At 70.6% G+C, this 55203-nt stretch carries 44 protein-coding genes and 3 pseudogenes (1 of these 47 running past the window's edge); 29 read left to right on the forward strand and 18 right to left on the reverse strand.

What is annotated here, in order from left to right:
* The 7 genes from ABZ896_RS10535 to ABZ896_RS10565 all read left to right on the forward strand — a co-directional run.
* On the forward strand, positions 1-1564 hold the 3' portion of the coding sequence (locus tag ABZ896_RS10535; RefSeq protein WP_360925235.1) for a hypothetical protein. Its footprint begins 47 nt before the window's first position; 1564 of the gene's 1611 nt are visible here — the last part of the coding sequence; its start codon lies off the left edge, out of view; it ends in the stop codon at positions 1562-1564.
* 34 nt (positions 1565-1598) lie between these two features.
* A complete protein-coding gene (locus ABZ896_RS10540) occupies positions 1599-2294 on the forward strand; it encodes a hypothetical protein (RefSeq protein ID WP_360925110.1) in 696 nt (231 codons plus the stop codon).
* Positions 2295-2370: 76 nt separating this feature from the next.
* A complete protein-coding gene (locus tag ABZ896_RS10545; protein WP_360925113.1) occupies positions 2371-3339 on the forward strand; it encodes an NADPH:quinone oxidoreductase family protein in 969 nt (322 codons plus the stop codon).
* Positions 3336-4520 carry an acyl-CoA dehydrogenase family protein gene (locus ABZ896_RS10550; RefSeq protein WP_360925116.1) on the forward strand — a complete coding sequence of 395 codons (1185 nt, stop codon included), beginning with the start codon at positions 3336-3338 and terminating at the stop codon, positions 4518-4520. Before ABZ896_RS10545 ends, ABZ896_RS10550 begins: the two co-directional genes overlap by 4 nt.
* Complete coding sequence (locus ABZ896_RS10555) at positions 4517-5593, forward strand: acyl-CoA dehydrogenase family protein (RefSeq protein WP_360925119.1); 1077 nt, start codon at positions 4517-4519, stop codon at positions 5591-5593. Before ABZ896_RS10550 ends, ABZ896_RS10555 begins: the two co-directional genes overlap by 4 nt.
* A gap of 181 nt (positions 5594-5774) precedes the next feature.
* The gene (locus ABZ896_RS10560) at positions 5775-6638 is read left to right on the forward strand and encodes a phosphatidylinositol-specific phospholipase C/glycerophosphodiester phosphodiesterase family protein (RefSeq protein ID WP_360925122.1); all 864 of its coding nucleotides are present in this window, start codon (positions 5775-5777) and stop codon (positions 6636-6638) included.
* A gap of 112 nt (positions 6639-6750) precedes the next feature.
* A complete protein-coding gene (locus tag ABZ896_RS10565) occupies positions 6751-6945 on the forward strand; it encodes a hypothetical protein (RefSeq protein ID WP_360925125.1) in 195 nt (64 codons plus the stop codon).
* A 2-nt stretch (positions 6946-6947) separates the two neighbouring features.
* On the opposite strand, the gene ABZ896_RS10570 is transcribed toward ABZ896_RS10565, so the two are convergent.
* From ABZ896_RS10570 to ABZ896_RS10585, 4 genes are all read right to left on the reverse strand, one after another.
* A complete protein-coding gene (locus ABZ896_RS10570) occupies positions 6948-8186 on the reverse strand; it encodes a phosphodiester glycosidase family protein (RefSeq protein ID WP_360925128.1) in 1239 nt (412 codons plus the stop codon).
* 75 nt (positions 8187-8261) lie between these two features.
* Complete coding sequence (locus ABZ896_RS10575) at positions 8262-8645, reverse strand: DUF779 domain-containing protein (protein ID WP_360925238.1); 384 nt, start codon at positions 8643-8645, stop codon at positions 8262-8264.
* A 61-nt stretch (positions 8646-8706) separates the two neighbouring features.
* On the reverse strand, positions 8707-9189 hold the full coding sequence (locus tag ABZ896_RS10580; protein WP_360925131.1) for an NUDIX domain-containing protein: 483 nt from the start codon (positions 9187-9189) through the stop codon (positions 8707-8709).
* Between the two features lie 73 nt (positions 9190-9262).
* Positions 9263-10222, reverse strand: coding sequence for an NUDIX hydrolase (locus ABZ896_RS10585; RefSeq protein WP_360925134.1), 960 nt, complete (start codon positions 10220-10222; stop codon positions 9263-9265).
* A 232-nt stretch (positions 10223-10454) separates the two neighbouring features.
* Between ABZ896_RS10585 and ABZ896_RS10590 the strand changes: the two genes are divergently transcribed.
* The 4 genes from ABZ896_RS10590 (at position 10455) to ABZ896_RS10605 (ending at position 17369) form a co-directional block, all read left to right on the forward strand.
* Positions 10455-12071: a cellulase family glycosylhydrolase gene (locus tag ABZ896_RS10590; protein WP_360925140.1), complete on the forward strand. Its 1617-nt coding sequence runs from the start codon at positions 10455-10457 to the stop codon at positions 12069-12071.
* 213 nt (positions 12072-12284) lie between these two features.
* The gene (locus tag ABZ896_RS10595) at positions 12285-14336 is read left to right on the forward strand and encodes a discoidin domain-containing protein (RefSeq protein ID WP_360925143.1); all 2052 of its coding nucleotides are present in this window, start codon (positions 12285-12287) and stop codon (positions 14334-14336) included.
* A gap of 15 nt (positions 14337-14351) precedes the next feature.
* A complete protein-coding gene (locus tag ABZ896_RS10600) occupies positions 14352-14948 on the forward strand; it encodes a TetR/AcrR family transcriptional regulator (RefSeq protein WP_360925146.1) in 597 nt (198 codons plus the stop codon).
* Positions 14949-14996: 48 nt separating this feature from the next.
* Positions 14997-17369 carry an excinuclease ABC subunit UvrA gene (locus ABZ896_RS10605; RefSeq protein ID WP_360925149.1) on the forward strand — a complete coding sequence of 791 codons (2373 nt, stop codon included), beginning with the start codon at positions 14997-14999 and terminating at the stop codon, positions 17367-17369.
* Between the two features lie 345 nt (positions 17370-17714).
* Here ABZ896_RS10605 and ABZ896_RS10610 read toward each other — a convergent pair.
* Positions 17715-18151: pseudogene (locus ABZ896_RS10610) on the reverse strand (regulator).
* Positions 18152-18448: 297 nt separating this feature from the next.
* On the opposite strand from ABZ896_RS10610, the gene ABZ896_RS10615 reads away from it, so the two are divergent.
* Positions 18449-20833: a phosphoketolase family protein gene (locus tag ABZ896_RS10615; RefSeq protein WP_360925151.1), complete on the forward strand. Its 2385-nt coding sequence runs from the start codon at positions 18449-18451 to the stop codon at positions 20831-20833.
* 109 nt (positions 20834-20942) lie between these two features.
* Here the strand turns inward: ABZ896_RS10615 and ABZ896_RS10620 are convergent.
* Together ABZ896_RS10620 and ABZ896_RS10625 are read right to left on the reverse strand one after the other, a co-directional pair.
* Positions 20943-21005, reverse strand: a pseudogene (locus tag ABZ896_RS10620) (hypothetical protein); the annotation flags it as partial.
* Between the two features lie 4 nt (positions 21006-21009).
* A complete protein-coding gene (locus tag ABZ896_RS10625) occupies positions 21010-21405 on the reverse strand; it encodes a PAS domain S-box protein (protein WP_360925154.1) in 396 nt (131 codons plus the stop codon).
* A 345-nt stretch (positions 21406-21750) separates the two neighbouring features.
* Here ABZ896_RS10625 and ABZ896_RS10630 point away from each other — a divergent pair, with 345 nt between their 5' ends.
* The 4 genes from ABZ896_RS10630 (at position 21751) to ABZ896_RS10645 (ending at position 26439) form a co-directional block, all read left to right on the forward strand.
* Positions 21751-22809 carry an NAD(+)/NADH kinase gene (locus tag ABZ896_RS10630; protein ID WP_360925157.1) on the forward strand — a complete coding sequence of 353 codons (1059 nt, stop codon included), beginning with the start codon at positions 21751-21753 and terminating at the stop codon, positions 22807-22809.
* Between the two features lie 109 nt (positions 22810-22918).
* Positions 22919-23767: an oxidoreductase gene (locus tag ABZ896_RS10635; RefSeq protein ID WP_360925160.1), complete on the forward strand. Its 849-nt coding sequence runs from the start codon at positions 22919-22921 to the stop codon at positions 23765-23767.
* A gap of 212 nt (positions 23768-23979) precedes the next feature.
* Entirely contained in the window at positions 23980-24807 is an 828-nt protein-coding gene (locus tag ABZ896_RS10640; RefSeq protein WP_360925163.1) for a helix-turn-helix transcriptional regulator, read from the forward strand.
* 132 nt (positions 24808-24939) lie between these two features.
* Positions 24940-26439 (forward strand): FG-GAP-like repeat-containing protein, encoded by a 1500-nt coding sequence (locus ABZ896_RS10645; RefSeq protein WP_360925165.1) that lies wholly within the window; start codon positions 24940-24942, stop codon positions 26437-26439.
* A 4-nt stretch (positions 26440-26443) separates the two neighbouring features.
* Here ABZ896_RS10645 and ABZ896_RS10650 read toward each other — a convergent pair whose 3' ends face one another.
* Positions 26444-27379, reverse strand: coding sequence for a LysR family transcriptional regulator (locus ABZ896_RS10650; RefSeq protein ID WP_360925168.1), 936 nt, complete (start codon positions 27377-27379; stop codon positions 26444-26446).
* 276 nt (positions 27380-27655) lie between these two features.
* On the opposite strand from ABZ896_RS10650, the gene ABZ896_RS10655 reads away from it, so the two are divergent.
* A complete protein-coding gene (locus ABZ896_RS10655; protein WP_360925171.1) occupies positions 27656-28648 on the forward strand; it encodes a winged helix-turn-helix domain-containing protein in 993 nt (330 codons plus the stop codon).
* 515 nt (positions 28649-29163) lie between these two features.
* On the opposite strand, the gene ABZ896_RS10660 is transcribed toward ABZ896_RS10655, so the two are convergent.
* On the reverse strand, positions 29164-30222 hold the full coding sequence (locus tag ABZ896_RS10660) for a hypothetical protein (protein WP_360925174.1): 1059 nt from the start codon (positions 30220-30222) through the stop codon (positions 29164-29166).
* A 706-nt stretch (positions 30223-30928) separates the two neighbouring features.
* On the opposite strand from ABZ896_RS10660, the gene ABZ896_RS10665 reads away from it, so the two are divergent.
* Both ABZ896_RS10665 and ABZ896_RS10670 read left to right on the forward strand, forming a co-directional pair.
* The gene (locus ABZ896_RS10665) at positions 30929-31519 is read left to right on the forward strand and encodes a TetR/AcrR family transcriptional regulator (RefSeq protein ID WP_360925177.1); all 591 of its coding nucleotides are present in this window, start codon (positions 30929-30931) and stop codon (positions 31517-31519) included.
* An 80-nt stretch (positions 31520-31599) separates the two neighbouring features.
* The gene (locus ABZ896_RS10670) at positions 31600-32664 is read left to right on the forward strand and encodes an aldehyde reductase (protein ID WP_360925180.1); all 1065 of its coding nucleotides are present in this window, start codon (positions 31600-31602) and stop codon (positions 32662-32664) included.
* 107 nt (positions 32665-32771) lie between these two features.
* Here the strand turns inward: ABZ896_RS10670 and ABZ896_RS10675 are convergent, their stop codons facing one another.
* Together ABZ896_RS10675 and ABZ896_RS10680 are read right to left on the reverse strand one after the other, a co-directional pair.
* Entirely contained in the window at positions 32772-33674 is a 903-nt protein-coding gene (locus tag ABZ896_RS10675; protein ID WP_360925183.1) for an alcohol dehydrogenase catalytic domain-containing protein, read from the reverse strand.
* A 587-nt stretch (positions 33675-34261) separates the two neighbouring features.
* On the reverse strand, positions 34262-35590 hold the full coding sequence (locus tag ABZ896_RS10680; RefSeq protein ID WP_360925186.1) for an epoxide hydrolase: 1329 nt from the start codon (positions 35588-35590) through the stop codon (positions 34262-34264).
* A gap of 308 nt (positions 35591-35898) precedes the next feature.
* Here ABZ896_RS10680 and ABZ896_RS10685 point away from each other — a divergent pair.
* The 4 genes and pseudogenes from ABZ896_RS10685 to ABZ896_RS10700 all read left to right on the forward strand — a co-directional run.
* Positions 35899-36053: pseudogene (locus tag ABZ896_RS10685) on the forward strand (SDR family oxidoreductase); the annotation flags it as partial.
* A gap of 385 nt (positions 36054-36438) precedes the next feature.
* Positions 36439-36618 carry a hypothetical protein gene (locus ABZ896_RS10690; RefSeq protein WP_360925189.1) on the forward strand — a complete coding sequence of 60 codons (180 nt, stop codon included), beginning with the start codon at positions 36439-36441 and terminating at the stop codon, positions 36616-36618.
* Positions 36619-36643: 25 nt separating this feature from the next.
* Positions 36644-36805, forward strand: a complete 162-nt coding sequence (locus ABZ896_RS10695; protein WP_360925192.1) for a hypothetical protein — start codon at positions 36644-36646, stop codon at positions 36803-36805.
* 126 nt (positions 36806-36931) lie between these two features.
* Positions 36932-38341, forward strand: a complete 1410-nt coding sequence (locus ABZ896_RS10700) for an FAD-binding oxidoreductase (RefSeq protein ID WP_360925195.1) — start codon at positions 36932-36934, stop codon at positions 38339-38341.
* On the opposite strand, the gene ABZ896_RS10705 is transcribed toward ABZ896_RS10700, so the two are convergent.
* Positions 38314-38565 (reverse strand): hypothetical protein, encoded by a 252-nt coding sequence (locus ABZ896_RS10705; RefSeq protein WP_360925198.1) that lies wholly within the window; start codon positions 38563-38565, stop codon positions 38314-38316. The two genes, ABZ896_RS10700 and ABZ896_RS10705, sit on opposite strands and share 28 nt — an antisense overlap.
* A 494-nt stretch (positions 38566-39059) precedes the next feature.
* On the opposite strand from ABZ896_RS10705, the gene ABZ896_RS10710 reads away from it, so the two are divergent.
* Positions 39060-39224, forward strand: a complete 165-nt coding sequence (locus ABZ896_RS10710) for a hypothetical protein (protein WP_360925201.1) — start codon at positions 39060-39062, stop codon at positions 39222-39224.
* Between the two features lie 70 nt (positions 39225-39294).
* Positions 39295-40242, forward strand: coding sequence for an NmrA/HSCARG family protein (locus tag ABZ896_RS10715; RefSeq protein ID WP_360925204.1), 948 nt, complete (start codon positions 39295-39297; stop codon positions 40240-40242).
* A gap of 601 nt (positions 40243-40843) precedes the next feature.
* On the opposite strand, the gene ABZ896_RS10720 is transcribed toward ABZ896_RS10715, so the two are convergent.
* The 4 genes from ABZ896_RS10720 to ABZ896_RS10735 all read right to left on the reverse strand — a co-directional run bounded on the left by ABZ896_RS10720 (position 40844) and on the right by ABZ896_RS10735 (position 45914).
* Positions 40844-41266 carry a hypothetical protein gene (locus ABZ896_RS10720; protein ID WP_360925207.1) on the reverse strand — a complete coding sequence of 141 codons (423 nt, stop codon included), beginning with the start codon at positions 41264-41266 and terminating at the stop codon, positions 40844-40846.
* A 285-nt stretch (positions 41267-41551) separates the two neighbouring features.
* Complete coding sequence (locus ABZ896_RS10725) at positions 41552-42988, reverse strand: amidase (protein ID WP_360925210.1); 1437 nt, start codon at positions 42986-42988, stop codon at positions 41552-41554.
* 393 nt (positions 42989-43381) lie between these two features.
* The gene (locus tag ABZ896_RS10730) at positions 43382-45178 is read right to left on the reverse strand and encodes a putative T7SS-secreted protein (protein WP_360925212.1); all 1797 of its coding nucleotides are present in this window, start codon (positions 45176-45178) and stop codon (positions 43382-43384) included.
* A gap of 52 nt (positions 45179-45230) precedes the next feature.
* On the reverse strand, positions 45231-45914 hold the full coding sequence (locus tag ABZ896_RS10735) for a hypothetical protein (protein ID WP_360925215.1): 684 nt from the start codon (positions 45912-45914) through the stop codon (positions 45231-45233).
* Between the two features lie 156 nt (positions 45915-46070).
* On the opposite strand from ABZ896_RS10735, the gene ABZ896_RS10740 reads away from it, so the two are divergent.
* Positions 46071-46364 (forward strand): hypothetical protein, encoded by a 294-nt coding sequence (locus ABZ896_RS10740; RefSeq protein ID WP_360925218.1) that lies wholly within the window; start codon positions 46071-46073, stop codon positions 46362-46364.
* Positions 46361-46987 (forward strand): hypothetical protein, encoded by a 627-nt coding sequence (locus tag ABZ896_RS10745; protein WP_360925220.1) that lies wholly within the window; start codon positions 46361-46363, stop codon positions 46985-46987. Before ABZ896_RS10740 ends, ABZ896_RS10745 begins: the two co-directional genes overlap by 4 nt.
* A 71-nt stretch (positions 46988-47058) precedes the next feature.
* On the opposite strand, the gene ABZ896_RS10750 is transcribed toward ABZ896_RS10745, so the two are convergent.
* Together ABZ896_RS10750 and ABZ896_RS10755 are read right to left on the reverse strand one after the other, a co-directional pair.
* The gene (locus ABZ896_RS10750; RefSeq protein WP_360925223.1) at positions 47059-51423 is read right to left on the reverse strand and encodes an FtsK/SpoIIIE domain-containing protein; all 4365 of its coding nucleotides are present in this window, start codon (positions 51421-51423) and stop codon (positions 47059-47061) included.
* A gap of 105 nt (positions 51424-51528) precedes the next feature.
* The gene (locus ABZ896_RS10755; RefSeq protein WP_360925226.1) at positions 51529-51822 is read right to left on the reverse strand and encodes a WXG100 family type VII secretion target; all 294 of its coding nucleotides are present in this window, start codon (positions 51820-51822) and stop codon (positions 51529-51531) included.
* Between the two features lie 202 nt (positions 51823-52024).
* Here ABZ896_RS10755 and ABZ896_RS10760 point away from each other — a divergent pair, with 202 nt between their 5' ends.
* Both ABZ896_RS10760 and ABZ896_RS10765 read left to right on the forward strand, forming a co-directional pair.
* Positions 52025-53452: a hypothetical protein gene (locus ABZ896_RS10760; protein WP_360925229.1), complete on the forward strand. Its 1428-nt coding sequence runs from the start codon at positions 52025-52027 to the stop codon at positions 53450-53452.
* A 53-nt stretch (positions 53453-53505) separates the two neighbouring features.
* A complete protein-coding gene (locus tag ABZ896_RS10765; RefSeq protein WP_360925232.1) occupies positions 53506-55161 on the forward strand; it encodes a long-chain fatty acid--CoA ligase in 1656 nt (551 codons plus the stop codon).
* Positions 55162-55203: the final 42 nt, after the last annotated feature.

Genomic DNA, 55203 nt, shown 5'->3' on the forward strand with positions numbered 1-55203 from the left:
CAATCCCGGATCGGTCTTCGCCGCCGGTCTGCACGAGTACCTGGTCCGCGTGGTGGGGGCACAGCACCTGCTGACCTGGGAGGAGGCCACCCGGCGCCCCTTCCAGCTGGCCGTCGCCTGCGCCGTGCACCCGTCGATGGGCCGTCTGGACGCGCCCTTGATGGTGATGCCGCACGGCGCGGGGTACAACCGCCTGGTCAGCCAGTCGACCGGGGACGCCGTGTCGCCGGCGGGCCTCTCCCGAAGGGAGCTGGTGCACCGGGGCAAGGTGATCCCCGCGGTCATCGGTCTGTCCCACCCCGACCAGCTGCCCAGGCTGGGCAGATCCTGCCCCGAGGCCGTCCCTCGGGCGCAGACCATCGGCGACTGGTGTTACCAGCGGCTCCGGGACAGCGAGTGCCGGCGGGACCAGTACCGCGCCGTGCTCGGAGTCGCCGACGGACGGCGTCTCGTCGTGATCCACTCCACCTGGAGCGAGCACTCGCTGCTCGGTCGCCATCCCCGGCTGCCGCTGGACCTCATGACCGCGCTGCCGGCCGACGAGTTCGCTGTGGCCGCGGTGTTCCACCCCAATGTGTGGGCCAGGCACTCCTGGGCCGCCGTACTGGAGCGGCTGCGGGAGCCCATGGACGCGGGACTGATGGTGATCCCTCCGCAGGAGGGGTGGCGGGCGGCCGTCGTGGCCAGCGACTGGGTCATCGGCGACCACGGGAGCACGACCTTCTACTCCGCGGCCGCCGACCGTCTCACGCTGCTCGCCACGACCGGTATCGAGGAACTCGACCCCGACTCGCCCGCCGCCGCGTTCGGACGGACCGCGCCCGGACTCGACCCCGAGGGCGATCTGTACGAGCAGCTGCTCCGGGCCGAAAGGGACCACGCCCCGCACGCGCTGCGGCCCGTCGTCGACAGCCAGCTGGCGGACGTGGAGAAGTCCGGGGAACTCACCCAGCAGCGTATGTACGAGTTCCTGGAGCACCACGGGGTCACTCCGCCCCGCCGGCCGCCCCCGCCGATGCCGGTTCCGGACCCGGAGCCGGAGCGCACCCGGCCACCGACGGCGTACGAGGTGACCGGAACCGTCGCGGACGACGGAGCCGTCGAGGTGCGCCGTTGGCCGATGGTGGCGGGTCACCATGAGGAGGACCGTGGGTTCTACGCGGTCGCCGCCGAGTCACCGCACGCGCTGTGGTACCACGCCGCTGACGTCGTTGCGCGGACCGTCCCCGTGGCGGTACCGAGCCCGTCCGAGTGGTGCCTGCGCGAGGTACCTAAACGGCCCGGCGCCGCCGTACTGGTCGCGCGCATCGACGCGGCGTCCGCTGTCGTATGGCTGCGGGGCGCCCTGTTCGAGGCCCGTACCGTCCGCCCCTGGGGAGAGCGGCAGCCGGAACTCGACCCCCTGCTGCTGGGAGCGGCCGTCAACCTGTGGCTGACGCACGGCAGGAGTGGCGCGGAACTCGCGCGCGGCTTGGTGGTACGCACAGGGCGGCGCAGTATCCGGATCGAGTTCACGAGACCCGCCGACGACCGGCACGGCGCGGAGGCCCACACCCAAGTCTGAGCCGGGTGTCGGCGGGTCGGCGTAGCGTCGCGGCATGCGAGAAGGCACACATGTGGGCAACCGGCTGGGCGGAACCGTCGACGGGCCCGCGGTCCAGGCGGGAATCGTGCACGGCGACGTGTCGATTACCGCTCCGGCCCGGATGGCGCAGGTGGTCCGTGAGTTTCGGTCGTTGCGTCTCACGGCGTACGTGTACCGCTTCCTGGTCTCGGTGATCGGCTGTGCGGCTGTCGCCGGGGTGTCGAACGGCGCCACCCCGCTGACGGCTCTGGCCGGGTGGTGCGACGCCCTCTCCCTCCCCGCGGGCTGGACGGGTGCGGCCGCGGCTTGGACGGCGGGACGGGGCGAAGGCCTGGGGGTGGCCGCGACCGCGATGGTCACTGTCGGGCTGTTCACCATGCCCGCACCGCGGCGTCCGGGAGGGGATCTCGGAGAGATCCTGCACTGGCGCGGACCGTCGACGACGGTACTGGGACTGGCCCTGGCCGCGCAGTGCGGCTTCCTGACGCAGCTCGCGGTCCAGACTCTCCTGTGGGCCGCGGTCGTCCTGTGGTTCTTCGGCCGGTACGGGGCTCCGGGGTTCAGCCGGACGGACCAGGTCAAGGTCGCCGCTATGGGGATTCTGCTGGCGACGGCGTTCGCGCCGATCGCCCTGCTCGTATGGGGCTACGGGAGGGATACGGCGGAAGGCGTGACGCGGGCGACTGTTCCACGGCGGACTGTTCCCTGATGGCAAGCGACCGCTTAGTATGCGAGAGACCCCGGTCGGACTCCGACCCGACAAAGCAGTCCGTGGAGGCCCCCTTATGCAGGCATGGCAAGTGCACGAGAACGGTGAGCCGGGCGAGGTGATGCGTCTGGCGGAGGTGGCGCGGCCCGTGCCCGGCGACGGCCAGATCCTGCTGAAGGTGCGTGCCGCCAACATCAACTTCCCGGACGTGCTGATGTGCCGGGGCCACTACCAGGTGCGCCCGCCGCTGCCGTTCACACCGGGCGTGGAGGTGTGCGGCGAGACCGAGGACGGACGGCGCGTGATCGCCAACCCCGCGCTGCCGCACGGCGGTTTCGCGGAGTACGCCGTCGCGGACGCCGCCGCCCTGCTGTCCGCGCCGGACTCGCTGGACGACGCCGAGGCCGCCGCCCTGCACATCGGCTACCAGACGGGCTGGTTCGGACTGCACCGCCGGGCCCGACTGGAGGCCGGGGAGACCCTGCTCGTCCACGCTGCCGCGGGAGGGGTCGGCAGCGCGGCCGTGCAGCTCGGCAAGGCCGCCGGCGCCACCGTCATCGGTGTCGTCGGCGGCGCCGAAAAAGCCGCCGTGGCCCGCGAGTTGGGCTGTGACGTGGTGGTCGACCGGCGGAGCGAGGACGTCGTCGCCGCCGTGAAGGAGGCCACCGGAGGCCGGGGCGCGGACGTGGTCTACGACCCCGTGGGCGGCGAGGCCTACACGCAGTCGACCAAGGTCGTCGCCTTCGAGGGGCGGATCGTGGTCGTCGGCTTCGCCAGCGGAACCATTCCGAGCCCCGGCCTCAACCACGCGTTGGTGAAGAACTACGCGATCCTCGGCCTGCACTGGGGCCTCTACAACACCAAGAACCCGAAGCTGGTCCAGCACTGCCACGAGCAGCTCACCGACCTGGCCGCCCGGGGCGCCATCAAGCCGCTGGTGAGCGAGCGGGTGCCGCTGGCCGGTGCCGCGGACGCGGTGCAGCGCCTTGGCGACGGGGTCACCACCGGCCGGATCGCCGTCGTACCCATGGGGGCTCAGGCATGACCGACGCAGTCGAACTCAAGCGCCGCACAGCCGAGTTGCTGGCCGCCCACCCGCTGGCCACCACCGACCGGCTCGACTTCCTCAAGGCCCGCTTCGACGCGGGGCTCGCCTGGGTGCACTACCCGGAGGGCCTCGGCGGACTGAACGCGCCCCGCTCCCTCCAGGCCGTCGTGGACGCCGAGTTGGAGGCGGCGGGCGCCCCCGACAACGACGCCAAGCGCAACGGCATCGGGCTCGGCATGGCCGCCCCGACGATCCTCAAGTACGGCACCGATGAGCAGAAGCAGCGCTATCTGCGGCCGCTCTGGATCGGCGAGGAGGTGTGGTGCCAGCTCTTCAGCGAGCCCGGCGCCGGATCCGACCTCGCCGCGCTCGGCACCCGCGCCGTCCGGCAGGACGACGGGGACTGGGTGGTCAACGGGCAGAAGGTGTGGACGTCCGGCGCCCACAACTCCCGCTGGGCCATCCTCATCGCCCGCACCGACCCGGACGTGCCCAAGCACGCGGGCATCACCTACTTCCTGTGCGACATGACCGACCCCGGCGTCGACGTCCGCCCGCTGCGGCAGATCACCGGCGAGGCCGAGTTCAACGAGGTCTTCCTCACCGACGTCCGCATCCCCGACTCCCGCCGCCTCGGCGAGATCGGCGACGGCTGGCGGGTCGCCCAGACCACGCTCAACAACGAGCGCGTCGCCATCGGCGGCATGCGGCTGCCCCGCGAGGGCGGCATGATCGGCCCGGTCGCGAAGACCTGGCGCGAGCGCCCCGAACTGCGCGACCACGACCTGCACCAGCGGCTGCTGAAGCTGTGGGTCGAGTCCGAGGTCGCCCGCCTCACCGCCGAACGCCTGCGCCAGCAGCTCGTCGCGGGCCAGCCCGGCCCCGAGGGCGCCGGCATGAAGCTCGCCTTCGCCCGCCTCAACCAGGAGATCAGCGGCCTGGAGGTCGAACTCCGGGGCGAGGAGGGCCTGTTGTACGACGACTGGACCATGCGCCGCCCGGAGCTGGTGGACTTCGTCGGCCGCGACGCCGGCTACCGCTATCTGCGCGCCAAGGGCAACAGCATCGAGGGCGGGACCAGCGAGGTCCTGCTGAACATCGTCGCCGAGCGAGTCCTGGGCCTGCCCTCGGAACCGCGCACCGACAAGGACGTCGCCTGGAAGGACCTCGCTCGATGACCGACCTGCTGTACTCCGAGGAGGAAGAGGCCCTCCGGTCCGCCGTACGGGACCTGCTCGCCGACCACTGCGACGCACCGGGTGTCATCGCCCGCACCGAGTCGGACGCCCCGCACGACCTCGCGGCCTGGAAGGCGCTCGCCGACGGCATGGGCCTCGCCGGACTCCTGGTCCCGGAGGACAAGGGCGGCCAGGGCGCCACGCACCGCGAAGTCGCCGTGGTTCTCGAGGAGTTGGGCCGCGCGGTCGCCCCGGTGCCCTACCTCACCAGTGCGGTCGTCGCCACCGAGGCGCTGCTCGCCTGCGAGACCGACGGCGGGCTGCTCGCCGAGCTGGCGTCCGGCCGGCGCATCGGCGCCCTCGCCGTCGCCCTCAACGTCGCTTCCGGCGCCGCCTACAAGGTCGTACGCCATGAAGACGGGGCGCTGCACGGTGAGTTGACCGGCATCGCGGACGCGGGCGCCGCCGACGTGCTGCTCGTGCCCGCCGACGACGGCGGGCTGTACGCGGTGGACGCCTCAGCCGTGACCGTCGCCCCGCAGCCGTCCCTCGACCTGACCCGGCCGCTCGCGACCGTCACGCTCGACGGAGCCCCGGGACGTCTGCTGGGCGACGCCGAGCCCGCCGTACGCCGGGCCCTGCGGGCCGGGGCCGGACTGCTGGTCTCCGAGCAACTCGGGGTCGCCGACTGGACGTTGACCGAGACCGTGCGCTACCTCAAGGAGCGCAAGCAGTTCAACCGGCCCGTCGGCGGGTTCCAGGCGCTCAAGCACCGGCTCGCCCAGCTGTGGCTGGAGGTCGTCAACCTCCGGGCCGCCGCGCGCAACGCCGCCGACGCGCTCGCCCACGACGCCGATGCCGACATCGCGGTCGCCGTCGCCCAGGCCTACGCGGGGCCCGTCGCCGTCCACGCGGCCGAGGAGGCCCTCCAGTTGCACGCCGGTATCGGCATGACGTGGGAGCACCCGATCCACCTCTACCTCAAGCGCGCCAAGGCCGACTCGATCGCCTACGGCACGGCGGGCACCCACCGCGCCCGACTGGCCGAACTGGTCGACCTCCAGGCGCCCTGAGCGCCACCGTCTGAAGTCCGGTGAAGCCCGCCCCACCAGGGGCGGGCTTTTCCGTGCGCCCGCGCCGACGGAGTGAACAAGCGACGGCAGTCCGGCCAACTCCTGGCATGTACAGGTTCATCCAGGGCCAACTCGCCCCATACTCCCTGTGGTTCCGACCCGCCCCACAGGGAGGCAGCACATGGCCCACATCACCCGTCGCAGAGCCCTCACCACCGCCGGTGCCGCGCTCGCCGCGGTGCTCGCCCCGCCCGCCGGCAGCGCGTGGGCCGACAGCGGCAAGCACCGGCCCAAGCCGCTCTGGCGCGCCCACGCCCACAACGACTACGAGCATCCGCGCCCCCTCTTCGACGCCCTCGACCACCGCTTCGGCAGCGTCGAGGCCGACATCTTCCTCGTCGGCGACCAGCTCCTCATCGGGCACACCGTGGACGACCTCGACCCGACCCGCACCCTGGAGTCCCTCTACCTCGACCCGCTGTCGAGGATCGTCAAGGCCAACCACGGTTCGGTGTACCGGGGTTGGCGGCAGCCGCTCCAGCTGCTCATCGACATCAAGACCGAGGGATCCTCGACCTATCTGGAGCTCGACCGTCATCTCCGGCGCTACAAGCACCTGTTCACGACCTACGCCCACGGCCGGGTCTTCCCCGGTGCCGTCACCAACGTGATCTCCGGCGACCGCGCTGCCCGTGTCCCCATGGAAGCCCAGACGGTCCGACGGGCCTTCTACGACGGCCGGTTGACCGACCTCGGCACCTCCGCGCCCGCCTCCTTCGTCCCGCTGATCAGCGACAACTGGACGCTCAACTTCACCTGGCTCGGCGAGGGCGCCTTCCCCGACGCCGAGCGGCAGAAGCTGCGGGGCATCATCCAGCAGGCCCACGCGCGCGGCCAGAAGGTGCGCTTCTGGGCCACTCCGGACCTCGCCGGTCCCGCCCGGGACGCGCTGTGGACCGAGCTGCTCGCCGCCGACGTCGACTACTTCAACACCGACGACCTGGCGGGCCTGGAGGCCTTCCTGGACGCCCACAAGGCCGGTTAGGACACCACTCGTTCGGAGTACGGGTCAGCCGCACGGACGAACCCTCCGCTACGCCACACTTGCGGCCGAACGCCGTGAATCGGGCGTGCTGGTGTGGCGGAGGAGGCCGACCTTGGCGATTTCCATCTCTGTGGTGATGTTGCTGCTGATCCTGGCGGTGATCTTCCTGCGCAGCGGCGGCCTCAAGGCCTCCCACGCGCTGGTGTGCGCGCTGCTCGGCTTCTTCCTCGCCGGCACGAGCATCGCGCCCACCATCCACAGCGGCATCACGGCGACGGCGGACATCGTCAGCAGCCTGCGCCCCTGAGGTCATCCGGTGGAGAAGACCCCGATGCCGTTCGGCACCGGGCGTTCGGCGCCCCCGCTCGGGTGGTTGAGGACCGAGACGGCGGCCGTCCCCGGCTCCCGGGCGACCATCGTCGTGGACCCGCCGCCGTCCAGACTGAAGGCGTCGACCGAGCCCAACGACCGCATGGCGCTCGCCACTTCGGCGATCGTGAGCCCACTCCGGTAGTCGGGAGCGCCGTCCAGCGCCAGCAGATACAACCGCCGTCCGCCGTTCGCGATGCCCACGGCCGTGCGCACGGCGGAGGTGGTGTCGTCGAGGCCGGGCAGCGGCTGCCGGCGTTCCAGGACCGGGTAGCCGCCCAGCGCGAAGCGGTACGGGACCCAGGAGGACGCGGAGACCAGCCGGTGCCGTACCGACACCGCCGCGCCCACGTACAGCTTGCGCAACTGCTGGGCACCGGCCTCCCGGCCAACCAGCACAGTGGTCCCGGGCGTGATGGCCCCGCCGCCCGGGGCGTCCGCCGTGGCGACCACCCGTCCCGCCCGGACGGTCACCTCGTAGGTGTCGGTGCTGCACGGCGCGCCCCGATCGGTGTCCGTCCCGCAGGTCGCCCGCACCCGGGACACGCTGCCCCAGGCCGGGGTGAACGCCCCGATGGAACCGACCGGCAGCGCGTACTGGTTGAGCCCGCCGAGCGCGGTCCGGCCGTCGGGCGTGTTCACCCAGCCGTCGAGCGCCAGCTCGCCCAGCCGGGCCCGCCGGTCGCTGCCCACGCCGAAGACGTCCTCGGTGCTCGTGCCGGGCGGCAGCGCGGGCCCGAACCGCTGGCCGTCCGGAACCGCCGCCTTGAGCACCCGGCCCTGTGCGATCGCGGGGCCCACGGTTGAGCCGGTCGCCTCGACGCCGGGGTGCTGGGTCTCGGAGATGTTGAAGAAGTCGCCGTTGACGCCCGCGAGGGCACCCTGCGCGGTGGCCAGCTGCGACACCGCGGCCCGCGAGGCCACCGCCCCCGGATACAGCAGGCCCACTCGGACCCGCGGGTTCCTCAGGTCCACGCCGATCACATGGGCGTGGGCGGTGCCCTTGGCGGCCTGGATGTCGAACTGCCGGTACTGCACCCCGGCCGCGAGCCGGGTCCACTCCGACGCGGCGCCGGCCGGGGCCGCCCCCACCAGGGCGCCACCGGCCAGCGTGCCGAGCGCGGCGAGCAGTGTCAGTACCGATCTGCCCGCACGGAAACGTCTTTGACGGTGCGTCACATCGCCCCCTGATGTCTCGTCAACTGTCCCAGGACTCGGGGGAAGTGCACCAGACGGCGATGGCCGGCGCGGTATCTAGGCGCCGATCACACGCGAACGGATGAGGAAACGCACCCCCTCGGGTGCCTCCAGGGAGAAGCCGCTGCCCCGGCCCTCGACGACGTCCACGATCAGCCGGGTGTGGCTCCACACGTCGAACTGGCTGCGGGACATCCAGAACGCGACGCGCTCCGGCACCCCCGGCACGTCCAGTTCGGCGAGCAGCACGTCCGAGCCGCCGGTGCGGAACTCGCCGTCCGGGTAGCACATGGGCGCGCTGCCGTCGCAGCAGCCGCCGGACTGGTGGAACATCAACGGCCCGTGCGCCGCCCGCAGCCGCCCCAGCAACTCCGCCGCCGCAGCCGTGACCTCGACACGCGGCACCTCTTCGTACACCGCACGTACGGATTCCTCGTCCATGGTCGTCGAGTGCAGCACGGCGGAGGTTGCGAGCACGTTGCACCGACCTGGGCCGGTCGACCTAAGGCAGCCGGTCAGGCACATCACACCACGGACCGTCCGGCACCAGGGCGCTGAGCAGGGCCGGCGACTGCGGCGGCTCGACCGGGTCCGACAGCGAGCCCAGCTCCGACCACGCCACCCACGCGTGCGTGTCCAGACTGACCTGTTCGTCGGGGAGCAGGCCGGTCCGTTCGAGCGGGGGCTGTTCGTCGGCGAACCGCGCGACGAAGAAATGCTCCGTCCCGACGTACCGCCTGCCGCTCCACCGGACCTCCCGCTCGACCGGCACGGACCGATCGAGCACCGCAGCCGGGTCGAGTCCGGTCTCCTCGGCCAGCTCGCGTCGCGCTGCCATCAGAGGCGTCTCGCCCGGCTCGATGCCGCCGCCGGGTGGCTCCCAGAGACATGTCCCGTCGAACGGGTCACGCCGGCGCAGAAGAAGCACGCGATGGGCGGCGTCCAGACAGATGACCCGGGCTGCGAGCCGGTGCGTTGTCTCCACCACCGTGACGCTATGCGGCCATCGAAAGGCCGATCAAGACCTGCGCCGCATGGAGCGACACCTCGGACACGACCTAGCCGGCGTACGGCGTGAAGTGGGCCGGTGTGTGGTCGATCGGCAGGTCCGGGCGCCAGGCCGTGAGCCCCTGGGCGCTGCACACGAACAGGCCCTCGGGGAGTCGGTCCAGGGCGAACCAGCGCCAGTCGCCGACGCGTTCGCCCGGCTGGTCGCCGGGCTCGCCCCGCCAGGCCGTGACCTGCGTGGCGACGGTCATCCGGACCACGCCGTCGACGTCGTCGAGGAGCGTCCCCAGCAGCCGGACGTCCTCCGGGCGCGCCTCGATCCCGGTCTCCTCGCGCAGCTCCCGCACGACCGTCCCCTCCAGAGACTCCCCGGGCTCGACCGTGCCGCCGGGCAGCTCCCAGGTGCCACGCCGGTGGCGGCCCAGGAGCAGTCCGCGCGGCCCGTGGAGGATCGCGCCGACGCCGAGCGCCGCGTGCGGCTCGGGGCCGCGGTTCGTGCGCGGGCGCGAGGAGACGCGGACCGGGCGGGTCACCAGGAAGGCGCGGTGGGAGGTCTGACCGCCCTCCTCGGGCGCGTCGAGGACGTCGATCCGCTCGACCCGCAGGCCCTGTTCTGCGAGCAGGGCTGTCCAGAGTTCCGGGGCGAGCACCCACATCGCCGCACCCCGGGGTTCGACGACCGAAGAGGGGCCGTTCCCGAGGGCGTCGGTGTGCGGCACGGTGAAGTGCAGCCTGCCGCCGGGGCGCAGGGCCTCGGCCAGGGCGGGCAGCAGGAGGCGCGGGTCGAGGCGGGACACCACGTCGACGGAGTGGACGAGGTCGTACGGCTCCGCCGTGCGCAGATGCTCGACGGCGTCGGCCGTGTCGACCGCGTCCACCCGGGTGTCGTACACCCGCGCAAGGTGTTCCGCGTGCCGGGCCGAGCCGTGCCCGAGGGCGAGCACCCGGCGCCCCCGCAGGTCGCCGAGCGGCTCGGGTTCCCGGTCCGGATCGAGGGGTCGCGCGGTCAACGGGCCTCCCAGGTGCGGTGATCGACGGTCTCGCACCTTACGCGAGAGCGCTCGCGCCGCTCGGGCCCGGCGCTCGGCACCGAGGCCCGCCCCTTCTTTTGCGCTCACCCTTCTTGACGTGTGCTTGACATCGTCGGTTCTATGGGAGCGCTCCCATAAACCCCGTCCGGTCGCCCGGATTCCCGGGCGCACACCCCCTGGAGCCGCAGTGAGAAGCAGTCCCTTAGGCACCATGGTCGCCAGGCTGGCGGCCCTTCTGACCCTGCTGGTCGTCGGCGTCCTCGCCCCGGCCACCGCCCACGCCGCCGAGGAACCCGGCGCCCAGGCCGTCGGCCTGCACATCAGCAACGGCCGCTTGCTGGAAGGCAACGGCAACGATTTCGTGATGCGCGGCGTCAACCACGCCCACACCTGGTACCCGAACGAACTGGGGTCCCTGGCCGACATCAAGGCCCAGGGCGCCAACACCGTCCGGGTGGTCCTCGCCGACGGCCACCGCTGGACCGCCAACAGCGCCTCGGACGTGGCCAACGTCATCGCCCAGTGCAAGGCCAACAAGCTGATCTGCGTCCTGGAGGTGCACGACACCACCGGCTACGGCGAGGACACCGCCGCCGGCACCCTCGACCAGGCCGCCGACTACTGGATCGGCCTCAAGGACGTGCTGGCCGGCCAGGAGAACTACATCGTCATCAACATCGGCAACGAGCCCTGGGGCAACACCAGTCCGGAGGGCTGGACCGCCCCCACCATCGCCGCGATCCAGAAGCTGCGGGCCGCCGGTTTCCAGCACACCATCATGGTGGACGCGCCCAACTGGGGCCAGGACTGGCAGCAAGTCATGCGCACCAACGCCCAGTCCGTCTACAACGCCGACACCACCGGCAACCTCATCTTCTCGATCCACATGTACAGCGTCTTCGACACCGCGGCCGAGATCACCGACTACCTCAACGCCTTCGTCAGCGCCAAACTCCCCATTCTCATCGGTGAGTTCGGCGGCCCCGCCGACCAGTGGGGCGACCCCGACGAGGACACCATGATGGCCACCGCCCAGCAGCTCAACCTGGGCTATCTGGCCTGGTCCTGGAGCGGCAACACCGACCCGATCCTCGACCTGGTGCTCAACTTCGACCCGGCACAGATGACTTCATGGGGCCAGCGCGTCTTCCACGGCGCCAACGGCATCGCGCAGACGGCGAAGGAGGCCACGGTCTTCGGCGGGGCCACCCCCGACAGCCAGGCCCCGACCGCCCCGGGCACCCCGACCGCCTCCGCGGTGACGGCCACTTCGGCGAACCTGTCGTGGACCGCCTCCACTGACAACGTTGGCGTGGCCGGATACGACGTCGTCCGCGTCAGTGGCGGCACCGAGACCACGGTCGCGGCCTCGACGACGAACTCGGTGACCGTCTCGGGGCTGACGGCCAACACCGCCTACTCCTTTGCCGTTTACGCGCGTGACGCCGCCGGGAACCGGTCGACCCGGTCCGCGGCGGTGAGCGTCACCACCCCCGCCGCGCCCGCCGGAAGCTGCTCCGTCGGCTACAAGGTGGTCGGCGAGTGGCCGGGCGGCTTCCAGGGCGAGATCGCCCTCCGTAACACCGGGACGGCGGCCGTCAGCGGTTGGAAACTCGGCTTCACCTTCGCCGACGGGCAGACCGTCACCAACATGTGGGGCGGCACCGCCACCCAGAGCGGGGGAGCGGTGAGCGTCACCCCGGCCTCGTACACCAACACCATCCCCGCGGGCGGTTCGGTCACCGTCGGCTTCATCGGCAGCAAGGGCACGACGAACACCGCGCCCACCGCCTTCACCCTCAACGGAGGTGCCTGCGCCACCGGTTGAGCCATCAAGGCACTTGCCCCTGGCCATCGGGACACCTGCCCCCGTTCATCGGGACACCTGCCCCCGGTCATCAGGTCAACTGTCCCGGACTCTTGACTCGGATCGCGTCGACTCGCATTCTCGACGCAGATATTGCGCCGGTCATGACAATCCCAAGGGCAGCCCAAGAGCCCTCGGTCGACGGCGCACCCCCGCCGACCGAGGGACGTGGCCATGACCGGACGCACCGGCCGCAGACGCAAGAACCTGACCGTGGTCTCCCTGCTCTTCCTGGTGCTGGCCACCATCCTCGGCCCGACCCCGAGTTCGGCGGCCACCGACTGGTGGACGCCCACCGCCCGGCCCACCCCCGACTCCCAGGTCAACGTCACCGGAGAGCCGTTCACCGGCACCAACTCGGCAGGCGAGGTACGGGGGTTCGTCGACGCCCACAACCACCTCTTCTCCAACGAGGCCTTCGGCGGCCGGCTGATCTGCGGCAAGGTCTTCTCCGAGGCCGGGGTCGCCGACGCCCTCAAGGACTGTCCCGAGCACTACCCGGACGGCACCCTCGCGCTCTTCGACTACATCACCCACGGCGGCGACGGCAAGCACGACCCGGTCGGCTGGCCCACCTTCGCCGACTGGCCGGCGTACGACTCGATGACCCATCAGGCCAACTACTACGCCTGGGTGGAGCGTGCCTGGCGCGGCGGGCAGCGGGTGCTCGTCAACGACCTGGTCACCAACGGGATGATCTGCTCGATCTACCCGTTCAAGGACCGCAGTTGTGACGAGATGACCTCCATCCGCCTGCAGGCCAAGCTCACTTACGACCTCCAGGCCTTCATCGACAAGATGTACGGCGGCACCGGAAAGGGCTGGTTCCGTATCGTCACCGACAGCGCGCAGGCCCGACAGGTCGTCCAGCAGGGCAAGTTGGCGGTGATCCTGGGCGTCGAGACCTCCGAGCCCTTCGGCTGCAAGCAGATCCTGGACATCGCGCAGTGCAGCAGGTCGGACATCGACAAGGGGCTGGACGAGCTGTACGCGCTGGGCGTGCGCTCGATGTTCCTGTGCCACAAGTTCGACAACGCCCTGTGCGGGGTCCGCTTCGACGAGGGCGGCCTCGGAACCGCCATCAACGTCGGGCAGTTCCTGTCCACCGGCACCTTCTGGCAGACCGAGAAGTGCAGGACCGCCATGCACGACAACCCCATCGGGACGGCGTCCACGGAAGCCGAGGACGACCTGCCCGCGGGCACCGAGGTGCCGGACTACGACGCGGACGCGCAGTGCAACGTGCGCGGGCTCACCGACCTGGGGGAGTACGCCGTCAAGGGCATGATGCAGCGCAAGATGATGCTGGAGATCGACCACATGAGCGTCAAGGCCACCGGCCAGGCCCTGGACATCTTCGAGGCCGCGAACTACCCGGGCGTGCTGTCCTCGCACAGCTGGATGGACCTCAACTGGACCGAGCGCGTCTACTCGCTCGGCGGTTTCGTCGCCCAGTACATGCACGGCTCGCAGGACTTCGCCACCGAGGCCAAGCGCACCGACGCCCTGCGCGACAAGTACGGCGTCGGTTACGGCTACGGCACCGACTTCAACGGCATCGGCGACCACCCCGCCCCGCGCGGAGCGGACGCCGCGAACAAGGTGACGTACCCCTTCAAGAGCGTCGACGGCGGTTCCGTCATCGACAAGCAGACCGTGGGGCAGCGCACCTTCGACTTCAACACCGACGGCGCCTCCAACGTCGGCCAGATCCCCGACTGGATCGAGGACATCCGGCTGGTCGGCGGGCAGGACGTGGTCAACGACCTCTTCCGCGGCGCCGAGTCCTACCTCGACACCTGGGGCGCCTCCGAGCAGCACCAGGCCTCGGTGAACCTCGCCAACGGGCGTACGGCTACGGCGAGTTCGTCGGAGTCCAACCCCGTCACCAGCTACCAGCCCGGGCGGGCGGTCGACGGCGACGACTCCAGCCGCTGGGCCAGTGACTGGAGCGACGACCAGTGGTGGCAGGTCGACCTCGGCTCCACCCACCTGGTCTCGCGGGTGACGCTCGACTGGGAGCGGGCGTACGGGAAGTCGTACCGCATCGAACTCTCCACGGACGGCACGAACTGGGCGACGGCCTGGTCCACCACCTCCGGCGACGGCGGCCTGGACACGGCCAAGTTCACGGGCACACCGGCCCGTTACGTCCGGGTCCACGGGCTCGACCGCGGCACCGACTGGGGATACTCGCTCTACGAAGTGGGCGTCCACAGCGGCTGATCGAGGGGTCCTTCCATGGCACGCATGCCCTCGGCCGAGCGGCGCAGACAGCTGACCGAGGCGGCGATCAGGGCGATGGCCCGGGACGGCGTCGCGAAGACGACGACCCGGTCCATCGCCGCCGAGGCCGGCGTCTCCCTGAGCGTCTTCCACTACTGCTTCGACTCCAAGCAGGCCCTCGTCGAGGCCGTCATCACGACTCTCACGGATCACTCCGTGACGGTCGTGCAGGAAGCCCTGCGGCCCCGGGCCACCCTGGAGGAGACCGTCGCCGCCGGGTTCCGGGCCTACTGGGACCACGTCCGCGCCAACCCGGACGCGCACATGCTCACCTACGAGCTCACCCAGTACGCCCTGCGCGAGCCCGGCTTCGAACACCTGGCCAGACGGCAGTACGAGCTGTACGGCGAGGCGTACGCCGAGCTGATCGAGCAGCTGCGCAAGGACAGGGACCTGCGGCTCGCGGTGCCCGTCCCCGTCCTGGCCCGCTATCTCGCCGCCATGACCGACGGCCTCACCCTGAACTACCTCGTCCTCGGCGACGCGACCGCCTGGACCGACATCCTCGACACGGTCACCGGGCACATCGCGGGGCTGGTCCGGGAGGTTTGAGCAGTATTCGAGAAGCGCACGCGGGGTGCCGTGGCTAGCGTGGCAGCCATGGACCTCACGAGCCCCGCCCCGCATGCCGCCGACAGCCATGACCTGATCCGCGTGCACGGCGCGCGCGAGAACAACCTCAAGGACGTCAGCATCGAGATCCCCAAGCGCCGGCTGACGGTGTTCACCGGGGTCTCCGGATCGGGCAAGAGCTCGCTGGTCTTCGACACCATCGCCGCCGAGTCGCAGCGGCTGATCAACGAGACCTACAGCGCCTTCCTCCAGGGCTTCATGCCGACCCTGGCCCGGCCGGAGGTCGACGTCCTGGACGGTCTGACCACCGCGATCATCGTCGACCAGCAGCGCATGGGTACCGACCCGCGCTCCACCGTCGGCACCGCGACCGACGCCAACGCCATGCTGCGCATCCTCTTCAGCAGACTCGGCACCCCGCACATCGGCTCGCCCAAGGCGTTCTCCTTCAACGTCGCCTCCATCAGCGGGGCGGGCGCGGTCACCATGGAGCGCGGCGGGCAGACGGTGAAGGAGCGGCGCAGCTTCAGCATCACCGGCGGGATGTGCCCGCGCTGCGAGGGCCGGGGCTCGGTCACCGACATCGACCTGACCCAGCTCTACGACGACACCAAGTCGCTCGGCGAGGGCGCGATCACGGTCCCCGGCTACAGCATGGACGGCTGGTACGGCCGTATCTTCAAGGGCTCCGGCTTCTTCGACCCGGACAAGCCGATCAAGAAGTACACCAAGCGGGAGCTGCACGACCTGCTCCACAAGGAGCCGACGAAGATCAAGGTCGAGGGCATCAACCTCACCTACGAGGGCCTCATCCCGAAGATCCAGAAGTCGATGCTCTCCAAGGACGTCGACGCGCTCCAGCCGCACATCCGGGCCTTCGTCGAGCGGGCCATGACCTTCTCCGTCTGCCCCGAGTGCGACGGCACCCGGCTCAACGAGGGCGCCCGCTCCTCGAAGATCAAGGGCGTCAGCATCGCCGACGCCTGCGCGATGCAGATCAGCGACCTGGCCGCCTGGGTGGGCGGATTGAAGGAGCCGTCGGTGGCGCCGCTGCTCGCCGCGCTCCAGCACACCCTGGAGTCGTTCGTGGAGATCGGCCTCGGCTATCTCTCCCTGGACCGCCCCGCGGGCACGCTCTCCGGCGGCGAGGCGCAGCGCACCAAGATGATCCGCCACCTCGGCTCCTCGCTCACCGACGTGACGTACGTCTTCGACGAGCCGACCATCGGGCTGCACCCGCACGACATCCAGCGGATGAACGGCCTCCTGCTGCGGCTGCGGGACAAGGGCAACACCGTGCTCGTCGTCGAGCACAAGCCGGAGACGATCGTGATCGCCGACCATGTCGTCGACCTCGGGCCCGGCGCGGGCACGGGCGGCGGCACGGTCTGCTTCGAGGGGAGTGTCGAGGGGCTGCGGGCCGCCGACACCATCACCGGGCGCCATCTCGGGTACCGGGCCACGGTCAAGGACGCGGTGCGCAGGCCGACCGGGGCGCTGGAGATCCGGGGCGCGGACACCCACAACCTCCAGGACGTCGACGTCGACATCCCGCTCGGGGTGCTGGCCGTCGTCACCGGAGTCGCGGGCTCTGGAAAGAGCTCCCTCGTGCACGGGTCGATCCCGGCCGGCGAGAACGTCGTCTCGGTCGACCAGGGTGCCATCCGCGGCTCCCGGCGGAGCAATCCGGCCACCTACACCGGCCTGCTCGACCCGATCCGCAAGGCCTTCGCCAAGGCCAACGGCGTCAAGCCCGCGCTCTTCAGCGCGAACTCCGAGGGCGCGTGTCCCACCTGCAACGGCGCCGGGGTCGTGTACACGGACCTCGCGATGATGGCCGGGGTCGCCACGACCTGCGAGGAGTGCGAGGGGAAGCGGTTCCAGGCGTCCGTCCTTGAGTACCGGCTCGGCGGGCGCGACATCAGCGAGGTGCTCGCGATGTCGGTGACCGAGGCGGAGGAGTTCTTCGGCGCGGGCGAGGCGGCGACCCCGGCCGCGCACCGGATCCTCGGCCGGCTCGCCGACGTCGGCCTCGGCTACCTCAGCCTCGGCCAGCCCCTCACCACGCTCTCCGGCGGCGAACGCCAGCGCCTGAAGCTCGCGACCCACATGGGTGACAAGGGCGGCGTCTACGTCCTCGACGAGCCGACCGCCGGCCTCCACCTCGCCGACGTCGAGAACCTCCTGGGCCTCCTCGACCGCCTCGTCGACTCCGGCAAGTCCGTCATCGTCGTCGAACACCACCAGGCGGTCATGGCCCACGCGGACTGGATCATCGACCTCGGCCCCGGCGCCGGCCACGACGGCGGCCGCGTGGTCTTCGAGGGCACACCGGCGAACCTGGTCGCGGGACGGGCGACGGTGACGGGGGAGCATCTGGCGGAGTACGTCGGGGCGTGAGGCGGTTCGGTACGGCGTGAGGGGCGGGGCGGTTCGGCCGTACGGCAGCGGCGGGCGCCGCGCCCTGGCCGATGGGGCGGGAGGGTGCGGGGCTTTCGGCGCGGGGCGGGAAGGTGCCGCTCCTTTGCCGCTACGGAGTGACTGGCGCGGGTGCTTGCGCGCTACGGCGTGTCGGGCGCCGGGGCTTCGGCCCTACGGCGTGACCGGCACCGTTCCCGGATGCGCGGCGTGTCCGGCGCTCGCCGGCCCGTCAGCCGTACCGCTCCTTCGGCACACGAGCCCTACCGGCCCGTCGGCCCACGCCTTACCGCCCCGTCGGCCCACCTGCCTTTCCGCCCCGTCGCCTCACAGCGTGCTGCCGCTTCCGTAAGGTGCGTACAGGTCCAGCAGGCGGACGCGGGTGGCGTGGAGGCGGTGGGCCAGGACTCGGCCGACCCAGTGCTCCACGGCCCGCCCGAACTCCGGGTCGTCCGCGCACATCATCCGCGCGGCGACCGCGTCGAACTCGTGCGCCCGCACCGGCGTCACGGCCTCCGTGCCCAGCTGCCAGGCGTACGGCTCGAACAGCCACGACCAGCCGACGAGGTCGCCGAAGCCGAGCGTCTCGATGACCGGAGGGCGACGGAGCCGGTGCGCAGGACCCAGAACCGGTCGGCGCGTATCCCCTCCTCGAACAGGCGGGTGCCCTGCGGGATGTTGACCTGGCGGGCGATCCGCATCAGCCGGGTGCGATGCTCGGTCGGCAGCCCGCGCAGCAGGGTCGGGGTGGTGGACACACTCATCATGGCGATCTCCTGGCTCCGGGTGGGCGACCGGCTCCGGGTGGGCGACCGGTTTCGGGTGGGCGACCGGTTTCGGGACGGGACGTCCGGGTGGTCCGTCCGTCTCCACCGTCCATCCGCGCGCGGGCCCCGGCCATGGGCCACTCGGCCCCGAAAGCGACCCGACCGGTCGAGCCGCGGCAGCGAGAAGTGGCCCGACAGGCCCTGTCGGGTACCCGGTGCTCTGACGGAAGGTGGGTCCACGGAACGGCCCGCACGTCCCGTCGTCAGACACCCCCGCCCCGGAAGGGAAATCCCATGTCCGCCGAGCCCCAGCAGGCGTCCGCCCGGATCGGCCAGGAGGAACTGGAGGCGCTCGACGCCCACTGGCGTGCCGCGAACTACCTCGCCGTCGGCCAGATCTACCTGATGGCCAACCCGCTGCTCACCGAGCGGCTCAGGCCGGAGCACGTCAAGCCACGGCTGCTCGGCCACTGGGGCACGTCCCCAGGACTGAACCTGGTGCACACCCACCTCAACCGCGTCATCAGGGCCCGCGACCTGAACGCCCTGTGCGTGTGGGGCCCCGGGCACGGCGGACCGGCGGTGCTGGCCAACTCCTGGCTGGAGGGGTCGTACACCGAGACCTATCCGGACGTGAGCCGGGACGCGGCGGGGATGGCCCGCCTCTTCAAGCAGTTCTCGTTCCCGGGCGGGGTGCCCAGCCATGTGGCGCCGGAGACGCCCGGTTCGATCCACGAGGGCGGTGAGCTGGGGTACGCGCTCTCGCACGCGTACGGCGCCGCCCTCGACAACCCCGACCTGGTGGTCGCCTGCGTGATCGGCGACGGCGAGGCGGAGACCGGGCCGCTGGCCGCCTCCTGGCACTCCAACAAGTTCCTCGACCCCGTCCACGACGGCGCCGTGCTGCCGATCCTGCACCTCAACGGCTACAAGATCGCCAACCCGGCGGTGCTCGCCCGGCTCCCCGAGGAGGAGCTCGACGACCTGCTCAAGGGGTACGGCCACGATCCGCTGCACGTCACCGGCGACGACCCGGCCGCCGTGCACCGGGCGATGGCCGAGGCCATGGACACCGCGCTGGACCGGATCGCCGCCCTTCAGCGCGCCGCCCGCGAGCACGGCACGGGCGACCGCCCCCGCTGGCCGGTGATCGTGCTGCGCACCCCGAAGGGCTGGACCGGCCCCGCCGAGGTCGACGGGCTGCCCGTCGAGGGCACCTGGCGGGCCCACCAGGTCCCGCTGTCCGCCGTCCGCGACGACCCCGACCACCTGCGCCGGCTGGAGAACTGGCTGCGCTCCTACCGGCCCGAGGAACTCTTCGACACCGACGGCCGCCCCCGCGAGCAGGTCCTGGCCTGCGTCCCCGAGGGCACCCGCCGCCTCGGCGCCACTCCGCACGCCAACGGCGGACTGCTGCTGCGCGAACTGCCGTTGCCCCCACTGGAGAAGCACGCGGTCGACGTCGACAAGCCCGGCGCGACGATGCATGAACCCACCCGTGTACTGGGCGAGTTGCTCCAGGACGTCATGCAAGCCACCGCGGACCGGCGGGACTTCAGGCTGGTCGGCCCCGACGAGACCGCCTCCAACCGGCTCCAGGCCGTCTACGCGGCCAGCGGCAAGGCCTGGCAGGCGCAGACCCTCCAGGTCGACGAACACCTCGACCGGCACGGCCGGGTGATGGAGATCCTCTCCGAACACACCTGCCAGGGCTGGCTGGAGGGGTATCTGCTGACCGGCCGGCACGGACTGTTCTCCAGCTACGAGGCCTTCGCGCATATCGTCGACTCGATGGTCAACCAGCACATCAAGTGGCTGCGGGTGACCCGCAGGCTGCCCTGGCGCGCTCCGATCGCCTCCCTCAACTACCTGCTCACGTCCCACGTCTGGCGCCAGGACCACAACGGCTTCTCGCACCAGGACCCCGGTTTCGTCGACCACATCCTCAACAAGAGCCCCGAAGCGGTCCGGGTCTATCTGCCGCCGGACGCCAACACCCTGCTGTCCGTGGCCGACCACGCGCTGCGCAGCCGTGCCTACGTCAACGTGATCGTCGCGGGGAAGCAGCCCTGCTTCGACTGGCTGTCCATGGACCAGGCGCGCGTCCACTGTGCCCGGGGCGCCGGCATCTGGGAGTGGGCCGGGACCGAGGACGGCACGCGCGAACCGGACGTGGTGCTCGCCTGCGCGGGGGACGTGCCGACCCAGGAGGTGCTGGCCGCCGCCCAGTTGCTCCGCCGTGAGCTGCCCGGGCTGACCGTCCGGGTCGTCAACGTCGTCGACATCGCGCGTCTTCTTCCGAGCGAGGAACATCCGCACGGACTGAACGACTTCGAGTACGACGGCCTCTTCACCGCCGACAAGCCGGTGATCTTCGCCTACCACGGCTATCCGTGGCTCATCCACCGCCTCGCCTACCGGCGCACCGGGCACCGCAACCTGCACGTGCGCGGCTACAAGGAGATCGGCACGACCACCACCCCGTTCGACATGGTCGTCCGCAACGACCTCGACCGCTACCGCCTGGTCATGGACGTCATCGACCGCGTCCCCGGGCTCGCCGTACGCGCGGCGGGCGTCCGCCAGCGGATGGAGGACGCCCGCCTGCGCCACCACGACTGGATCCACGCCCACGGCACCGACCTGCCGGAGACCGCCGACTGGACGTGGGACGGCTGAGCGGTCCGGTATGGAAACCGCGGGTGACCAACTGGTCGGGGACGCCGAGGTCGGTGACGCAGGACTCCAGCTCCTGCATCAACTGGCGTGGTTGCATCCCGGTCTTGGCGAGCGCGTGCGCGGCCGAGCGCAACTGGCCCATGACGGCGGCCGCTTCGAGCCCGCGGCGCATCACGTCACCGATGAGCACGCCTACCCGCCCGGCGCCCAGCGGGATCAGGTCGAACCAGTCGCCGCCCACACCGGCGCCCTGTGGTCGAGCGAAGCCGAGACTGGGGGAGGTCGCTGAGGTCGCGGACCGCGGCGGACGCCAGCAGACCGTCCGTCGTCTCCAGCGGGCTCAGGCTGATCTCGACCGGGAACTTCGTGCCGTCCCTGCGCAGCCCGTGCAGGTCGAGTCCGGCGCCCATCGGACGGACCTGGCGGTTGGCGGCGGCGTACCCGCCGCGGAAGCGGTGCGGCATGAGCAGTTCCACGGGACGGTCGAGCAACTCCTCGCGCCGGTAGCCGAAGAGGGTCTCGGTCCGGGCGTTGACGAGCTTGATGATGCCGGAGTCGTCCACGATGATCATGGCGTCCGGAGCGGCTTCGGAGAGTCAGCGGAACCTTCCTTCGGCCGCGCCTGGCACGGCCACACCGGCCACCTGTACGTTCCGACGGTGGGGCCATCTCAGTGCCCGACGGCCCTCGGCGCGACGGCATGTCCCCAACTGTCGTTTCTTGCCCCAACCGCTTCGAGGCGCGGGCGGACCTGCTCGCGGCGAGCCCTCCGGACCCCCCGACCCGGCGGGGAGCGCGGGCCGGGACCGGCGTGGTACGGCCCGCCCCGGTGCGGGGGAGCCGTTTCGGTCCGAGCATGGAGGGGGCACCCGCTCGGACGGCGGATGGCGGATGGCAGTCGGCGAACGGAGGCAGGTATGACGGTGAACCGGCTCGGTCTGGTCGTGCACGGCGGTCGCGCGGAGGCCGTGGAGGCGGCCCGCGTGGTGCGTGCCTGGTGCGCGGAGCACGACGTGCGGTGCGCGGACATCGACGTGTGGCACGACGGTGGACGGCACAGCGCCCGCGAGGAGGTCGAGGCCGCGGGCGACCCCGACCTCGTCGTCACCCTCGGCGGCGACGGCACCTTCCTGCGCGGCGCCCGGCTCGCCGCCCAGAACGACGCACTCGCCCTCGGCATCGACCTGGGCCGGGTCGGCTTCCTGACCGAGGTACCGGTCGCCGAGGTACGGGCCGCGCTGGACGCGGTGCGCGAGGACCGGCTCACCCTCGACAGCCGGATGCTGCTCACCGTACGGGCGTCCCGGCGCCTGGAGGTGCCCTCCGACATGGAGGCGCTGATGGAGTACGGCCGCGGGCCCCTGCTGCCGCCTCCCCAGGTGCGCCCCGACTGCGACATCGACGCCGACTGGGGCATCCCGCTCAACGTGACCGCCCTCAACGACGTCGTCCTGGAGAAGCTCGCCCGGGACCGCCAGGTCTCCGTCGGCGTCTACGTCTCCGGGCGCCTGCTCGCGTCGTACTCCGCGGACGCGCTGCTCGTGGCCACGCCCACCGGGTCCACCGCCTACAGCTTCGCCGCCGGCGGTCCCGTCGTCTCACCGCGCGCCGAAGCGCTCGTCTTCACGCCGGTCGCCCCGCACATGACCTTCGACCGCTCCGTCGTCACCGCCCCCGACGAGATCATCGGACTGCGCGTCCTCGAACGCTCCGGCCGCGCCGCGGTCAGCATCGACGGCCAGCTGCGCGGGGTGCTCGACCCGGGCGACTGGATCGGCGTGTACGCGGCACCGCGGCGGCTGCGCGCCGTACGCCTGGGGCCCATGGACTTCTACGGCCGACTGCGCGAGCGGATGAACCTGACCGACGCCCCGGCCGCGGTGGCCGACGGCAACCCGGCACCGCTGTGGTCGGTGACGACACCGCCGCCCGGGGACCTGGCCCACCTGTCGCTGCTGACGGCGCCGGTCGTGTGACGCCGCTGCCTGTGGAGATCTTTCCCTGGCTGGGCGCGGACGCTCCGACCAGCATGGTCGGTGCCCGCCGACCGGCCGGCATCGAGCCGTCCTCAAGAGGAATGTCACTATGACCACGTGGTTCATCACCGGAGCGTCCCGCGGTTTCGGCCTGGAGATCGCCCGGCAGGCCCTGGAGCGGGGCGACGACGTCGTGGCGACCGCCCGCCGTCCCGAGGACGTCGAGAAGGCGCTGCCGGGGTACGCGGACCGGCTGCTCGCGGTGGCGCTCGACGTCACCGACGAAGCGCAGGCGCAGGACGCGGTGGCGGCCGCGGTGGAGCGGTTCGGGACGATCGACGTGCTCGTCAACAACGCCGGGCGCGGTCTGATGGGCGCGATCGAGGAGTCCTCGGCCGCCGCGGTGCGGGCCCTGTACGACACGAACGTCTTCGGACTGCTGCACGTCACCCGGGCGGTGCTGCCGGTCCTGCGGCGGCAGCGGTCGGGCCGGGTGCTGAACATCGGCTCGCTCGGCGGCTTCCGGAGCAGCGCGGCCTTCGGGGTGTACTGCTCGACCAAGTTCGCCGTCGAGGGCCTCTCCGAGGCGCTGTACGAGGAGGTGGCGCCGCTCGGGATCCATGTCACGGTCGTCGAACCGGGCTATTTCCGCACCGACTTCCTCGACTCCAGCAGCCTGCAGGTCGAGGACGCGGTCATCGCCGACTACGAGGGGACCGCCGGCGCGGTGCGCGGCCTGATCCCCGGCCTCAACCACACCCAGCCCGGCGACCCGGTCAAGGCCGCGACCGCCGTCCTCGCGCTGGCCGACGCGGAAGTCCCGCCGCTGCGCGCCCAGTTGGGCAGCGACTCGGTGGCCACGCTGGAGGCGAAGCTCACGGAGCTGCGCGAGGAGTCGCTGGCGTGGCGGGAGTTGGCCCTGTCGACGGATCACGACGACACTCGGTCGGTGGCCTGAGGGGCGTGACGGGGCACCGGTCGAGGCGGAGAACCGGTTCGGCGGAGAGGGGGACGGCCGTGGGCGGTCGGGTTGTGGCGGAGAACGGGACGGTCGTGGGCGGTCGGGGCGGGGCGCGGTGACGGCCGGTGGCCTGCCGGGGACGGGAAGCCGCCGTAGCCGATCGCCGGCCGGGGCCGTCAGAGCGGTGCGGTAAGGAGAGGACGGAGACGATGACGGAGCTGGGTGACTACCTGCGGGCCTGCCGTGCGCGGGTGACCGCCGAGCAGGCCGGGCTGCCGTCCACCGGGCTGCGCCGGGTGCCGGGGCTGCGGCGCGAGGAGCTGGCCGCGCTCGCCGGCGTCAGCGTCGACTACATCGTCCGCCTCGAACAGGGCCGGGTGCGCTCCGCCTCCACCGAGGTCCTCACGGCACTCTCCCGGGCCCTCGGCCTGCGCCTTGACGAGCAGGAGTACCTGCTGCGCCGCGCCGCCGACGCCGGAGCACCGCCGTCCCGGTCCTCCCGGCAGTCGGTGTCCTCCGCCACGCGGGTCCTGCTCGACAGCATGACCGGGGTGCCCGCCCTCGTCCTGGGCCGGCGGATGGACATCCTCGCCTGGAACAGCCTGGGCGCTGCCCTGTTCACCGACTTCGCCGAACTCGCCCCCGAACGCCGCAACCACCTGTGGCTCGCCTTCCTCGACCCCGGGATCCGCGGCATGTTCCCGGACTGGGAGAAGGTCGGCAAGGAGTGCGTGGCCTACCTGAGGATGGACGCCGGACGCTACCCGGACGACCCGCAACTGGCGCGTCTCATCGGTGAGTTGTCGCTGAAGGACGCCGACTTCCGCCGCTGGTGGGCCGGTTACCACGTCCGTGCCCAGCGCCAGGGCCGCAAGGACTTCGTGCACCCCGTGGCCGGACCGCTGACCCTCGACTTCCAGGTCCTGGACGTCCGCGGCACGACCGACCAGTCCCTGCTCGTCTACACGGCCGAGCCCAACTCGCCCTCGGCACAGGCCCTGACGTTCCTCGCGGGCTGGACCCGGGCGACGGTGTGAGCGCCCTTGAGCGCGGGCGGGCCGCCATTTCGACGGTCGTCGAATGGTTGGCGTCCGCCTGTGCACGGCATCTACCTTCGCTCCTCCACCACCCGACTGACTGACCATCAATCGCCAACGGGGGAAACAGAGATGAACAACACAGTGCGCGCGACCCGTCGTACCGCGGGCAGAACCGCCGTGGCGGCCGCCTCCTTCCTGCTGCTGACGGGGGCCGGCATCCTCGCCGCGCCGTCCGCGTTCGCCGGGATCCCCGGCGCCAGTTCGGCCGCCGACCGCAACAACGACTTCGACGGCGACGGGTACGCCGACCTCCTCACCGGCGCCCCGGACGGCACCGTCGACGGCAAGGAAGGCGCCGGATACGTGACCGTCCAGTACGGCGCGCCCAACGGCATCGGCACCCGGAACACCGTCCCCAAGGGGCGGGTCCAGGTCCTCAGCCAGTCCTCCAGAGGCGTACCCGGCGCCTCCGAGACGGGCGACCGCTTCGGCCAGGCCGTCGCCACCGGCGACCTCGACGGCGACCTCTACGACGACGCCGTCATCGGCGTGCCCGGCGAGGACGACCGTACGGGCCGGGTCACGGTCCTCTACGGGTCCGCGGCGGGCCTCGGCGCCGAGCGCACGGCCACCCTCACCGCGGAACAGCCCACCGCGGGCGCCCGGTTCGGCCTCGCGGTGTCCGCCGCGCACTTCTCCGGGGACACCGTCGCCGACCAGCTCGTCGCACTCGACCAGAACGGACTGAGCGTCTTCACGTACCACGCGGGCGTGCTCCGCCGGGTCGGCACCCCGCACTCCACGGGCCGTACCCTCCAGCCCGCCTACCTGACCACGGGCGACTACGACAACGACGGTCTCGCCGACCTGGTCGTCTCCGGGTACAGCCCCGACGACGACTACGCCAAGGGCTGGTCCGCCCTCTACACGGGCGGCACCGAGGGCCTGGCCTACCGGAGCGACCTGCACGGTGGCCTGGGCACGGCCTCCGGTGACATCAACGGCGACGGCTGCGACGACCTCGTCGTCGGCCAGCGCAGCGGCGTGGACGAGACCGCCGGTGACGCGGACGCGCCCGGCGGCCTGATCGGCGTCTACTACGGCGGCGGGGAAGGCCCCGGCGGACCGGAGGGCCCCGGCACCGCCCCGGAGTGGTGGTCGCAGGACTCCCCGGACGTGCCCGGCACGGGGGAGACGGGCGACGCCTGGGGCAACGACCTGTCGGTGTCCGACGTCGACGGGGACGGCTTCGCGGACGTGGCCGTCGGCGCGCCGGGGGAGGACGTGGCCGGCCACGGCGCCGCGGGCGCGGTCTCGCTGCTGCGTGGTGCGCGGGCGGGCCTGACCGGCACCGGCGCGCAGTACTTCGACCAGAACACCCCCGGTATCCCCGGCGTCGCGGAGGACGACGACGCGTGGGGCGCCCAGGTGCGGCTGATCGACACCGACGGCGACGGCCGGTCCGAACTCCTGGCCGGCGCACCCGACGAGAACGCGGGAGACGGCGCGATCTGGGTGCTGCCCGCGTCCGGGAGCGGGCTGCTCGCCGAGGGCTCGTGGGCGTACGGAGCCGGGGCAGTGGGTGGCACCGCGCATGGGGCGCACTTCGGGTCGGTCGTCGACGAGTAGGCGTTCAGGCTGGTCCGTCGGTGCCAGGTGCTTCTCGGAGCACCTGGTGGGCCGCTTCCCGCAGGGCGGCGACCGGCGGATCGTCCCGGTTCTCGGGGAGCCAGGCGAGTTCGGACGTGGAAAGCCCCAACTCCGGTACGTCGACATAGGCGATGCCGGCCCGCGGGTACAGGCGGCGGGCCGCGGCCGGCAGGAAGGTGATCGCCTGCCGCTGCGTCACGGCGAGGACCATGGCCTCGGTATCCCTGACGACCGGGCCGAAGCGGACCGGCGTGCCGTCGGGGCGCGGATTGACGGTGAGGTGATCCCACCACGGACGCGGCACTTCCGGGGGCATGTCGACGACCGCGCGGTCGGCGAGCTGGGCGAGCGTGAGGGGACCGCGGTCCGCGAGCGGGTCGTCGGCGGGCAGCACGACGACCCGCGGCTCACTGGCCAGATGCAGGGACTGCATCCCGGCCGGCAGCGGGCCGCGCAGGAAGGCGGCGTCGACCTCGCCGGTGAGCAGGGTGCCGAACATGTCGAGGAAGGTGACGTTGCGGACCTCGACCTCGAGCTCAGGGTGCCGGTCACGGAGGCGGGCGAGGACGGCCTGTGCGTGGGGCATGGCGGCCTCCGCGCCCAGACTGCCGATCCGCAGGCGCCCGCGTGCGGTCCCGGCGTGCCGGTCGGCGGCCCTGAGTAGCCGGGCCATCGCGCCGACCACCGCCTCCGCCTCCTCGACGAGTGCCCGGCCGGCGGCGGTGAGCCGTACGACCCGGCCGCCGCGCTCGACCAGCGCGACGCCCAGCCGCTGTTCGAGGGACCTGATCTGCTGGCTGAACGCGGGCTGGGTCACGTACACCCGCGCCGCGGCCCTGCCGAAGTGCAACTCCTCGGCGAGCACGAGGAACAGCCGCAGTTGGTGGACGCTCGGCTCCCGTACGCCACCGGCTCTCATACAGGAAAGGTTATCGAACAGGAGCCGATCCTCTTCGCGCCGTGATCTTCTCAGGGCCGGACGGCCCCGACAGGATCGACGCAGCGCCGCGGCGGGGCGGGGGAGGCCGTGGTGCGTTCGGGGGAGCGAGTGGTGGCCGCTTTCGTGGCCGCGGGGGCGTTGTGGTCCCCGCGTCGCGGGAGCGGAGCCGCTGCTGTCCGGTGTGCTCTTCTCCGCCGCCGGCAGCGCACGACGGGCACCGGCGCCGGGAACGTCGGCTCGCCTTCGGGGAACCACTTGCTGCGCATCCACTTCGACTCACGCGACCTGCAGAACGTACGGCTCGCTCAACGACCCGACCCCCTGTGGGAGTTGATGTGCGGGGTCTGCCGCTGGCAGACGCATCAGGGACCACTGGAGTTCGGTCGCTGGCGCCGGGAGACCGCGGAGCGGATGTCGTACGACGTCCGGGGCGCCCGTGCCCTGCGCGCGCTGCGCATCCTCGTCCCGGTCTCCGGCTACATCCCGGACTTTCTGACGCCCCCTGTCACGGGCGAGGGCCTGGAGGCCGGGCTGGAGGCGGTGCGGGCCACACCCCGCGACCGGCTGGCGGCGGACCTCACCCGGCTCACCGCGTCAACTCCCTTACGGCGCAGGGCGGGAGGCCTGCACGAGCCGACCCTGCGCTCCCTCGGACTCGTCGCGAACGCCATGCGGGACTCGTTCCGCACGCTGCTGGAACCGTACTGGGACCATGTGCGGTACGCGGTGAGCGACGACGTCGCCCTGCGCACCCGGACGCTTCTCGACGGAGGGACCGCCGCGCTCCTGGACGGACTGCGCCCGTTCGCCCGCTGGAACCCGCCGTACCTCGACGTGGACTACCCCGTCGACCGGGAGTTACGGCTGGAGGGCCGCGGACTCGTGCTCGTGCCGTCGTACTTCTGCTGGCGCAGACCCACCGCCCTCGCCGACCCGGACCTCGATCCGGTGCTCGTGTACCCCGTCGAGAAGCGGCCGTTGGAGATCGTGCGGGCCGGCGGGCAGCGCCTGGACCGGCTGCTGGGCCGCACGCGGAGCGCCGTCCTCGCCGACGTGGCGGGACACCGCATCCGCACCACGACCCAGGTGGCGGCGGCCCTCGGCCTGGCACCGGCGAGCGCGAGCTACCAGATCGGCGTGCTCCGCGGCGCGGGCCTGATCGTCAGCCACCGCGACGGCAAACACGTGGAACACTCGGCGACCCCACTGGCCCACAGCCTCCTGACGGGCGCCGCCCCACCGATGTGAACAGCGCCCGGCCCGCCACCACTCGACGAACCCTCCGGACAGCCGATCCCGGGCCCTAGAAGAACCCGAGCTTCTTCGGGCTGTACGAGACGAGGAGGTTCTTCGTCTGTTGGTGGTACAGCGCAAGAAGCTCGCTGACCTGCGGGTATGGCAACCGTGGGGAGGTTGTCGGGACCACCGGCCCGGGACTGGTCCGGATCTTGACCGATGCCGATCTCGGGGCGACCGGCTCTGTCGGAGTGGCCGCATCCGCCTGCCCCGCGTTGACGGTCCCCGTGGCACATGTTCTGGGAGGGTCCGCCCAGTTCGTAATAGCTGAGTGATAGCGGGTGACACGGAGAAGCCCCGCCGGGAACCACCCTGACAGGACCTCTGCGCTGAGCCGTGATCTCGTCGCGCATCTCGTGTAGCAGCCTGCCGTTGCCTCCGACGCGGTCCGTGACGATGAAGTCGGTACGGTCATCGACATCCTCGGAGCCGCGGGAGTGGAGGAAGGATGCGGTCGAGGAGATCGGTCAGGCGGTGGGGTAGGTGCCGGTGGAGGCGTGGTGGCGGGCGGTGCCGCAGCCGATCGCGTATCCCTGTGGGCGTGACCGGAGTACTGAGGGTACGGCCAAGACGAGCAAGGGGATCTCTCCCTCGCTGGTGAGCGGCGACGTCGGTCGGGGATCCGCGGGGAAATCGGCACCACTCTCGGCACCCTCGGTGCAACCGGGAGGCTCTGTCGTCGCCCCGGACAGGCCGCACCACCATCGTCGACATTCGCATCGACCTGCTGGAGTTGCCACGTTGGGCTGCCCGGCGAAACTCGTGTCGCCGGACCGACGCGGATAAGCCGGTCTGCACAACGCGTGGACCGGGTACCGGGACAGCGCCCGACAGGCCGTTGGCGGCGTCCACACCGCGGCGGTGAATCTGCAGCGGCCGTCCATTGCCTCAGCCCTCGAGGAGATCACCCTGGGGAGGATTCCCGGCATGGAGCCCCTGGCAGGGGACAGATCCCGCCAGTCGAGGTCCCCCTCCTCCACGGCCACTACTCGCCAGTCGTCCTCCTCGTTCAAGCTGCGGAACGCCTCGTGCAGGAAGCCGGGGAGCACCTCGCTGTCCCGACGGCCCGGGCGGTGCCGGTCCTCAGGAAGCGTCCAGTCTGCAGCGAAAAGAGTGCCGTCGATGTAGAGCGTGCGCTCCTGGCGAGGGCGGTGGCGGGCGAGCAGGCTCAGGATGTCGTTGCGAAGACCCGCGACTTCGTGGCGTCGAGCCGCCCGTTCCACACGCTGCAGTACTGGCGACAAGACGCCGAGTGTTACGCCGAGCGCCGCGAAGCCAGCCATGACGTAGTCGCCCAGAATGAGTGGTTCCTGATGGGCGAAGGCGTCCAGGAACGGCGTGTAGTAGGCCAGCACATATAGGTCCGGGGCGACGGGAAGGTCTACGGCGTGTGGGCCGGCTGCGTCCGGGCCGATCGCCGTCAGATGCATCGGGCCTTGGGGGGACGAGAAGTGCACCGCGCTCGCGTATGCGATCTTCGGCACTTCGCCCTTGATGGTCTTGACTGTCCCCTTCTGTTCTTCCATGGCTCCGCGTAGCCCCTTCGGCAGCGGACCTGAGCGGCCCTTGGCTTCCGCGACGACGTGGCCGCCGACGGTCCGCTCTCCGAAGAAGTCCGCCCGGCTCTGCCCGGGGTGAAGGTGAGATTGCAGGCGGAGGCGTAGCGGGCGACGTGCATGAAGAACCGGACGGATAGCTGACGCCCGGCGAAGATCTGGCACATGGCCTGCCCCAGGGTGTAGGACAGCATGCCCTTCTCGGAGGGGTCGAGTTCGCGGGCGAGGTCGGTACGCGTGATGCCACGGACCGGATCATCGCTCCAGCTGAGACAGGCGGGCAGGACCGCCACCCTGTGGCACCACTCGTACGCCGATGACCTCCCGTAGGACTGCCAGATCCTGCTCGACGGGGACGCCGGTACTGGCCGGGAAGAGCGTGGCATCGGTGTGCACGTGCGCGGGGCCATTGAAGAACATCGCCGCCGCTTTCCGGGTGCAGGGCCGTCATACACAGACCGTGAGGATCGCCGTCCCGGCATCTCTCTATCACCCTGGTCCGCAGTCCGCCCCGGCATCAGCGGAGACCGAAGCGACCTCGGGACCGCTGTGCCGACGCGCTTCGCGGCGGACTTGCCGGTCGCTTATCGAAAACGTATAGTCGAAAACTCGTTTTCGATGCTGGCCGTCCAGACGGGCGCGCGGGGACCGGCGACCTGGACGGCGGGAGTCACTGATGAGCAAGCAGGCACCGGCCTCCAACCGGCGCAAGCGGCTGACGGAGGAGCGTGAGCGCGAGATCCTCGATGCCACCTTCGACCTGGTCGCCGAAGTCGGCTACGAGCAGGCGACCGTGGACGAGGTGGCCAGACGGACGAAAGCGAGCACGGCCACGCTGTACCGGCGGTGGGAGAACAAGCCCAGGCTCGTGATCACGGCGATGACGGCACGCAAGTACCCGCCCCTGCCGCCCATCGACACCGGCGGGCTGCGCGACGACCTGGTGGCGCTGGCCCGCATGATGCCCGAGCCGCACCCGCAGGGTGCCCCGACCCTGGGGATCTGGCAGGCCGTCGTGTCCGACCCGGCCCTCGCCCAGGCCCTGCGGGACGTCCTGTTCGCCCCCTACCTCGCCGCGCTGCGCACGATCCTGGCCCGGCACGTCGAGCGGGGAACGATCCGTGCCGACAACCCGGCCCTGGCGCACGCCGAGATGTTCCTGATGGGCAGCGTCTTCGTGGAGAAGCTCTTCACCGGCACCGAGGCCGACGCCGACCAGCTCATCGCGGTCATGGACGCCCTGTTGCTGCCGGCGCTGACCAGTTAGTCGCAGCCGACCCCTTCCTCATCTGGACGGCGTCCGGCGGACCCGCCAGTACGCGTATCAAAAGACAAAGGAGCTTGGCCATGAGCAGCACGTCGACCGATACGTCGACCGATACCGTCCTGGTCACCGGAGGCTCCGGGTTCCTGGGCGGCCGTGTGATCGCCCAGGCGCTCGGTGAGGGATACCAGGTCCGCACCACGGTGCGGTCTCTCAGGCGAGAGGCGCAGGTCCGCGGGGACTTGGCGGCCATGGGCGTGGACGCGGGGGAGCGGCTCACGTTCGTGGCGGCGGACCTCACCGCGGACGCGGGATGGGCCGAGGCGGTGGCGGGCTGCCGCTACGTCCTGCACACCGCCTCCCCCTTCCCGGGCGGCGAGCCCGACCACGAGGACGACCTGATCGTCCCGGCCCGGGAAGGCACGCTGCGCGTGCTGCGCGCGGCCCGCGACGCAGGCGTCGAACGCGTGGTGGTCACCTCCTCGTTCGCCGCCGTCGGCTACGGCAGGCCCGTCACCGAACAGCCCTTCACCGAGGACGACTGGACCGACCCGGACAGCGACATCCCCGCCTACATCAGGTCCAAGGTGCTGGCCGAGCGGGCCGCCTGGGACTTCGTAGCGCGCGAGGGCAACGGACTCCAACTCACCACCGTCGCCCCGGTCGGCATCTTCGGCCCCGTCGTCGGAGGCGACCACTCCTCTTCGATCAGCATGATCACCGGCCTGTTCAGCGGCGCCATGCCGGGCACACCCCGCCTGTACTTCGCCGTCGTCGACGTCCGCGACGCCGCCGACCTGCACCTGAAGGCCATGACCGACCCCAAGGCCGCCGGTGAACGCTTCATCGCCGCCGCCGGCGACGCCGTCTCCCTGCACCAGATCGCGCTCGCCATCCGCGACCGGCTCGGCGATGCCGCCGGTGCCGTCCCGGCCATCGAACTCCCGGACGAGACGGTACGCAGGGCCGCCGAGGTCAACCCGGCGCTGAAGGGCCTGCTGCCCAACCTGGGCAAGGTCCGCCATGTCAGCAACGACAAGGCCCGCACCGTGCTCGGCTGGAGCCCCCGCAGCAGTGAGGACGCTGTCGCGGCCACCGCGGAGAGCCTCCTGGGACTCGGCCTTCTGGCCGCCGCGCATCCGGGATAGGCGCAAGCGCGCATGCGCGTTCCTGCCTGGTTCAGCACGTCCAATGCGGCCGGCGTCCAGGGGACCGATCCGGGGCGCCGGTCGCCCACCCATCGCGAGTCATACGGTCATAGGGTCAGTACGACGCGCTCGTGCACCTGACCGCTCTCCAGCAGGCGGTGCGCCTCGCCGGCGTCCTGCATGCGCATGGTTGTGTACTCCCGCAGCCGGAGCCGCCCCTGCGCCAGCATGGGCATGGTGTCCTCCAGGGCGTGAGGAGCCCGCTCCGGAGCGGGATGTGACAGTGCGACACCGAAGTCCGCCGCGGTGGGGTCGGACAAGGTGATGACGCGGTCGGCGGCTCCGGTCAACGCGATCGCGTCCGCCAGCACTCCCTTGCCGGACGCGTCGAACGCGAAGTCGACGGCCCCGACACTCCGGACCGCGTCGACCAGTTCGGCGCCGTAGCGTACGGGCGTGGCGTCCAGGGAGGTGACCAGTGCGTCGTCCCGCGCGCCTACGGCACTCACCACCTTGATGCCCTGTGCGACAGCCAACTGCGTCGCGATCAGGCCGACGGCTCCGCCACCGCCGAGCACCAGCAGCGTGTCGCCCGTCTTCACCCCCAACTGCCGCAGAACCCCCGCTGCTGCCTCGGCCGAAGCTGGCAGGGAGGCCGCGGCCGCCCACGGAACGGACGTTGGCTTCTCGACCCACATCGAGGCGACGGCGTCTTCGGCGTATCCACCAAGGTCGAAAAGCAGCGCTGCGACTTCCTTGCCGACCCGCGTTCCGGTCACTCCAGGCCCCAGCGCGTCGACGGTGCCAGCGACCTCGAAGCCGAGTACGGCGTTCCGCTGGAGCGAGAAGGCCTTGAGGCGACCCGACCGCAGAGCGAGATCGGTCGGGCCGACGCCCGCGGCCTTCACCTTCACCCTGATCTGCCCCTCGCCCGGCTGGGGAAGCGGGACATCAGTCCATCGCAACATGTCAGGACCGCCGAAGTCGGTCAGGGTGATCGCTTTTGGCATGTTTCCTCCGTCGGGGAGCCCACGACCCCGTCCAGGGAAGGTCAGAGAGAGGACAGCAATATCGGCGGTCTCTCGGCAGAGAGATGTACATCCATGCCGTCCGACCCTGTTGCACCACTCGGCCGGACACCAATGGGCAGGCATGAGTTCATACCTGTAGCACGGTGCAGGGGGCTCAAAGGGTTCAGCTCGGTGTGGTCCACGCCGAGGAGGCCGAGGAGGGGTACGCCGCGGCCATCGCGTGCGCTCGCGGGGGTGTCCCCGTACTGATGCCAGGCAGCCCGCCGACGCGCACTCCGCGCCCGACGTCGCGGAGCAGGACTTTGGCTTGACCGTGTCGTCGAGGTAGTTCTGGAAGGCAGCCGGTCGGCGGGGTGGTGGGGGCTCTACACCCATGTCAGCGACGACTTCATGACCACTGCTCTGAGCAGGGCACTTGCGCTGGCATCTGCGCAAGGTGATGGTGGACCGCGGGATCGCGCTCTCAACAAGCCGGGTCTACCGGCTCGTTGTACGAGCGCGAAGCCCTCACCGTCGTCGTCACGGAGACCCGCCCGGCACCCTCCTTGGAGTGCCGGGCGGGGGAGTCAGCGCACGAGACGGGCGTAGGCCCGCAGTTCCTCCGTGAAGATCTGGGGCTGCTCGAACGCGGCGAAGTGGCCGCCGGCGGGGATGTCGTTGTTGAAGTAGACGAGGTCCTTGTACGCCTTCTGCGCCCATACCTTCGGTGTGCGGACCAGTTCCGCGGGGAAGACGCTGAGGCCGACCGGCAGGTCGAGCACGGTCAGGCCGTGGCTGTTACGGGTGGCCTCCCAGTACAGCCGCGCCGAGGAGGCGGCCGTGTTCGTCAGCCAGTACAGGGTGATGTCGTCGAGCATGCGGTCGTAGCCGAGGACGCGTTCCGGGCGGTGGTCGCTGTCCGTCCAGTCCGTGAACTTCTCGAAGATCCACGCGGCCTGCCCCGTGGGCGAGTCGGCGAGTCCGTAGCCGATGGTCTGGGGGCGGGTGGCCTGTTCCCGGAAGTAGCCGGAGCCCTGCGTCTCGAAGACCTGCTGCTGGGCGATCGCGGCCTGTTCCTCCGGGGTGCTGTCGCCGAGGGCGGTGTTGCTCAGCAGGAACTCGGGCAGGTTGAGGTGCACGCCGAGCAGGCCGACCGGCCGCTGCTTGGCCATCTGCGTGGTGACGGCCGCTCCCCAGTCTCCGCCCTGGGCGATGTAGCGGCGGTAGCCCAGTCGCCGCATCAGCTCGATCCACGCGGAGGCGATGCGCCCGGGATCCCATCCGGTCCGCGTCGGCCGGTCGGAGAATCCGTACCCGGGCATCGAGGGGATGACGACGTGGAACGCGTCGCGGGCGCTGCCGCCGTACCGGGTGGGGTCGGTGAGGGGGCCGATCGTGTCGAGGAACTCGACGAAGGAGCCGGGCCAGCCGTGGTTGAGGATCACCGGCAGAGCGTCGGGGTGCTTGGACCGGACGTGCAGGAAGTGGATCCCCATCCCGTCGATCAGCGTGCGGTACTGGCCGGCCGCGTTCAGCCGGTTCTCCAGGTCACGCCAGTCGTACCGGGTGCGCCAGTGCTGGACGAGGGGGCGCAGCCGGCCGAGCTGGGCACCCTGGGAGCCGTCCTCGACGGTCTCCGCCTCCGGCAGCCGGGCCGCGGCCAGCCGACGCCGCAGGTCGTCGAGCGCGCTCTGCGGCACGCGGAGATGCAGCGGGGCGATGTCCGGTCCGGCCGGCGGCAGCGTGAGATCCGCGACGGTCGCGGCCTGGGCCGTAGGGGCGCCGACGGTCAGGCCCGCCGACAACGCCGAGGCCGCTCCGGCGACGGCGGCCGAGCGCAGGAAGCCACGACGGGTGTTCGCCCGCGGCGCCTCCCCGGCGAGGGGAGGTTCGGCGGAACGCGAGTCTCTGAACAAGGATCCTCCGTAAGTCACTGGATGATGAGGGGACCGGGAACCGCCGTCATGGCGGCGTCGGCGCCGCTGCCGGCCAAAGGCGCCATGCGGTGGGGGTGGCGTGCAGTGGGGCTCGGCCGGAGGTTCGCAAGGTCCACGTGGAAACACGGTGCCGCGCTCCTGGATGGTTCACCGACGCGCCGCGTCGGGGCGCGGTGTGCGAAGGCCCGCGCATCGTCGAACGTTGGGCCGTCGCTGTGTCGTGGTGCGGTCATGAGGTTCGTGAAGGAACCGGCGACCGTCGGGCTGCCGCGAACACAGGAGAGACATCATCGGCCGCCATCCGCGCCTTCTCCCGCACCTGGGCAGACGAACTGAGCGGGCGCGGCATCCGCGTCAACACCGTCTCCCCCGGCCTCATCACCACCCCGGCTTCGTCACCGGCACCGAGATCTTCGTCGACGGCGGCGCCAAGCAGGTGTAGTCCGGTCCGACCCCGCTAGGCAATGCCCGTCCGAGGCCATGATCTTCCCCCCTCAGAAGGACCGTGCAGTGTCCGCGGACGGTACGGGGACACCGTCTCGCACCCCGCCGTGCGTACCTCCGCGCACCTTGCTACCCCAGTTTCGGGACCGGGCGTCCGCTCATCGTCAGCCGACCGTCACTCTTTCGGCACTGGCCTTCGGGAGAGTGCGTCAGCAGGCAGACGCTCTCAGTCCAATGGGGGAACAATGAAGCTCGCGGGCAAGACACCGGTCATCACGGCGACACCGTGGGAATCCGCTCCGCCACCGCCAAGCGCATTCTCATGGAGGCGGCAAGGGCGTCACGGAGGGTGATGAGGAGCGACTCAGCACACTCGCAAGGAGTTGGCTGAGCTGGGGGACGCCTCGGTCGTACGAACCGGTGTGCGCAGCTTCGAAGACCTCGGTCTCCCGGCCACGTGTGCCGAGGACGCGGTCGGCGGTCGGCTCGACATCCTCTTCGTCAACGCCGGCGTCGCCCACTTCGGTCCTTTCGAGGAGCTCGACCACTCCCGCTTCCGATGATGAGATCGCGGTCAATTTCCGCGGCGTGTTCTTCATGGTCCGGAAGCTGACCCGGCTTCTGGTGGATGGCTCGTTGGCCGTGGTGAACGCCGGCAGTCCGGCTCAGGCCTCGTTGCCTGACCTGGCGGTCTACGGAGCCGCCAAGGTGCCGTGCGCTGCCTCGGCCGGTCTTTCGCCCATGAGCTGAAGGACCGCGGAATCTGGGTCAACGTCGTGGCCATCGCCTCGGCTGTGCTGCTCCTCGCCTCCGACGACCGCCGCTCCGTCCAGCCCTGCCACAGATGCACAGATGCACAGAACAAGGAGATCCATTGTGGCTACCTCAACGGCCATAGTCCGGACCGATCCGGATGTCATTGCCCTCGCCGAAGCCGTCCAGGGACAGGTATTCCTGGTTGACGACCCCGGGTACGCGGAAGCCTGCGCCACGTACAACCTGCTGACCCCCCTGTCGCCGGTCCTCGCGGTCGCCGCCTCGGGGCCGGCCGACGTCCAGGCCGCCGTGCGGTTCGCGACGGGGCGCGGGCTGGGCGTGGCTGTCCGCAACGGCGGTCATCAGGTGGTGCGGCCCACCGAGGACACCGTCCTGGTGAACCTTTCCGCAATGAGCGGGGTCACCGTCGATCCCACGGCCCGTACGGTGCGCATCGAGGGCGGTGCGCTGTGGGGTGACGTGATCGAGGCCGCCGCCAAGCACGACCTGGCACCGCTCAACGGCTCCAGCCCGACGGTCGGCGCCATCGGCTACTGCCTGGGCGGCGGTCACGGCCCCGTCCTGAGCAGGAAGTACGGCTATGCCGCCGAGCACGTGACCAGCATGGACGTAGTCCTGGCCAGCGGGGTGACGCAGCGAGTCACCGCCGCCTCGGATCCCCGTCTCTTCTTCGCCCTGCGAGGCGGCAAGGGCAACTTCGCCGTCGTGACGGCGGTGGAAATGGCGCTGTTCCCGGTCGCCCGCTTCTACGGCGGTGGGCTCTGGTTCCCCGGCGAGCAGCTCGCCGACGTGTTGCGCACCTGGCAGCCCTGGTGCGAACAGCTCCCCGACGAGTTCTCCACCTCGGTCGCGATCCAGCGCCTGCCCGATGACGAGATGCTGCCCCCGCCGCTGCGCGGCGCCTTCGTGGTGCACGTCCGCCTCGCCCACCTCGGCGACGCGGCGGAGGGCGAGGCGATGCTCGCACCGCTGCGCGCTCTTGGCCCCACGGTCCTCGACACCGTCGCGGACACGCCGTACCGCGAGGTCGCGGCCGTACACAGCGACCCCCCGCTGCCTCTGCCGTACGTCGACCGCAGCTCGGGCCTGCGTGAGCTGTCCGCCGAAGCGATCGACAGACTGGTCGAGTTGACCGGGCCCGGCTCGGACTGCCCCCTGGTCAGTGTCGAGATACGGCGGCTCGGCGGCGCGATGGACCGCGAGCCGCGGATACCCGACGCCGTGCCCAGCCGCGGCCTTCCCTACCAACTGTTCGCCTTCGGCGTCGGAGGCCCCGACCAGGCTGATGAGCTCCGCGCCTCCTTGGCCGGGCTGATCGACGGCATGAGCCCCTGGGCACACAAGGCCACGATGCTCAACTTCCTGTCCCCTGACGAGGCGACCGTTCCCGAGGAGGTGCTGGGCGTATACGGCGTGGAGCTGTATGCGCGGCTGGCGGCGCTCAAGTCGGCGTACGACCCGCTCAACGTGTTCCGGGCCAACTACAACATCGTGCCGCTTGTCGCATAGGCGACGCCGCCCGCCTTTCCCAGGTGGTCGTCCAGCAGGCGGCGGTGGGGCACCACCGCCGCCTGCGCGGCCGGAGAGTCCTCCCAGCGGGAGAGTTCCCCAGCGTATGTACGCAGCGGGTCATGGGTCGTGAATAGGCCTGGTTCCCGCTGGGTCCGCAGATGCGCACGGGTCAGCTCCGCGAGCAGCCGACGCACGGCCGACTCACCTGGTCGGCGTCGCATGCGGTGTACTGCTCCCCGTCTGGCCCCGGCCTTGCCGACCGGGTGGTGGGGCCGGTCACGCAGCACGCCCGGCGCGGAGACCGCCGGTGCCGTTCTCCACATCCGACTGACGATCGATTGACGACGTACCGGCGGCGCTCTGACTGGACGATTCGTCATGAACCCTCGCAGCGCCCCCTGTCGTAGTGGCCAGTGAGAAGCGGTGACGAAGGGAGATCGGTTCGTGGAACAACGATCGTCGGCCGGGGACGTCCGGGCCTTCGAGAGCCTGCTCATGGTCAGCCGTCTGCTGGAGGCGTCGGTCAACCAGGTGATCGAGAAGGAGTTCGGCATCACTTGGGAGGAGTACTCGGTTGTGTCGATCCAAGAGTCGTACGAGTCACGCCGTCGCGCGCCAGGAACGCAGGGGCCGGCTCACCCGGTCACCGTGCCCCAGGGACGCACGGGCGGCGCACGCCGCCCTCACGGCCGAGGGCGTCGCTCTCCTGCGACAGGTGGATGCGACATACGAGACCGCCGTACGCGACAGCCTCACCGCGCCCCGTGTCGGAACCCGACAAGTCGCTGATCTCGACGAGTTGCTCCAGTCGCTCATCGACGAGCTCAGTGACCCGGAGCCCGCGACGGGCTGTACGCGACTGCGGCTCGTACGCCCGTAGCCGCTCTCCTCTCCGCGCATACCACCCACCACCCACCACCCACTGTCACCTCAACTCGAATCAGGGCCTCATGACCGACAAGAAGACGATTGCAGTGCTCGGAGCCACCGGCCGCCAGGGCGGCGGCCTGGCCGATGCGATATTCAGCGCGTCCGACGGCGCCTTCGGCGTCCGCGCCCTCACCCGTAACCCCGGCTCGCAGAAGGCCCGAGCTCTCGCCTCCCGAGGCGCCGAGGTCGTCGCGGCGGACCTCGACGACGAGGAGTCGCTGCGCCGGGCCTTCGACGGCGCGTACGGCGTCTTCGCGGTGACGAACTTCTGGGAGCACATGTCGGCGAAGTCCGAACTCGCTCAGGCGGCCAACATCGCCCGTGCCGCGAAGGCTTCGGGCGCGGCGCACATCATCTGGTCGACCCTGGAGGACACCCGCCCGCACCTGCCCACGGACCGTGGCACCCACCCGACGCTGCAAGGGTCGTACAGCGTTCCGCACTTCGACGCCAAGGCGGAGGCCGACCGCTTCTTCGCCTACCTCGGCGTGCCCACCACCTATCTGCGGACCGCCCTGTACTGGGAGAACTTCCTCGACTCGCTCGCCCCGACCCGAGACGCGGACGACAGGCTCGTGCTCACCCTGCCGATCGGTGACGCCAGGCTGGCCGGCATCGCCGTCCAGGACATCGGTCTCACCGCCCTGGGCATCTTCACCCGGGGCCCCGCCCTGGCACGGGAGACCGTCAGCATCGCCGGACAGCACCTCACCGGGAAGGAGTTCGCCGCCGCCTTCAGCGAGGTGCTCGGGGAAGAGGTCGTCCACCAGCCCATGGACCACCACGAGTTCCGCGCACTACCGTTCCCCGGTGCCATGGAAATGGGCAACATGTTCCAGTACTACTGGGCGGCCGAGACTGACTTCACCGGGGCCCGTGACATCGAGGCGGTCCGCTCACTCAACCCCCGCCTGCAGGACTTCCGTACCTGGCTGGACGAGCACAGTTCGCACTTCATCTCATCATGAAGCACAGCCTCTCCTTCTCCCTCTCGGCGCTGTCGCGCGCGTGGTGTGACGGAGCCTTGACGCTCAGGTGCCGGGCTCCCGGCCTCAGGAGTTGCCGGACGAACTCGCCGCCACCGCGCTCGACCGAGGACGCGGTCGTCGCCGGACTCTTCCCGCCCAAGGACCGGCACATCAACTTCCTGGGCCGCTGCCTGTCAACAACAAGGCTGGGGGGACCCGGCCGGGGGCCTGCGCCCCTTCCGCGCCCCGGGCGCCGTCGAGGATGCTGAGGACAAGGATCGATCCCGCGCGTGAGCGGAGCACATCCTGTTCGGCGAGCCGCGGCCACGGCATGGGAGGGAAGTCCGCGCTGCGCGAGGAGTTCTAGCAGCCGCGCAACTCTTCGAGCCTGCCTTGCAACTGGTCGTGGACGGCGTCGTAGCCGGACGCGCCCAGAACCAGGCGACGGGCACGCCCCGTCGGCCGGCGACCGAGGACGGCCGCCACAGCTCGGTGCGGCGGGTGCTGTCGGCCGGCTCGATGGTCATCCGGGCTTCGACGATCCGTACCTCGAGCCTTCCGTAGCCGCGCTCAGCCCGGTACGTCCCGGCGCAGACGGTGGTCAGGCGGTGGTCAGGTAGGAGCCGTCCGGCAGCGGGCGGCGCACCGTCGGGCGCCGCTTGCGGGTCGAGCGCGGCAGGAAGGATGCGCCCGTGCCGGTCACTGCCTCCAAGAAGTCGTATGCGTCGTCGTAGGCGTCGGCCAGCAGCACCATCGAGGCGTCCAGGGGAGGCGGCAGGCGGCGTGCGTAGCTGAGTTTGCCGGTGGTGTCCGGGCCGAAGGCCGCGCCGAGCAGGGCGCGGGTACCGCACTCGACCAGCGCCACCAGGCGCAGCAGGGGGTGGCCGCATTCGGGCATCGGACCGCCGTGCTTGGGGAAGCGCCAGGTCACTGCTTCCTCGTCGGGGATGCTCAAGGTGGTGCCGTCCACCGCGACCGCCCGCAGAGCGCGGGAGAAGGTGCCGGACTGGGCCCGGGTGGCCACCGGACCGGCCAGGATCTCGAACAGACGGCGGGGCGGGGCGCTGTCCGGCCGGCGTCCCCCACATCCCGAAACCGCGTGATCAAACCCTGCATCAGATCCGGATCACCAGGAGTGGGATCACCTCTCCGCTCACGCGACGGCCAGTCCTGACACGGCACGGGACATACCGGGCAGCCAGCCGCTCACAACGTCGCCGTCAACCCTGGGGAGAATCGAGGTCAATGATCGCTGGGGGATCGCGTGAATTCCTTCACCAGTTTTTCCCGCAGAGACCATGACAGGTGTTCAGGTCAGATCCGGCCTATTTTGTGCCCACGATTGCATGCGATCCATTTGGCCTGCCAGAGCCAGCAGAGTCGCTTCGTCATGCGGGCGTCCCACTATCTGCACGCCCAGTGGCAGACCTGCTTCGGTGAAGCCGGCGGGCACGGACGCCGCCGGATTGCCCACCAGGTTCCACAACGTCATGTACGCGGTGTACTGCTGTGCTCCGAGCAGAGTCTTAATCCAGTTCTCTTCGTAGAGTTCACCGACCCGCAGCGCCGGGCGCGGAGTTACTGGACAGAGCAGGACATCAACCTTCTCGAACACCGTGTTGACTTTGGCCACAATTCTGTCACTGTACCGATGCGCCGCCGCGACGATGCGGTCCGGGTAGCGTCGCCCTAGAGCATGAAGCGACTGGACGCGTTTCGACAGATTTTGCGGCTCATCAACTGCTGCCACAGACTCGACGAGCGAACGGAAGAAGCGCGGCCCATAACTGAACATAGCGGTGGGATCCACCAGAGGAGGTTCGGTCAGTGAAACATCGTGCCCCAGGTCGGACAAAGCCCGAGCTGTGCGATGCACGGCCTCGCGGACCTCATGATGGATCCTGCCTCCGATGGGCCACGGTCTCAAAGAGACTCCAATCCGCAGAGTGCCGGGCTGCTGTGACGCGGCCTCAACAAAGGGCATGGCCGGAATCACAGCTCGGTGCCGGTCTCCGGGCTGTGACCCTTGCAGAACATCCATAAGGGTTGCGGCATCGGACACGGTCCGGGTGAGAGGGCCGACGACTGACAGCCCGGTCCACACCTCGGCGTGCGGCGCCAATGATATGCGTCCCCGCTGAGGCTTCAGTCCGAACAGGCCGGTTGCCGCGCTGGGCATTCTGATGGACCCGCCTCCATCGCTACCCAGCGCTGCAGCAGCGAGACCCCCGGCAACTGCAGCAGCGGCGCCGCCACTTGAACCGCCCGGGGAGTGATCCAGAGACCAGGGATTGCGCGTAGGGCCGGCGTGCGCTGTCTCGGTAAACGGCCACAGGCATAGCTCGGGAGCCCGTGTTCTGCCGAGTACGACAGCGCCTGCCCGGCGCAGTCGGCTTACCACTTCGGCGTCATCGGCGGCGATTGCGATCACAGCGTCTGTACCCATAGTCGTGGGAAGCCCAGCAACAGCTGTGTCCTCCTTAAGAGCAATCGGCACCCCTAGCAAAGGAACGTCGTGTCCTGCCTTGCGTCGAGCATCAGCCTGAGCCGCATATTTCCGTGCTTCATCGCGGAACACCACGCTAAATGCGTTCAGGGCAGGATCGAACCGCTCGATTCGGTCCAAATGCGCTTCAATCAGTTCGGCCGATGTTATCTTACCTGTACGCAAAAGAGCCAACTGGCCATTGACGCCGGCGAAGCACGCGTTGCTGAGAGCATCGTTCTTGTTGATTTTTTCCGTCATTGTGGGTGGGGTCTCCGCGATTTTAGAGAACTGCAACTTGGCGGCGCCGTATCCTGAGACTGAGGGTTTTGCTTTTCCGTTGGAAGGTGCAGCCGGGGTAAAGTACGTCCAGCGCGACCGGTCTGGTACCGAAATTGCACCTGCCTTCTCAATCTAGGCATACAGCGTGCGGTCATGGAAGTTCCAGCCGGTGCTCTGGCAGAGAATGCAGTCCTTGCCGCCTGACCCGCAGACTCACCGACGAAGCCACCCCCCAACTGGCGCGGAACCTGGCCCGGGACCAAACACAAATCACCGGACCAAACGCTCAGTCAGAGAACCGCCGGTGGGCGGTCGCTCCGGACGGGCCGAACGACCTGGAACAACTCCCACAACTCGTCCGGCGCCAGCCACTCAACGATCCCCACCGCTGCCGTCGCCCGTGGTGGAGCTCGGGCGGCCGCTGTTCAAGGGCTTGATGATGACGACGGTGCTGGGTTTGCCGTCGCTGGACCCGTCGCCGGAGGATGGGTCGACCTTGCCCTGGATGACGTTCACGATGCCGTTGCCCTGCATCTTGACTACTGTGCTGCCGGCATCGCCGCCGAAGCCCCCATCGGAGCCCTTGCCTCCGGGGGCCATGGTGATGTTCGTGGTGCCGTTACCAGAGAAGGTGAACCTTCCGCCGCCTCCTTTGCCGCCCTGGGACCCGGGGCCGGAGCCCTCGCCGCCGGCGCCCAAGTTGATGTTCGTGGTGCCGTCATCAGAGATCTGGGCGACTACCTTGCCTCCCTTGCCGCCTAGGCCCCCGTCGAAGGCCGGGCCGCCGTCGCCCAAGTCGATGTTGCTCTCAACGCTAGTGCTCGTGGTCCGGCTCACGCCTTGGCCGTCAGGGGTGCCGACGCCTATGGAGCCGGCATCGCCGCCGATGCCCCCGCCAATACCGGCGCCGCCCTTGCCTGTGCTGATGTCGAAGCCGCGGCCGCTGGAGTTGTTGCCGTTTGTGCCGCTTGGAGCAGGTGTCGTCGTAGGACCGGTGTTCGTTGATGTGTTGGGCGTGGCCTCTGGCCCGTCACCGCCCTGGGAGGAGCGTGTGGTGTTCCCTGGGTTCGAGCCGTTCTTGGTGGGGATGGGTGGGGGATTGCGACGGCCGCCGCCTCCCGCGATGCCGCCGCCCGCCGCGCCCAGTGCTCCGGCACCCAGAATGGCTCCGAGGTCGAGGTTGTCGCCGCTGAGGGCCTGGTTGGCGGCTTCGTCTGCGGCGGATCCGGCGAAGTCATCGCCTGCCTGCTTGATGGCGTTGCCGAGGGAGTTGCTGACGGTTTTCGTGTTGTCGGCGGTGTTCTTGATGTTCTTGATGGATCCGCCGGTGTTCTTGAGGCCGGGGATGAATTTCGCGGCGCCTGCTGCGCCGCCCTTGATGAGGGAGCCGCCGGGGACGAAGCTGAGCAGGCCGAGCGCGAAGTCGCCAAGGTTGAAATTCCCGTTCGCCAGGGCTGATATCTGGTCGATCGCGAAGAGCGCTCCGCCCAGCAGAGCACCCGCGACCGGGAAGAACACCGACACCGCGGCGACCAGAATGCCCAGGAGGATCTTGACGAACGGGAAGTCCGCGAAGAAGTCGGCGATCTTCTGGAAGATGCTCCGCTCCGGGATGGCCTCGCTCGCCGCCCGGTCCAAGACGTCCTCGCACTGCCGCTGGGCGCTTTCCCGCATCTGGCGGGCCTGCTCGGCCAGACTCTTCGCCGCGTTCAGAGCGGACTGGCCGGCCTCGATCTCGTCCTGCCGCTTGGTGGCCGCGGACTTCTCCTCGTCCGTGGGGGAGTCCGACAGCTTGATCGGCCCCTGGTTGGCCTGGCCCGCGGCGCTGCCCGCCTGGTCCACCGCCTTGTCGAAAGTCTCTTGGGCCTCCCGGAGTCTGGGGGCGTAATCCGTGTAGGCCTGCGCGGCGTCATGGAAAGACGTCGCGGTCTTGCGCAGCTTGTCCGGGAGGTCCTCGCCGATCTTCTTGTTGAGCGCGTCGATCGCGTCACCCCGGCCACGGGAGATGTCGCCGTCCCGCTTGAGGACGTTGAGCGCCTTCTCCGCCGCGTCCCCGACATCCCGGTAACGCGTGATCAGACCCTGCATCAGATCCGGATCACCAGGGGTCGGATCGCTGTCCATCCCCACCAGCTCGAAGTCCTGCTGGCTGGAATGCCGCCGAGCCATACCCGTACCCTCCCCTGAATTGTTGGACTGTGCGCCTGTACGCCCGTGCGCGTCACTGCCCGCCGGTGACCTTCTCGCCCTTCGGGCCGACGGCGAACCACTTCCCGCCCAGGCCCTGGCCGTTGAGGTCGCCGGGCTTGCTGTCGCCCGTGTAGCGGTAGATCGGCCGGCCGCCGACCGTGATCTGGATCTGGCCGTCCTCGCGGCGGATGGCTCCGACCTCCTTCGGATTCACACCCGCCATGTAGACCTTGCCGCCCTCCTCGACGGTGACCGGCGGCCATTTGACGGCACAGGCGTCGTTGCAGGCCGACCGTGAGGGAGACGCCGAGTCGTCGTCGAAGCGGTACAGCGCGGCCTGGTTGATGTTGATCAGATGCTGTGCGGGCAGCTGGTCGCTCGTGACGGCTGACAGCTGGACCCAGCGCGGCGGTGCCTCCTGGACGGCCACTCCGACTACCGTGCCGCCGTTGCCGTTCAGGCCGGCCTGCGCCGCCGTGGAGTCGACGACCTGCAGTGCCGCGTTGCCGGCCGCCGGGGCCGAGGACGACGCGGCGCCCGAGGACGTGGACGCAGCAGGGGCGGACGACGCCGGGGTGGCCGACGCCGACTGTGAGGTGTCCCCGATCTGGATGGTCTTGCCGCAGCCCGACAGCGCGGTCACGCAGCACAGGGCGAGCGCGGGAGCGACGACAGCGCGGCGGAGCGCTCCGCGCCGGGCTGGGGGAGGGGGCATCGGGCCGGTGAAGAACATCATGACTGCAACACGAGACAGCGGTGGCCCGGAGTTCAACGATCCGCGCGCCGGTGAACGATCCGGGACCGCGGCACCGTGTTTCCGACGGGGATCCGGTTCTGGATCTGTTCCCGCCGCCGACCAACGAGGAAACGCATGGCGTCACAAGTAGTCATCCCCGGTGCCGAACTCGACGAAGCCCGCTCCACGCTGGGCTTCGTCCACGACTTCATCGACATCGGTCACCACACGTTCGACTTCGACGCGATGTTCGGCCGTGACCTGTCCCGGGGAGCCGCCCAGAACTTCGAGAACAGGTGGGAGGACGGCAAGAACCGTCTGAAGAAGCAGGTCAAGGAGATCCAGGACGCCATCGGCAACATCCTGGACTCGTTCGAGAAGACCGACCAGGACGCGGTGTCGAACCTCGACGACGGGAGCAGCGCATGACCCCCGACCACGACCGGAGCGGGCCCGCGCGGCGCTTTCTGCTGGACATCCCCGACCAGTGGCAGCAGGCCGACCTCAGTGGCGTGGCCATGGCCAGGGTACGGGCTCGTGCGCTGGCCGCCGCGGCCACACCGGGCGAACAGGCCCGTATCAACGACATGTTCCGCCAGGGCAGGGAACTGGCCGCGGCCGCCCGGCGGCACGGCGCGCTGCTGGCCGTCGGTACGGCGGACATGTATCCCGACGGTCTCTTCCTGGCGTACGGCATGGTGTTCGCGGTCAGCATGCCGGCCGGGCAGGAACTGACGCTGCCCGTGCTGTCCGCCCAGCTCGGCACCGCCACGGCCGGAGAGGTGCCGGCGGACCGCGTCGTGACGACGGCGGAGGTGCCTCACGTGGGTACGGTCGCCCGGGTCACCGGCACGGAGACCGCCCGTGTGACGGCCGACCTCAGCGTGAAGCTGCTGACCATGCACACCATGATGCCGGTGCCGGGCGGTGACCAGGACTTCCTCGTGGTCACGCTCGTCAGCCCCAATCTGCCGCTGAAGAGCGAGGTGTACGACCTGTTCGACGCCGTCTCCAGCACGTTCCGGTTCGTCGAGGACAGCGTCGCCGTCTGACGACGTCCACCCCATGGATATAGGGAGAGGCGCCCCCCACCGGCGGGGCCGCCTCTCCCTATATCCAGACCTCAGACCTCCGGCTCGGCATACGGCACCTGCACCCCCCGCAGCGTCCCATCCCCCAAGTGCAGCAACCCACGCCCCGGTTGCGGCGCCGCGCCGACCAGTCCCCGGGTCAGCCTGACCCCGATGACCTCGCCGTCGCCCAGTCCCTGGGGGGAGAGGAGCATTCCGCAGCGGTTGCGTTTCATCTGGCCCATCCAGCCGGCCAGGCTCAGCGACAGCGACTCGGCGTTGCCCGCGGCGAGCACGCCCCAGCCTGCGCCGGCGCCGCCGCGCGCGAGCAGGGCGAGATCGGAGTCGATCTCGGAGCCCATGAAGAGTTCCGCGTCGTCGATCACGATGACTCCGTTCTCCTCGGGTATCTGACCGAGCGCGCGCCGGAACTCGTCCACGGACACCTCGGCGTCCGTGATCACGTCCGCCACCCCCGGCCGGCCCTTCAGCGACCGCAGCGGCGAGCGACGGGGCGCGAGCACGAGCAGACCAGTCCCCGCGGCCAGCAGGGAGAGCGAGGCGGTGCACAGGGCGGTGCTGCGACCGGTGCGCGGAGGGCCGCCGATGACGAACGAGGGCACGTCGGACAGGTCGGGTCCGAGCGAGGTCAGGGTGTCGCCACCGACGGCCACCAGCGGCCTCATCGGCCCACCGGGCGCGTGCAGGGCCATGGCGTCGGCGTAGGAGATCCGGTCGGGGACGAGGTCCAGGCGGAGCGGGCGCCGGTGTCCGGGGATCGACCGCTCCCGCAGAGTGAGTTCGTGGCCCAGGTCGGTGAGGGCCTGCGCCTGCCCGGTCCCGGACAGGTCCTCGCCCAGGACGGCGATCTGTACGGCGCTGAGGTCCTGTACGCGGATGCCGCGCCCGGGAGCGGGCTGTGACGGGGCGGACTTGGAGGGGATGCCTACGCTGGAGTAGTCCTGCCGGTCGTTGAGGCGCAGTACGACCTTGTCCTCGGTGGTGCCTGAGAAGCGGCTGCCGCCCAGGGCCCGGTCCCCGGCGAGTACGACGTGGATGCCGGCGCCCGCTCCGTCGCGCAGCAGTCGTAGCAGCCGCTCCATGTAGCTGCCGTTGTCGTAGGTGCCGAACTCCCGCTCGAAGACCTCGAACCGGTCGATCATCAGCACGATGTGGGCGAGTCGTTCGCCCGGCGCCTGGGTGCCGCGCAGCTCGGTGAGGTCGGCGGTGCCGCGAGTGCCGAGGATGCTCTGCCGGGCGGTGAGTTCGGAGCCCAGGCGGTCCAGGAGCCGGCCGAGGCGTTCGGTCTGGCCCCGGTCGACGACCACACCGCAGTGCGGGAGCGCGGTCAGGGCGTTGAGCGCGCCGTTCCCGCAGTCGATGCCGTACAGGTGCACGTCGTCGGCTCCGTGGGCCTGTGCGAGAGCCGCGGCCAGGGTGCGCAGGGTCTGCGAGCGGCCGCTGCGGGGCGAGCCCACGATGTGCAGGTGGCCCGCCCGGTCGACGTCGAACGTGAGCGCGGTGCGCGCCTGCTGGGCCGGGAGGTCCACGAGGCCGTACTCGACCGGGGGCAGTGCAGCCGGTCGGTCGGTGCCGGATGCGGGCGCGGGCGGTGGTGTCCAGGTCAGGGTCTCGGGCAGCGGCGGCAGCCAGGGGCTTGGCTGGCGTGGCGTTCCCTGGAGTTCGGCCGCGCGGGCGATGACCCCGGCCAGGACGGCGAGGTCGGTGACGGCCTCGCTGCGGTTCGCCCCGGAGCCTCGTACGGTCGTCGCGGGCAGCGGGCCGCCGAGGTTGAGCCAGGTGACCGGCTCCGCGCTCACCGTGATCGGGGCGTCGTCCGCGGCCGTTCCGCCGGGGCGCCGGCCGCCGACCCGTCCCGCCTGGAACGGCAGCAGGGCCGAGGGGCCCAGGCGGGCGTAGGCGCGCCCGGGGGTGGCCGGTGAGATGTCGCCGGAGTCGGGGGCGTCGATGATGTCCCGGCTCTCGGAGGTGTCCGTGGTGCGCAGCGCGATCCGCAGGTTGGTGTTGGCCCGGATGTCCGGGGTGACGGCACCGCCCGGGCGCTGGGTCGCCAGGACCAGGTGGATGCCGAGGGACCGGCCCCGCTGGGCGATGTTGACCAACCCGGTGATGAAGTCGGGGAGTTCGCGGACCATCGAGGCGAACTCGTCGATGACCAGGACCAGTCGGGGCAGCGGCGGCAGTACGTTGCCACCGCGGGCGCGCTTGTCGAGGTAGTCCACGACGTCCTTGGCGCCGGCCGCCGCCAACTGCGTTTCCCGACGCCGGAGTTCGGCGCCGAGCGAGATGAGCGCGCGCTCCACTTCCTGGGTGTCGAGGTCGGTGACGAGACCGACGGTGTGCGGCAGTTCGGCACACTCCGCGAACGCGCTGCCGCCCTTGTAGTCGACGAGGACGAACGTCATCTCGTCCGGTCGGTTGACCACCGCGAGGGTGGCGACGAGAGTCTGCAGCAGCTCCGACTTGCCGCTGCCGGTGGTACCCGCGATGAGCGCGTGCGGGCCGTCCTGGACCAGGTCGACGGCGAAGTCCCCGTCGTAGCCGGTGCCGAGCACGGCTCGGGTGCTGCGGCCCCCGAGCGACCAGCCGGCCACCACCGCGTCCGGGGTCGGCGGTTCGATGCCCAGCACGTCCAGCAGCCGTACGGAGCCGGGCAGCGCGTTCTCCTCGTTGTCGCCGACGCCGCGCAGCGGGGCCAGCGCACGCGCGAAATGCTCGTACCAGTAGGGATTCGGCGAGTCGGCCCGCACGCCGTCGAGTTCGCCGCCGCCGTCGGTCCGCAGCCGGAGCGACTGCGTGCCGGGGGTGAGGACGACGACGGCGCCGCACTCCTCCGGCAGCAGCTGTTCCTCGCGGTCGATGCAGAGCGTGTACACGCCGACGGACGGGCCGTCCCGCAGCAGTGCGATCACGCCGGGCAGCGACCGGGCACGGCGGGCCTGTTCCAGTACGACCAGGATGTCCGGGTGGCCGGTCACCCCGCCGCGGGTGAGTTCCGGGCCGGCCGCGATGCGGGAGGCCACCAGCTGACCCAGTTCGCCTACGCGGCGCGCCAGGGACTCCGCGGTGCTCCCGACGAGGGCGTACGCGTCCTCGCCCTGTGCCCGGGCGTGCGGCAGCCAGCGGGTCCAGGACCATTCCTGCTCGCCGTCCGGGCCGGCGAGTACGACGACCCGCAGGTCGCTCGGGCTGTGCAGGGCGGCGGCCTGGGCCGTCACCCAGCTTGCCAGCCGGGTCGCGCCCGGCCCCGCGAAGCCCGCGGCCCCGGAGCGGCGCAGCGACACGGAGACCGGCACCTGGTTCAGCCGGGGCACGGTGGTGCGCCGGTGCTCGTCCTGGGTGGGGTCCTCCACGGTCAGGGACGACGGCAGATCGGTGGTACCGACCCGGACGGACAGGAAGTCGGGGTCCTTCCAGCGGCGTTCCCACAGCCGTTCGGAGGGCTGGGCCGCCATCTGGAGGAGTGCCGCCGGATCGGGCAGCGAGAGGCGGAGGTTGAGCTGTTCGTCGAGGACCGCGCCGTTGATGTCGGCCTTCACCCGGCGCAGTGTCTCCTCGTGCTCCTTCTTCTGCTCCAGGTACTTGACCATCGCCTGCTTGCGTCCGCCGAACTGGGTGGCCAGCGCGGCGATCGGGGAGAGCAGGGCGATGAAGACGAGTGACCACCGGTGGGTGACCAGGATGGCTATCGCGACGCTGCCCGCCGGGAGCAGCAGGATCGGCAGCAGCGGGATCGGCCGCTTGTCGGGCTTCGTCGGCGGTGCGGGCAGCCGGAACTTCGCGCCCGCCGCCGGTGGCAGAAAGCGCGGCGGCCTGTTGAACTCGAGCCCCATGCCGTCGGGCGCCACGGTCAGCGGCGCCCGCCGCGTGGGCTGGGCCGTCAGCTCCAACAGGTGCGCGCCGACCTGCAGTTGGCTGCCCGCCTGCCACGCCGAGGAGTCCGGCACGGGCTTGCCGTCCAGCAACACGCCCTCGCGGGCGGACAGTTCCGCGCTCCCGTCGACCCGGACCCGGACCCGCGCCGCCCTGGACGGCGCGTCACCGAGGAGACGGATCGGGCAGCCCGGGGCGCCGCCGATGTCGTAGTCGCCCGGCACCAGGCGGAACACGGTGCCGGCGCCCGGTCCCGACACCACCCGGACCTCGGTACGTCCCTCGGGAGCCGGCCCGCTGGGCACGGGAGCACCCAGACCGAGGTCCATGCCGTCGCGGATTCCCGCTTCCTGGATGGTGACGGAGGGGTCGGCGGGGGCCGAGCCGACATAGAGCACCGGGCCGGCGCCCACCGTCCCCTCCGCAGGATTCGCCGACGCGGCTCCGACCGATCGCGCCAGCTCCTTGGCGAACCGGCCTACCGGCGCGGAAGGTTCGGTCTCGACCGCGACGGTGGTCGACACCCTGTCGCCCTGCGGTTCTCGAACACTGACGGTCAATCGCACTGCTCGTCGTCTTCTCTCTGTGGAGGGTTCTCTGTGGAGGGTGATGGGTCGCCGGAGCGGCGGTCAGTTCAGGTTGCTTCCGAGCTGACTGTCCGTCTGGTCGAAGGCGTCGCCGACCGACCTGACGTAATTCCCGATGCCCTGGAGCGACTCGTTCATCTTCTGGAAGCTGCTGGCGAACTCGTCGAAGAACGGCGAGAACTTCTGCTGAGCCGCCGGGGTGCTGTACCCGTTGGCCAGCAGGTTCTGGATCTTGTTCTTGACCTCGTTGAGCTTGTCCTGAAGCTGCGAGAAGTCACTCAGGAGGGCCTGGGACGTGCTGGAGGTTTCGTCAGAGTTGACATTGAAGTTGGGCATGACACTGCTCCTTCGGTGTGCGTGATTCCGCCCCCGTGCCACGGTCCGTGATCTACCGGGCGGCGTCGCCGGATACACGAGACCGGCCCACCGGAAGGTTCATGCGGCGAAGACAGGGGCGCGCGCCCGGCCGTCGAACGTTCCGACGGGCCGTCCCCGTGTAGTCGTTACACGTCAACGCCGGAAAACCGAGGTGGACACAATGAGCGACAGTCCCGGAGCCAAGGCCGGGAGCGGTGCACGACCGGCCACGGCGCGCCGCCCGTTGCAGGCCCTCATCGGGCTGCTGATCGTCTGTCTCGCCGGGCTCGGTGTCGCCGCTGCCGCGGCGGCGGCCGACGGTGACCTGGTCAAGGTCTTCGTGGTGCGGGATCCGGCGCAGACGGGCGGTACGCCGGTCACCCTCCCAGAGATCGCGAAGGCCACTCTCGGCGACGAGAGCCGGGCAGGTGACATCTTCGCCCTCAACCGCGGCCTCGTGCAGAAGGACGGTTCCAGCCTGGACAGTCCCGACGAATCCCTCCACTCCGGCTGGATCCTGCGGCTGCCCGAGGACGCTTCGGGACCCGATGTGCAGCTCGCGCGGGACACCTCGGGAGGAGCGGCCACGGGTTCCGGGGATCAGCCCCGGGGAACGACCGCGCCGACGGACAGCGGTTCGTCCACGGGACAGACCACCGTGTTCGCCATCCCGCTGGCCTCCGCCGTCGCGGTGGCCGCCGCGTTCGTGCTCGCCCTGGTGACGGTGGCCATCGTGAGCCGTCGCGGGATCAGGTCCTGGGCCGCCGCCGTCGGCCGCGCGGTGCGCCGACTGGGCGATCCCGCCCGGCGCCGACGCCGTCTCGCCGTACGACGCTCCACCGGCCTTCGCTTCGCGACCGACACCGACTCCGTGCGACGGGCGTACGAGACCCTCGGCGACCTCGCGGCCACCCCTCGGCGACCCGCCCTCCCCGTCCACGCGCTGCGGGTGGACGACACCGGCGTGACGGCGTGGCTCGACGCACCGGACGCTCCCGACGACTCATGGACTCACGTCGAGGGCCCGCGCTGGCAGCGCGCCGCGTCCGCCGGCGGCCGGCCGGCTCGGCCCGGTGCCGCGGCACCGTCCGACTCCGGTGAGGCGCTCCTGGTCAGGGTGGGTACCGACCAGGACGACTGCCCGGTCTTCGTCGACCTCAGCCGGCTCGACGGTGTGCTCAGCGTGACCGGGAACGCCGCGGTGGCCCGTGACGTGGTGCAGAACCTGCTGGCCGAGGTCTCCCGCAACCGGCCTGGGACTCCCGTCTCCGTACTCGGCGGGGCGGACGGCTCGCCGCCGCCCGTCGTGCCGTCGGGACTGAGCCCACTCACCCGTGTCGAACCGCCCGCGGCCAAGGCGGACACCGTCGCGACGGGCACGGTGAGTTCCCCCGCGCACCGGCACCCGGTCGTCGGCCTGGTCGTGGTGGCCGGAACCCCGGGGCCACGCGAGACGGCGGAACTGGAGGCCCTCTGTGGGCAGGGGGGCGCGGGGTGGACGGGGCTGGTCTACGGGGACGCCACCGGCGCCCACTGGCAGTGGCACGTGGACGACGAGGGATGGGTGACGGTCCCGGTTCTGCCCCTCCGGCTGACCGTGCCGGCCTGACGCGGGCGCTGTATCAAGCCACCCTTGCCCGACAACTCCATGGAGAGACGACGATGTTCAGCACCATGCAGGACGTGCCACTGACTGTGACGCGCATCCTGAACCACGGAATGCGCCTGCACGGCAGCTCTCACCTCACCACGTGGAGGGGCGGGGGCGAGCCGCAGCGCCGCTCGTTCGCCGAAGTCGGCTGCCGGGCCTTTCAGTTGGCGAACGCCCTGCGCGACGAGCTGGGTGTGCAGGGCGCCGACCGGGTCGCGACGCTGATGTGGAACAACGCCGAGCACGTCGAGGCGTACTTCGCGATCCCCGCGATGGGCGCGGTCCTGCACACCCTCAACCTCCGGCTGCCCGCAGAGCAGTTGGCGTGGATCGTCAACCACGCCGCCGACCGGGTGATCATCGTCGACGGCTCGCTGATCCCGCTGCTCGCCCCGCTGCTCCCGCACCTCAAGACGGTCGAGCACGTCGTTGTTTCCGGACCGGGCGACCGCTCCCCGCTCGAAGGCGCCCACGCGCGCGTGCACGACTACGAGGAGCTGATCGCGGACTGCCCGACGACCTTCGACTGGCCGGAGATCGACGAACGCCAGGCCGCCGCGATGTGCTACACCTCCGGCACCACCGGCGACCCCAAGGGCGTGGTCTACAGCCACCGTTCGATCTACCTGCACTCCATGCAGGTCAACATGACCCAGTCGATGGGCCTGACCGACCAGGACACGACGCTGATCGTCGTTCCCCAGTTCCATGTGAACGCCTGGGGACTACCGCATGCCTTGTTTATGACCGGCGTGAACATGCTGATGCCGGACCGCTTCCTCCAGCCCGCGCCACTCGCCGAGATGATCGAGGCCGAGCGTCCGACGCACGCGGCGGCTGTCCCGACCATCTGGCAGGGCCTGCTCGCCGAACTGACCGCGAAGCCCCGCGACGTCTCGTCCCTCACCCAGGTCACCATCGGCGGCTCGGCCTGCCCGCCCGCCCTCATGGAGGCGTTCGACAAGCTGGGCATGCGGGTCTGCCACGCCTGGGGCATGACGGAGACGTCCCCGCTGGGTACCGTCTCCCGTCCGCCGGCCGAAGTGGTGGGCACGGAGCGGGAGTTCGCGTACCGGCTGACCCAGGGCCGCTTCCCGGCGTCCGTCGAGGCCCGACTCACCGGTCCCGGCGGGGAGCGCCTGCCCTGGGACGGCGAGTCGGCGGGCGAGCTGGAGGTGCGCGGCCCCTGGATCGCGGGCGCCTACTACAACGGCCCGGACCGCGAACCCCTGCGCCCCGCCGACAAGTTCAGCGAGGACGGCTGGCTCAAGACCGGTGACGTCGGCACCATCTCCGCCGACGGCTTCCTCACCCTCACCGACCGCGCGAAGGACGTCATCAAGTCCGGCGGCGAGTGGATCTCCTCCGTCGAGCTGGAGAACGCGCTGATGTCCCACCCGGACGTCGCCGAGGCAGCGGTCGTCGCCGTCCCCGACGACAAGTGGGGCGAACGCCCGCTGGCCACGGTCGTGTTGAAGGACGGCTCCACCGCCGACTTCGAGACCCTGCGGACCTTCCTGGCCGCCGAGGGCAAGATCGCCAAGTGGCAGCTCCCGGAGCGCTGGACGGTCATCGAGTCGGTCCCGAAGACGAGCGTCGGCAAGTTCGACAAGAAGGTCCTGCGCAGGCGCTACGCCGACGGAGACCTGGACGTCACCAGGCTCTGACAGAGGCCCGGGGGGCGATCCGATCCGGGGCGGTGTCCGTAC

Source organism: Streptomyces sp. NPDC047072 (assembly GCF_040643855.1).
In the GTDB taxonomy this organism is placed as follows: Bacteria; Actinomycetota; Actinomycetes; order Streptomycetales; family Streptomycetaceae; genus Streptomyces.

Coding starts and splice junctions, on each gene's coding strand:
- ABZ896_RS10600 (WP_360925146.1), top strand. CDS start 14,352: ATGGCACGCATGCCCTCGGCCGAGCGGCGCAGACAGCTGACCGAGGCG.
- ABZ896_RS10605 (WP_360925149.1), top strand. CDS start 14,997: ATGGACCTCACGAGCCCCGCCCCGCATGCCGCCGACAGCCATGACCTG.
- ABZ896_RS10650 (WP_360925168.1), bottom strand. CDS start 27,379: ATGAGAGCCGGTGGCGTACGGGAGCCGAGCGTCCACCAACTGCGGCTG.
- ABZ896_RS10545 (WP_360925113.1), top strand. CDS start 2,371: ATGCAGGCATGGCAAGTGCACGAGAACGGTGAGCCGGGCGAGGTGATG.
- ABZ896_RS10740 (WP_360925218.1), top strand. CDS start 46,071: ATGGCGTCACAAGTAGTCATCCCCGGTGCCGAACTCGACGAAGCCCGC.
- ABZ896_RS10765 (WP_360925232.1), top strand. CDS start 53,506: ATGTTCAGCACCATGCAGGACGTGCCACTGACTGTGACGCGCATCCTG.
- ABZ896_RS10645 (WP_360925165.1), top strand. CDS start 24,940: ATGAACAACACAGTGCGCGCGACCCGTCGTACCGCGGGCAGAACCGCC.
- ABZ896_RS10665 (WP_360925177.1), top strand. CDS start 30,929: ATGAGCAAGCAGGCACCGGCCTCCAACCGGCGCAAGCGGCTGACGGAG.
- ABZ896_RS10725 (WP_360925210.1), bottom strand. CDS start 42,988: ATGACGGAAAAAATCAACAAGAACGATGCTCTCAGCAACGCGTGCTTC.
- ABZ896_RS10550 (WP_360925116.1), top strand. CDS start 3,336: ATGACCGACGCAGTCGAACTCAAGCGCCGCACAGCCGAGTTGCTGGCC.
- ABZ896_RS10670 (WP_360925180.1), top strand. CDS start 31,600: ATGAGCAGCACGTCGACCGATACGTCGACCGATACCGTCCTGGTCACC.
- ABZ896_RS10625 (WP_360925154.1), bottom strand. CDS start 21,405: ATGATCATCGTGGACGACTCCGGCATCATCAAGCTCGTCAACGCCCGG.
- ABZ896_RS10705 (WP_360925198.1), bottom strand. CDS start 38,565: ATGCGACGCCGACCAGGTGAGTCGGCCGTGCGTCGGCTGCTCGCGGAG.
- ABZ896_RS10555 (WP_360925119.1), top strand. CDS start 4,517: ATGACCGACCTGCTGTACTCCGAGGAGGAAGAGGCCCTCCGGTCCGCC.
- ABZ896_RS10615 (WP_360925151.1), top strand. CDS start 18,449: ATGTCCGCCGAGCCCCAGCAGGCGTCCGCCCGGATCGGCCAGGAGGAA.
- ABZ896_RS10640 (WP_360925163.1), top strand. CDS start 23,980: ATGACGGAGCTGGGTGACTACCTGCGGGCCTGCCGTGCGCGGGTGACC.
- ABZ896_RS10755 (WP_360925226.1), bottom strand. CDS start 51,822: ATGCCCAACTTCAATGTCAACTCTGACGAAACCTCCAGCACGTCCCAG.
- ABZ896_RS10560 (WP_360925122.1), top strand. CDS start 5,775: ATGGCCCACATCACCCGTCGCAGAGCCCTCACCACCGCCGGTGCCGCG.
- ABZ896_RS10595 (WP_360925143.1), top strand. CDS start 12,285: ATGACCGGACGCACCGGCCGCAGACGCAAGAACCTGACCGTGGTCTCC.
- ABZ896_RS10730 (WP_360925212.1), bottom strand. CDS start 45,178: ATGGCTCGGCGGCATTCCAGCCAGCAGGACTTCGAGCTGGTGGGGATG.
- ABZ896_RS10590 (WP_360925140.1), top strand. CDS start 10,455: ATGGTCGCCAGGCTGGCGGCCCTTCTGACCCTGCTGGTCGTCGGCGTC.
- ABZ896_RS10630 (WP_360925157.1), top strand. CDS start 21,751: ATGACGGTGAACCGGCTCGGTCTGGTCGTGCACGGCGGTCGCGCGGAG.
- ABZ896_RS10735 (WP_360925215.1), bottom strand. CDS start 45,914: ATGCCCCCTCCCCCAGCCCGGCGCGGAGCGCTCCGCCGCGCTGTCGTC.
- ABZ896_RS10635 (WP_360925160.1), top strand. CDS start 22,919: ATGACCACGTGGTTCATCACCGGAGCGTCCCGCGGTTTCGGCCTGGAG.
- ABZ896_RS10760 (WP_360925229.1), top strand. CDS start 52,025: ATGAGCGACAGTCCCGGAGCCAAGGCCGGGAGCGGTGCACGACCGGCC.
- ABZ896_RS10575 (WP_360925238.1), bottom strand. CDS start 8,645: ATGGACGAGGAATCCGTACGTGCGGTGTACGAAGAGGTGCCGCGTGTC.
- ABZ896_RS10715 (WP_360925204.1), top strand. CDS start 39,295: ATGACCGACAAGAAGACGATTGCAGTGCTCGGAGCCACCGGCCGCCAG.
- ABZ896_RS10675 (WP_360925183.1), bottom strand. CDS start 33,674: ATGCCAAAAGCGATCACCCTGACCGACTTCGGCGGTCCTGACATGTTG.
- ABZ896_RS10745 (WP_360925220.1), top strand. CDS start 46,361: ATGACCCCCGACCACGACCGGAGCGGGCCCGCGCGGCGCTTTCTGCTG.
- ABZ896_RS10660 (WP_360925174.1), bottom strand. CDS start 30,222: ATGGAAGAACAGAAGGGGACAGTCAAGACCATCAAGGGCGAAGTGCCG.
- ABZ896_RS10540 (WP_360925110.1), top strand. CDS start 1,599: ATGCGAGAAGGCACACATGTGGGCAACCGGCTGGGCGGAACCGTCGAC.